58 protein-coding genes and 2 pseudogenes (1 of these 60 only partly in view) are annotated in these 55,833 nt (G+C 63.5%); 36 read left to right on the forward strand and 24 right to left on the reverse strand.

All coding sequences use genetic code 11. From position 1 onward, the window contains the following. The 5 genes and pseudogenes from FJ954_RS32185 to FJ954_RS28495 all read left to right on the forward strand — a co-directional run. Positions 1–115 (forward strand): annotated as a pseudogene (locus FJ954_RS32185) (class I SAM-dependent methyltransferase); the annotation flags it as partial. 103 nt (positions 116–218) lie between these two features. Continuing rightward, entirely contained in the window at positions 219–1,013 is a 795-nt protein-coding gene (gene pgeF / locus FJ954_RS28480) for a peptidoglycan editing factor PgeF (protein WP_140665071.1), read from the forward strand. After that, entirely contained in the window at positions 1,013–2,164 is a 1,152-nt protein-coding gene (locus FJ954_RS28485; protein ID WP_015316092.1) for a Xaa-Pro peptidase family protein, read from the forward strand. Before pgeF ends, FJ954_RS28485 begins: the two co-directional genes overlap by 1 nt. A 43-nt stretch (positions 2,165–2,207) precedes the next feature. Further along, complete coding sequence (locus FJ954_RS28490; RefSeq protein WP_140665074.1) at positions 2,208–2,843, forward strand: hypothetical protein; 636 nt, start codon at positions 2,208–2,210, stop codon at positions 2,841–2,843. 155 nt (positions 2,844–2,998) lie between these two features. Further along, positions 2,999–3,934: a ribose-phosphate pyrophosphokinase gene (locus FJ954_RS28495; RefSeq protein WP_015316090.1), complete on the forward strand. Its 936-nt coding sequence runs from the start codon at positions 2,999–3,001 to the stop codon at positions 3,932–3,934. 43 nt (positions 3,935–3,977) lie between these two features. Here FJ954_RS28495 and FJ954_RS28500 read toward each other — a convergent pair whose 3' ends face one another. After that, positions 3,978–4,874, reverse strand: a complete 897-nt coding sequence (locus FJ954_RS28500) for a helix-turn-helix transcriptional regulator (protein ID WP_140665076.1) — start codon at positions 4,872–4,874, stop codon at positions 3,978–3,980. A 139-nt stretch (positions 4,875–5,013) separates the two neighbouring features. On the opposite strand from FJ954_RS28500, the gene FJ954_RS28505 reads away from it, so the two are divergent. Continuing rightward, entirely contained in the window at positions 5,014–6,255 is a 1,242-nt protein-coding gene (locus tag FJ954_RS28505) for an MFS transporter (RefSeq protein WP_015316088.1), read from the forward strand. 67 nt (positions 6,256–6,322) lie between these two features. Here FJ954_RS28505 and FJ954_RS28510 read toward each other — a convergent pair whose 3' ends face one another. Then, entirely contained in the window at positions 6,323–7,180 is an 858-nt protein-coding gene (locus FJ954_RS28510) for an alpha/beta hydrolase (RefSeq protein WP_140665079.1), read from the reverse strand. A 151-nt stretch (positions 7,181–7,331) separates the two neighbouring features. Here FJ954_RS28510 and FJ954_RS28515 point away from each other — a divergent pair, with 151 nt between their 5' ends. The 6 genes from FJ954_RS28515 (at position 7,332) to FJ954_RS28540 (ending at position 11,455) form a co-directional block, all read left to right on the forward strand. Next, positions 7,332–7,760 carry a MarR family transcriptional regulator gene (locus tag FJ954_RS28515; RefSeq protein WP_140665081.1) on the forward strand — a complete coding sequence of 143 codons (429 nt, stop codon included), beginning with the start codon at positions 7,332–7,334 and terminating at the stop codon, positions 7,758–7,760. A 237-nt stretch (positions 7,761–7,997) separates the two neighbouring features. Next, a complete protein-coding gene (locus FJ954_RS28520) occupies positions 7,998–8,639 on the forward strand; it encodes a 50S ribosomal protein L25/general stress protein Ctc (RefSeq protein WP_015316085.1) in 642 nt (213 codons plus the stop codon). Positions 8,640–8,663: 24 nt separating this feature from the next. Then, complete coding sequence (pth, locus tag FJ954_RS28525; protein WP_140665084.1) at positions 8,664–9,419, forward strand: aminoacyl-tRNA hydrolase; 756 nt, start codon at positions 8,664–8,666, stop codon at positions 9,417–9,419. A 96-nt stretch (positions 9,420–9,515) separates the two neighbouring features. Further along, on the forward strand, positions 9,516–10,619 hold the full coding sequence (ychF, locus tag FJ954_RS28530) for a redox-regulated ATPase YchF (protein ID WP_140665087.1): 1,104 nt from the start codon (positions 9,516–9,518) through the stop codon (positions 10,617–10,619). Between the two features lie 199 nt (positions 10,620–10,818). Beyond that, the gene (locus FJ954_RS28535; RefSeq protein WP_348641147.1) at positions 10,819–11,076 is read left to right on the forward strand and encodes a type II toxin-antitoxin system RelE/ParE family toxin; all 258 of its coding nucleotides are present in this window, start codon (positions 10,819–10,821) and stop codon (positions 11,074–11,076) included. 4 nt (positions 11,077–11,080) lie between these two features. Further along, positions 11,081–11,455 carry a helix-turn-helix transcriptional regulator gene (locus FJ954_RS28540; protein WP_140665093.1) on the forward strand — a complete coding sequence of 125 codons (375 nt, stop codon included), beginning with the start codon at positions 11,081–11,083 and terminating at the stop codon, positions 11,453–11,455. Positions 11,456–11,570: 115 nt separating this feature from the next. Here the strand turns inward: FJ954_RS28540 and guaD are convergent, their stop codons facing one another. Next, positions 11,571–12,938, reverse strand: a complete 1,368-nt coding sequence (gene guaD / locus FJ954_RS28545) for a guanine deaminase (protein ID WP_140665096.1) — start codon at positions 12,936–12,938, stop codon at positions 11,571–11,573. A 136-nt stretch (positions 12,939–13,074) separates the two neighbouring features. Here guaD and FJ954_RS28550 point away from each other — a divergent pair, with 136 nt between their 5' ends. The 3 genes from FJ954_RS28550 to FJ954_RS28560 all read left to right on the forward strand — a co-directional run bounded on the left by FJ954_RS28550 (position 13,075) and on the right by FJ954_RS28560 (position 15,484). Continuing rightward, a complete protein-coding gene (locus FJ954_RS28550) occupies positions 13,075–14,409 on the forward strand; it encodes a solute carrier family 23 protein (RefSeq protein WP_015316080.1) in 1,335 nt (444 codons plus the stop codon). 152 nt (positions 14,410–14,561) lie between these two features. After that, the gene (locus FJ954_RS28555) at positions 14,562–15,029 is read left to right on the forward strand and encodes a MaoC family dehydratase (RefSeq protein WP_140617690.1); all 468 of its coding nucleotides are present in this window, start codon (positions 14,562–14,564) and stop codon (positions 15,027–15,029) included. Then, complete coding sequence (locus FJ954_RS28560) at positions 15,026–15,484, forward strand: MaoC family dehydratase (protein ID WP_015316078.1); 459 nt, start codon at positions 15,026–15,028, stop codon at positions 15,482–15,484. Before FJ954_RS28555 ends, FJ954_RS28560 begins: the two co-directional genes overlap by 4 nt. A gap of 45 nt (positions 15,485–15,529) precedes the next feature. On the opposite strand, the gene FJ954_RS28565 is transcribed toward FJ954_RS28560, so the two are convergent. The 5 genes and pseudogenes from FJ954_RS28565 to petA form a co-directional block, all read right to left on the reverse strand. After that, positions 15,530–16,075, reverse strand: coding sequence for an adenine phosphoribosyltransferase (locus FJ954_RS28565; RefSeq protein ID WP_013893474.1), 546 nt, complete (start codon positions 16,073–16,075; stop codon positions 15,530–15,532). Between the two features lie 231 nt (positions 16,076–16,306). Continuing rightward, positions 16,307–16,995, reverse strand: a pseudogene (locus tag FJ954_RS28570) (phosphatase PAP2 family protein). Positions 16,996–17,278: 283 nt separating this feature from the next. Continuing rightward, positions 17,279–18,151 carry a cytochrome c1 gene (locus tag FJ954_RS28575; protein ID WP_015316075.1) on the reverse strand — a complete coding sequence of 291 codons (873 nt, stop codon included), beginning with the start codon at positions 18,149–18,151 and terminating at the stop codon, positions 17,279–17,281. Between the two features lie 27 nt (positions 18,152–18,178). Beyond that, the gene (locus FJ954_RS28580) at positions 18,179–19,480 is read right to left on the reverse strand and encodes a cytochrome b N-terminal domain-containing protein (RefSeq protein ID WP_015316074.1); all 1,302 of its coding nucleotides are present in this window, start codon (positions 19,478–19,480) and stop codon (positions 18,179–18,181) included. A 16-nt stretch (positions 19,481–19,496) separates the two neighbouring features. After that, the gene (petA, locus tag FJ954_RS28585) at positions 19,497–20,057 is read right to left on the reverse strand and encodes a ubiquinol-cytochrome c reductase iron-sulfur subunit (RefSeq protein WP_140617687.1); all 561 of its coding nucleotides are present in this window, start codon (positions 20,055–20,057) and stop codon (positions 19,497–19,499) included. A 315-nt stretch (positions 20,058–20,372) separates the two neighbouring features. Between petA and FJ954_RS28590 the strand changes: the two genes are divergently transcribed. Further along, positions 20,373–20,717 (forward strand): cupin domain-containing protein, encoded by a 345-nt coding sequence (locus tag FJ954_RS28590; RefSeq protein ID WP_140665099.1) that lies wholly within the window; start codon positions 20,373–20,375, stop codon positions 20,715–20,717. A gap of 16 nt (positions 20,718–20,733) precedes the next feature. Here the strand turns inward: FJ954_RS28590 and FJ954_RS28595 are convergent, their stop codons facing one another. Genes FJ954_RS28595 through FJ954_RS28615 form a run of 5 tightly spaced genes read right to left on the reverse strand, consistent with a single transcriptional unit; the run spans position 20,734 to position 25,874 of the window. Continuing rightward, entirely contained in the window at positions 20,734–21,045 is a 312-nt protein-coding gene (locus FJ954_RS28595; protein ID WP_140665102.1) for a DUF6665 family protein, read from the reverse strand. Between the two features lies 1 nt (position 21,046). Next, a complete protein-coding gene (locus FJ954_RS28600) occupies positions 21,047–21,538 on the reverse strand; it encodes a GNAT family N-acetyltransferase (RefSeq protein ID WP_224642584.1) in 492 nt (163 codons plus the stop codon). A 4-nt stretch (positions 21,539–21,542) separates the two neighbouring features. Continuing rightward, positions 21,543–23,426 carry an ABC transporter ATP-binding protein gene (locus FJ954_RS28605; protein WP_140665104.1) on the reverse strand — a complete coding sequence of 628 codons (1,884 nt, stop codon included), beginning with the start codon at positions 23,424–23,426 and terminating at the stop codon, positions 21,543–21,545. Positions 23,427–23,436: 10 nt separating this feature from the next. Further along, positions 23,437–25,323 (reverse strand): ABC transporter ATP-binding protein, encoded by a 1,887-nt coding sequence (locus tag FJ954_RS28610; protein ID WP_140617682.1) that lies wholly within the window; start codon positions 25,321–25,323, stop codon positions 23,437–23,439. Positions 25,324–25,352: 29 nt separating this feature from the next. Then, positions 25,353–25,874: a hypothetical protein gene (locus FJ954_RS28615; RefSeq protein WP_181177939.1), complete on the reverse strand. Its 522-nt coding sequence runs from the start codon at positions 25,872–25,874 to the stop codon at positions 25,353–25,355. 284 nt (positions 25,875–26,158) lie between these two features. Between FJ954_RS28615 and FJ954_RS28620 the strand changes: the two genes are divergently transcribed. Then, on the forward strand, positions 26,159–26,617 hold the full coding sequence (locus FJ954_RS28620; RefSeq protein ID WP_015316066.1) for a tRNA (cytidine(34)-2'-O)-methyltransferase: 459 nt from the start codon (positions 26,159–26,161) through the stop codon (positions 26,615–26,617). Positions 26,618–26,747: 130 nt separating this feature from the next. After that, positions 26,748–27,194, forward strand: a complete 447-nt coding sequence (soxR, locus tag FJ954_RS28625; RefSeq protein WP_140665107.1) for a redox-sensitive transcriptional activator SoxR — start codon at positions 26,748–26,750, stop codon at positions 27,192–27,194. On the opposite strand, the gene FJ954_RS28630 is transcribed toward soxR, so the two are convergent. After that, positions 27,191–27,448 carry a hypothetical protein gene (locus FJ954_RS28630; protein ID WP_023770299.1) on the reverse strand — a complete coding sequence of 86 codons (258 nt, stop codon included), beginning with the start codon at positions 27,446–27,448 and terminating at the stop codon, positions 27,191–27,193. The genes soxR and FJ954_RS28630 overlap by 4 nt on opposite strands. A gap of 168 nt (positions 27,449–27,616) precedes the next feature. On the opposite strand from FJ954_RS28630, the gene hemF reads away from it, so the two are divergent. From hemF to FJ954_RS28645, 3 genes are all read left to right on the forward strand, one after another. Next, positions 27,617–28,531 carry an oxygen-dependent coproporphyrinogen oxidase gene (hemF, locus tag FJ954_RS28635; protein WP_140617679.1) on the forward strand — a complete coding sequence of 305 codons (915 nt, stop codon included), beginning with the start codon at positions 27,617–27,619 and terminating at the stop codon, positions 28,529–28,531. 297 nt (positions 28,532–28,828) lie between these two features. After that, a complete protein-coding gene (locus tag FJ954_RS28640) occupies positions 28,829–29,089 on the forward strand; it encodes a DUF1344 domain-containing protein (RefSeq protein ID WP_015316062.1) in 261 nt (86 codons plus the stop codon). Between the two features lie 187 nt (positions 29,090–29,276). Next, positions 29,277–29,462, forward strand: a complete 186-nt coding sequence (locus FJ954_RS28645) for a DUF1059 domain-containing protein (protein WP_015316061.1) — start codon at positions 29,277–29,279, stop codon at positions 29,460–29,462. A 6-nt stretch (positions 29,463–29,468) separates the two neighbouring features. On the opposite strand, the gene FJ954_RS28650 is transcribed toward FJ954_RS28645, so the two are convergent. The 3 genes from FJ954_RS28650 to FJ954_RS28660 are packed head-to-tail and all read right to left on the reverse strand — an operon-like array spanning position 29,469 to position 31,989. Continuing rightward, on the reverse strand, positions 29,469–30,731 hold the full coding sequence (locus FJ954_RS28650; protein WP_140665109.1) for a CCA tRNA nucleotidyltransferase: 1,263 nt from the start codon (positions 30,729–30,731) through the stop codon (positions 29,469–29,471). Next, positions 30,728–31,360, reverse strand: coding sequence for a CoA pyrophosphatase (locus FJ954_RS28655; RefSeq protein WP_140665112.1), 633 nt, complete (start codon positions 31,358–31,360; stop codon positions 30,728–30,730). The genes FJ954_RS28650 and FJ954_RS28655 overlap by 4 nt, the downstream gene beginning before the upstream one ends. Beyond that, a complete protein-coding gene (locus FJ954_RS28660) occupies positions 31,360–31,989 on the reverse strand; it encodes a DUF1285 domain-containing protein (protein WP_015316058.1) in 630 nt (209 codons plus the stop codon). The genes FJ954_RS28655 and FJ954_RS28660 overlap by 1 nt, the downstream gene beginning before the upstream one ends. A gap of 158 nt (positions 31,990–32,147) precedes the next feature. Between FJ954_RS28660 and FJ954_RS28665 the strand changes: the two genes are divergently transcribed. From FJ954_RS28665 to FJ954_RS28680, 4 genes are read left to right on the forward strand one after another with little or no spacing between them, the layout of a single operon-like run. After that, the gene (locus FJ954_RS28665) at positions 32,148–33,152 is read left to right on the forward strand and encodes a MoxR family ATPase (protein ID WP_023770308.1); all 1,005 of its coding nucleotides are present in this window, start codon (positions 32,148–32,150) and stop codon (positions 33,150–33,152) included. Further along, entirely contained in the window at positions 33,152–34,117 is a 966-nt protein-coding gene (locus FJ954_RS28670) for a DUF58 domain-containing protein (protein WP_140617678.1), read from the forward strand. Before FJ954_RS28665 ends, FJ954_RS28670 begins: the two co-directional genes overlap by 1 nt. Next, a complete protein-coding gene (locus tag FJ954_RS28675; RefSeq protein ID WP_140665115.1) occupies positions 34,114–36,936 on the forward strand; it encodes a DUF4159 domain-containing protein in 2,823 nt (940 codons plus the stop codon). Before FJ954_RS28670 ends, FJ954_RS28675 begins: the two co-directional genes overlap by 4 nt. Positions 36,937–36,994: 58 nt before the next feature. Beyond that, the gene (locus tag FJ954_RS28680) at positions 36,995–39,067 is read left to right on the forward strand and encodes a membrane protein (RefSeq protein WP_015316054.1); all 2,073 of its coding nucleotides are present in this window, start codon (positions 36,995–36,997) and stop codon (positions 39,065–39,067) included. Positions 39,068–39,169: 102 nt separating this feature from the next. Here FJ954_RS28680 and clpS read toward each other — a convergent pair whose 3' ends face one another. The 4 genes from clpS to FJ954_RS28700 form a co-directional block, all read right to left on the reverse strand. Then, a complete protein-coding gene (clpS, locus tag FJ954_RS28685; protein ID WP_015316053.1) occupies positions 39,170–39,475 on the reverse strand; it encodes an ATP-dependent Clp protease adapter ClpS in 306 nt (101 codons plus the stop codon). 129 nt (positions 39,476–39,604) lie between these two features. After that, positions 39,605–39,919, reverse strand: a complete 315-nt coding sequence (locus tag FJ954_RS28690) for a hypothetical protein (protein WP_140665118.1) — start codon at positions 39,917–39,919, stop codon at positions 39,605–39,607. Positions 39,920–40,081: 162 nt separating this feature from the next. Next, complete coding sequence (locus FJ954_RS28695; RefSeq protein ID WP_140665121.1) at positions 40,082–40,375, reverse strand: hypothetical protein; 294 nt, start codon at positions 40,373–40,375, stop codon at positions 40,082–40,084. 38 nt (positions 40,376–40,413) lie between these two features. Beyond that, positions 40,414–40,713, reverse strand: coding sequence for a hypothetical protein (locus FJ954_RS28700; RefSeq protein WP_015316050.1), 300 nt, complete (start codon positions 40,711–40,713; stop codon positions 40,414–40,416). A gap of 279 nt (positions 40,714–40,992) precedes the next feature. Here FJ954_RS28700 and FJ954_RS28705 point away from each other — a divergent pair, with 279 nt between their 5' ends. Together FJ954_RS28705 and FJ954_RS28710 are read left to right on the forward strand one after the other, a co-directional pair. Further along, positions 40,993–41,709: a response regulator transcription factor gene (locus FJ954_RS28705; RefSeq protein ID WP_015316049.1), complete on the forward strand. Its 717-nt coding sequence runs from the start codon at positions 40,993–40,995 to the stop codon at positions 41,707–41,709. Continuing rightward, positions 41,706–43,115: an ATP-binding protein gene (locus FJ954_RS28710; protein WP_140617672.1), complete on the forward strand. Its 1,410-nt coding sequence runs from the start codon at positions 41,706–41,708 to the stop codon at positions 43,113–43,115. Before FJ954_RS28705 ends, FJ954_RS28710 begins: the two co-directional genes overlap by 4 nt. A 112-nt stretch (positions 43,116–43,227) precedes the next feature. On the opposite strand, the gene choV is transcribed toward FJ954_RS28710, so the two are convergent. The 3 genes from choV to FJ954_RS28725 all read right to left on the reverse strand — a co-directional run bounded on the left by choV (position 43,228) and on the right by FJ954_RS28725 (position 46,331). Further along, positions 43,228–44,409, reverse strand: coding sequence for a choline ABC transporter ATP-binding protein (choV, locus tag FJ954_RS28715; RefSeq protein WP_015316047.1), 1,182 nt, complete (start codon positions 44,407–44,409; stop codon positions 43,228–43,230). After that, on the reverse strand, positions 44,406–45,260 hold the full coding sequence (gene choW / locus FJ954_RS28720; RefSeq protein ID WP_140665124.1) for a choline ABC transporter permease subunit: 855 nt from the start codon (positions 45,258–45,260) through the stop codon (positions 44,406–44,408). The genes choV and choW overlap by 4 nt, the downstream gene beginning before the upstream one ends. Positions 45,261–45,395: 135 nt before the next feature. Next, on the reverse strand, positions 45,396–46,331 hold the full coding sequence (locus FJ954_RS28725; RefSeq protein ID WP_023781406.1) for a choline ABC transporter substrate-binding protein: 936 nt from the start codon (positions 46,329–46,331) through the stop codon (positions 45,396–45,398). Between the two features lie 261 nt (positions 46,332–46,592). On the opposite strand from FJ954_RS28725, the gene FJ954_RS28730 reads away from it, so the two are divergent. The 9 genes from FJ954_RS28730 to FJ954_RS28770 all read left to right on the forward strand — a co-directional run. Beyond that, positions 46,593–47,204, forward strand: a complete 612-nt coding sequence (locus FJ954_RS28730) for a thymidine kinase (protein ID WP_140665126.1) — start codon at positions 46,593–46,595, stop codon at positions 47,202–47,204. 130 nt (positions 47,205–47,334) lie between these two features. After that, positions 47,335–47,724: a cytochrome c family protein gene (locus tag FJ954_RS28735; protein WP_015316043.1), complete on the forward strand. Its 390-nt coding sequence runs from the start codon at positions 47,335–47,337 to the stop codon at positions 47,722–47,724. A gap of 318 nt (positions 47,725–48,042) precedes the next feature. After that, the gene (locus FJ954_RS28740; RefSeq protein WP_140665129.1) at positions 48,043–49,131 is read left to right on the forward strand and encodes a hypothetical protein; all 1,089 of its coding nucleotides are present in this window, start codon (positions 48,043–48,045) and stop codon (positions 49,129–49,131) included. Positions 49,132–49,171: 40 nt separating this feature from the next. Beyond that, positions 49,172–50,317, forward strand: a complete 1,146-nt coding sequence (locus tag FJ954_RS28745; RefSeq protein ID WP_140665131.1) for a hypothetical protein — start codon at positions 49,172–49,174, stop codon at positions 50,315–50,317. A gap of 24 nt (positions 50,318–50,341) precedes the next feature. Then, positions 50,342–52,252 (forward strand): ATP-binding protein, encoded by a 1,911-nt coding sequence (locus FJ954_RS28750; protein WP_140665134.1) that lies wholly within the window; start codon positions 50,342–50,344, stop codon positions 52,250–52,252. Positions 52,253–52,321: 69 nt separating this feature from the next. After that, positions 52,322–52,729: a DUF559 domain-containing protein gene (locus FJ954_RS28755; protein ID WP_015316039.1), complete on the forward strand. Its 408-nt coding sequence runs from the start codon at positions 52,322–52,324 to the stop codon at positions 52,727–52,729. A gap of 67 nt (positions 52,730–52,796) precedes the next feature. Next, a complete protein-coding gene (locus FJ954_RS28760; protein WP_140665137.1) occupies positions 52,797–54,095 on the forward strand; it encodes a DUF6638 family protein in 1,299 nt (432 codons plus the stop codon). A 103-nt stretch (positions 54,096–54,198) separates the two neighbouring features. Then, complete coding sequence (locus FJ954_RS28765) at positions 54,199–55,323, forward strand: DUF2333 family protein (RefSeq protein ID WP_015316037.1); 1,125 nt, start codon at positions 54,199–54,201, stop codon at positions 55,321–55,323. 313 nt (positions 55,324–55,636) lie between these two features. Next, on the forward strand, positions 55,637–55,833 hold the 5' end (the start) of the coding sequence (locus tag FJ954_RS28770) for a formate--tetrahydrofolate ligase (RefSeq protein WP_015316036.1). Its footprint extends 1,483 nt past the window's final position; 197 of the gene's 1,680 nt are visible here — the first part of the coding sequence; the start codon lies at positions 55,637–55,639; its stop codon lies off the right edge, out of view.

A 55,833-nucleotide genomic window follows, 5' to 3' on the forward strand; every position in this document is an offset into this window, starting at 1 on the left:
CATATCGGATGCCGTCGAACGGCTCGCCGGGCCGCAAGCGATGGGCGAACTCTTCAAGGTCCTGGCCGTCGTTCCACGCGACGTCTCCGTCAGGCCCTTCGCAACGGCGGATTGACTTTTCGTCGCTACCCCTCCCAATCTCCCGTCCGGTAAAAGAGCCGCCGGACTGCCGGCCGCTTTTCCTTGACGAAACCGCCCACACGGACAACAACGCCCGCATGCTCAATCAGACCAAACCGGATCCCATTCGGTCGCCGCTGCTGGACAAGGCACAGGCACAAGGCATCCGCCACGGCTATTTCACCCGCACCGGCGGCGTCTCCACCGGCATCTACCGGGGCCTGAACATCGGCACCGGGTCGGATGACGACCAGGCGCTGGTGACCGAGAACCGCGCCCGTGTCGCCGCCTGGATGGGCGTGCCCGCAAATCATCTGCTGACCGCCTGGCAGGTCCATTCGCCCGACGTCATCGTCGCCAGGGAACCCTTTGCCCGCGAACGGCCAAAGGCCGACGCCATCGTCACCGATCGGCCGGGCATCGCCATCGGGGCCTCGACCGCCGATTGCGGCCCGGTTCTGTTCGCGGATCCCGGCACGCGCATCATCGGCGCGGCGCATGCCGGCTGGAAAGGCGCTTTGTCAGGCGTGCTCGAAAACACCATTGCCGCCATGGAGAGCCTCGGCGCCCGGCGCGAAAACATCGTCGCCGTGCTTGGCCCTTCAATCGGCCCTGCAAATTATGAGGTCGGGCCCGAATTCGTCGCCCGCTTCGTCGAGGCCGACAGCGAAAATGCCCGGTATTTCGTGCCTTCGGCCCATGCCGGCCATTCGATGTTCGACCTCAACCGCTACACGATCGACCGGCTGGCCAAGGCTGGTGTGACGGCCGATGGCCTTGGCCGCTGCACCTATGCCGAGGCAGATCTGTTTTACTCCTACCGGCGCACCACGCACCGCAGGGAGCCCGATTATGGCCGGCAGGTTTCGGCAATCGTTTTGGAGAAGGTATAATGGCGCTGCATTTTGAACGATCCGAATTCGACGCGCGGCGCGACCGGCTGATGATAGAGATGGCCGAGAAAAAGCTCGACGCCATCCTGCTGTTCGCCCAGGAAAGCATGTACTGGCTCACCGGCTACGACACGTTCGGCTTCTGCTTCTTCCAGTGCCTGGTGGTCAAGGCCGACGGCTCGATGGTGCTGCTGACCCGGTCGGCCGATCTGCGCCAGGCGCGCCAAACCTCGATCATCGACAACATTGTGCTGTGGACCGACCGCGACGGCGCCAATCCCGCGGTCGACCTGCGCAACCTGCTCAACGAACTCGACCTGCTCGGCGCCCGCATCGGCGTCGAATACGACACTCACGGCCTGACCGCCTACAATGGCCGCCGCCTGGACGAGCAGTTGCAGACCTTCGGCCAGATCGCCGACGCCTCCGGCATCGTCGGGCGGCTGCGCCTGTTCAAGAGCCCGGCCGAGGTCGCCAAGGCGGAAAAGGCAGCCAATCTCTCCGACGACGCGCTGGACGCGGCCCTGCCGCTGATCAAGCAGGGCGGCGACGAGGCGCTGATCCTGGCCGCCATGCAGGGCGCGATCTTCGCCGGCGGCGGCGACTATCCGGCCAACGAGTTCATCATCGGCTCCGGCGTCGATGCGCTGCTGTGCCGCTACAAGGCCGGCCGCCGCAAGCTCACCAAGAACGACCAGCTGACGCTCGAATGGGCCGGCGTCTTCCATCACTACCATGCGCCGATGATGCGCACGGTGCTGACCGGCAAGGTCTCCAAGCGCCATCAGGAGCTGTTCGACGCCGCACGCGCGGCCCTTCTGGCCGTCGAAAAGGCGATGACGCCGGGCAACAGCTTCGGCGATGTGTTCGACGCCCATGCCCGCACCATGGAAGCGCACGGGCTGACCAAGCACCGGCTGAACGCCTGCGGCTATTCGGTCGGCGCCCGCTTCACCCCGTCCTGGATGGACATGCCGATGTTCTACCAGGGCAATCCCGAGCCGATCGCGCCGAACATGACGCTGTTTGCCCACATGATCATCATGGACTCCGAGACCGAGACGGCGATGACGCTTGGCCGCACCTACCTGACCACCGAATCCCAGCCGAAGCCGCTGTCCCGCCATGATCTCGACTTGATCGTGCAGTGAATCCATAATGGGAGGCGTTCTTCGCCAAGGAGTTAGAAGGCAAATGAGACGATCGCATGTGACGACCGTGTCATTGCTTGTGGCATTGGCTTTGACCGCCTGCACCAACGCAAAGGACGTCCTCGAACCTTCCGCCATCACCCCGCCGGCGGCCTCGGCGCAGCCCGCACCGGCCACGCAAAGCAGCGCTGCCGCCACCGTTCCCGCCCCGGCGCCATCCACGGCCGCGACGGCCACCACGACGGCGGGCGCGCCCGCGCCCATCACTTCGGCCCAGGCCGCCGCCATCCTGGCGAAGACCCGGCTGCAGATCGCGCCGATCGTCGGCGCTTCGGTGGAAGCCGCAACGCCGCTGACGGCGGAACTGCAGACACGCGCCAGGCAGCGCGGCATTACGCTGGCCGGCAGCCAGGACCAGACCGCGACCCATGTGCTCAAGGGCTACTTCTCGGCGATAACGGAGGGTAAGGACACCACGGTCATCTATGTCTGGGATGTCTACGACCCATCCGGCAACCGGCTGCACCGCATCAACGGCCAGATGAAGGCGCCTTCCACCGGTTCCGGCGACAGCGCGGGCGCCGACAGCTGGAAGTCGGTCTCGCCAGCCACCATGCAGGCGATCGCCGACCAGACCATCGACCAGTTTGCGGCCTTTCTCAGCGGCAAGGCGAGCTGAGGTGTTGCCAGCCGGTGATGCCGAACAGCTTTCTTAGGCTTAGCCGGCGGATTCACGATCTCGGCGCTTGCAATAGCCGCGCGGGCCGCTAAAAGCCCGGTTAAAAGGTGCAGGAGAGTCCGTCAGGCCTCTCCGTCCTCCACCAGGAACGGTGCATGAAACTCTTCGCGGGCAATTCCAACAGGGTGCTGGCCGAAGCGGTCGCCCGCTATCTCAACGTCCCGCTGGGCAAGGCCAGTGTCAGGCGCTTCGCCGACCAGGAAATCTTCGTCGAAATCCAGGAAAACGTGCGTGGCGAGGATGTCTTCATCCTGCAGTCGACCTCGTTCCCGACCAACGATCACCTGATGGAACTGCTCATCATGATCGACGCCTTCATGCGCTCGTCGGCCAAGCGCATCACGGCGGTTATTCCCTATTTCGGCTATGCCAGGCAGGATCGCCGCGCTTCCGGGCGCACGCCGATCTCTGCCAAGCTGGTCGCCAACATGATCACCCGTGCAGGTGTCGACCGGGTTTTGACGCTGGATCTCCATGCCGGCCAGATCCAGGGCTTTTTCGACATCCCCACCGACAATCTGTTCTCGGTGCCGGTGATGGCCCGTGACGTCAAGGCGAAGTACAAGCAACTCGGCAATGTCGTCGTCGTGTCGCCCGATATTGGCGGCGTGGTGCGTGCGCGTGCGCTTGCCAAGCGTTTCGACGCGCAACTTGCCATCGTCGATAAGCGCCGTGAGCGTCCCGGCGAATCGGAAGTCATGAACATCATCGGCGCGGTCGCCGGCAAGGATTGCCTTTTGATCGACGACATCGTCGATTCCGGCGGCACGCTGTGCAATGCCGCCGACGCACTGCTGGCCAACGGCGCCACCAGCGTCACCGCCTATATCACCCACGGCGTGCTGTCGGGCGGCGCGGTCGCTCGCATCAGCGGCTCGAAGCTGCAGGAACTGGTGATCACCGATTCCATCCAGCCGACGCAAGGCGTGCTCGACGCGCCCAACATCCGCGTCATCTCGATCGCCGACCTGATGGGCGAAGCCATTTCGCGCACGGCGACCGAGGAATCGGTCTCGAGCCTGTTCGACTGAAAACCAGTTATCCCTGCGGCCCAAGTTACCCCTGCGGCCCAAGTTATTCCTGCGGCAAGGCCGATGGCGTCGGCGCCTCCAACCGGGCCGGGGCTCGCCGCATGCCTTCGCCGGCATCACGCGCGCCGCGCATATAGCCGCGCGGCGAGGAGCCGAGCATGCGCTTGAACATGGTGATGAAGGCCGGCACGCTGTCATAGCCGAGATCGAGCGCCACCCGCGTGATCGGCTCGCCATCGGCGAGCCTCGGCAGCGCCGCGAACAGGCAGGCCTGCTGGCGCCATGTCGACAGCGACAGGCCGGTCTGCCGCTGGAAGGCGCGCGTGAAGGAGCGCCGGCTCATGCCGACGGTATCGGCCCATTCGTCGATCGTCGCGTGCGGTGAGGGTGCTGCGACGAAACGCCGACAGAGCGCCGCCAGTTTGGGATCCGACGGGAACGGCAGGCCGAGCGGCCGCTCCGGCAATTGCGGGATCTCATGCAGGAGCAGGCTCATGATCAGGCCACCGCGCCCTTCCAGTTCGCCGCCTTGCGGCAGCTTCTCGGATTCCACGATAAGACTGTGCATCAGGTCGGTGACGCCGACCACGCGCATGCCCTCCGGCAGGCCTGGGATCGCCTGCGGCATGACATAGACCGAGCGCATCGAGACGTCGCCGAGCATCTCGACGGAATGTTCGATGCCGGCTGGAATCCACATCGCATGGTCCGGCGGCACCATCCAGCGCCCATGCCGCGTCGTCACCAGCACGACGCCGACCAGCGCATGCAGCAACTGGCTGCGGCTGTGGTGGTGGTGCGGCACGTGGTAGCCATCCGGATATTCGGTCGGCAGCACCACCGCCGGCCCGACCGCCTGCTCGAGCCACTGCCAGCGCAGCCCGTGCAATTGCTCGAGGTCGGTGTGGCCGGCGCCGAAAATTTCCCTGGTTTTTGGCATTCGATATGGCCCACTTGCGAAACTATTGGACCAAACCACGAAAGAAGTCGCCTGGCAACCGGACTATAAGGCTGCCTGCGGGAAGCGCCCGCCACGTCGCCTGCGGTAACAACCCGCCAAAAAGACTACGGAGCCTATCTTGACCGATACGACCGCCACCAGCGTCGCGCCGCCTGCGACCGCCAGTCACGCGTCAGCCCAGGCTACGGCCTTCACCGTTATCCTGGCGGTGAGCCTCTGCCACTCCATCAACGACATCATGCAGTCGCTGTTATCGGCCATCTATCCGCTTCTGAAAGACAATTACGGCCTCGACTTCTGGCAGATCGGGCTGTTGACCTTCACCTTCCAGGTAACGGCATCCCTGCTGCAGCCGATCATCGGCGCGGTCACCGACAAGCGGCCGATGCCTTACTCGCTGCCCTGGGGCATGGCATCGTCGCTGATCGGCCTGGTCGTGCTGGCCTATGCCGGGCACTACTACCTGCTGCTGATCGGCGCCTCGCTGATCGGCATCGGTTCGGCGATCTTCCATCCGGAATCCTCGCGCATCGCCCGCTTCGCATCCGGCGGCCGGTTTGGCCTGGCGCAGTCGCTGTTCCAGGTCGGCGGCAATTTCGGCCAGTCCATGGGTCCCTTGCTGGCCGCCTTCATCGTCGTGCCTTTCGGCCAGACCAGCATCGCCTGGTTCGCCGTCGGCTCGCTGATCGGCATCGTCATCCTGTGGCAGGTCGGCGGCTGGTACAGCCGCCTGCGCGCCGCGCAAGGTAATCGCAAGGCGGCAAGCTTCGTGTCGCCCTTCCCGCGCCGCAAGGTGATGTGGGCCCTGGCGGTGCTGACCTTGCTGGTGCTGACCAAGAACGCCTACATCGCCAGCCTGGCCAGCTACTACACCTTCTATTCCATCCATAAGTTCGGCGTTTCGGTGCAGATGTCGCAGGTCATGCTGTTCCTCTTCCTCGGCTCTTCGGCGCTGGGCATCCTGCTCGGCGGTCCCTTCGGCGATCGCTATGGACAAAAGGCGATGATCTGGTTCTCGATCGTCGGTGTCCTGCCCTTCACCCTGGCGCTGCCCTACGCCAACATGGAATGGACGATGGTGCTGACCGTGCTGATCGGCCTCATCCTGTCGTCGGCCTTCTCCAACATCGTCGTCTTCGCGCAGGAGCTGGTGCCGGGCCGCGTCGGCACGATCGCCGGCATCTTCTTCGGCTTCGCCTTCGGCGTCGGCGGCATCGCGGCCGCGGTGCTTGGCGTCGTCGCCGACATGAAGGGCATCGACTTTGTCTTCCAGATCTGCTCCTACCTGCCGTTCCTGGGGCTGCTGACGGTGTTCCTGCCCAACATGAAGGAAGCCCGGAAGGCGCAAGCGGCCGCTTGAATCATCTGTTCCAGGCAAAAGGCACCCGCCATATGGCGGATGCCTTTTTCTGTTCAGGCGGAGGGCTTCAGGCCTTGAAGAAAGCCAGCAGGTCGGCGTTGATGACATCGGCGTGGGTGGTGGCCATGCCGTGCGGAAAGCCCTTGTAGACCTTGAGCTCGCCCTTCTTGAGCAGCTTGATGCTCAGCAGCGCCGAGTCGGCGATCGGCACGATCTGGTCGTCGTCGCCATGCATGACCAGCACCGGCACGTCGATCTTCTCGAGGTCTTCGGTGAAGTCGGTCTCCGAGAAGGCCTTGATGCAGTCGTAATGCGCCTTGGTGCCGCCCATCATGCCCTGGCGGTACCAGTTGTCGATAATGCCCTGCGAGACCACGGCGCCCGGACGGTTGAACCCGTAGAACGGGCCAGCGGGAACATCCACGTATAGCTGCGCGCGGTTGGCGGCGACGCCGGAGCGGAAGCCGTCGAAGACCTCGATCGGCAGGCCGCCGGGATTGGCTGGGGTCTTGAGCATGATCGGCGGCACCGCGCCGAGCAACGCTGCCTTGGCGACACGGCCGCCCGCTCCATACTGGGCGACATAGCGCGCCACCTCGCCGCCACCGGTCGAATGGCCGACATGGATGGCGTCCTTGAGGTCGAGATGCGCGACAAGTTCAGCCACATCGGCGGCATAGGTGTCCATCTCGTTGCCGATATCCGTCTGCGTCGAACGGCCGTGGCCGCGGCGGTCGTGGGCGATGACCCGGTAGCCTTGGCCCAGGAAGAACAGCATCTGTGCATCCCAATCGTCGCTGCTCAGCGGCCAGCCGTGATGGAACACGATGGGCTGACCGGTTCCCCAGTCCTTGTAATAGATCTCCGTGCCGTCCTTGGTGGTGATCGTGCCGCTGCCTGAGCCTGGTTTGGTCTGCGAGGTCATCTCTATCTCCGTTTGATTGCTGTCGCGATAAAAAATATCGCGATAGCAATATCGCTAACCCAGCTCGAGGTTGTTGTCCATAGAAATATGTATCGCGATATCTTTTTCCGTGGTACATAATGCGTGCGCTTAATCGGCAAAGGAATCCACCGTGCCTCTCCCGCTGGACAATCAGCTCTGCTTCACGCTCTACGCCACCAGCATGGCGATCAATCGCACCTACAAGCCGATGTTGGACGAGATGGGGATCACCTATCCGCAATATCTCGTGCTCAACGCGCTGGGCGAGGCCGACGGCATGTCTGTCGGTACGATCGCGCACAGGCTCGCCCTGGAATCGAGCACGGTCACGCCGCTGGTGAAGCGGATGGAGCAGGCCGGCCTGGTTACCCGCCAGCGCAGCCAGACCGACGAGCGCCAGGTACAAGTCGACCTGACACCGGCCGGCCGCAAGCTGCTCGTCCAGTGCAGCTGCCTGAACGCGACCCTGGTCGAACGCTCGGGCATGACGCTGGCCGAACTCGACACGCTGAACCGGCAGGTCCAGGCGTTGCGCGACGCGTTGAGCGGCGACCGGTAGCAACGGCCTTCCCACCCGCCGCTTGCACGCCTGCCCGCCTTCCGCTATAGAGCCGCCACCCGCGTAGACACCCTTGGAGGCAACGCGGCGGAAGGCTGCCTTCCCCTTGTGATCCCGAACAAAGATCCGCTCGCTGCGGTTTCCGGCATTCGGACATCGAGGTCTGGCGGCTTTCGACGTTTACGGCCTGGTACATTGCCAACCGTAGGCGCTCCATAACACGCGAAAGGAAAAGCCATGAGCCACGATACTTACGAGCTCAAGGCCGAAGCGCGCGAACAGGTCGGTAAGGGGTCCGCCCGTGCAGTTCGCCGCAACGGTAAAGTGCCTGCAGTAATTTATGGTGACAGACAGCCTCCCCTGGCGATCGCGCTCACCTACAAGGACATCTACTACAAGATCCATGGCGGCGGGTTCCTGACCACGATCGCCACGATCGATGTCGACGGCAAGAAGATCCAGGTCCTGCCGAAGGACTTCCAGCTCGACCCGGTCAAGGATTTCCCTGTCCATGTCGACTTCCTGCGCATCGGCAAGGACACCGAAGTCAACGTCGATGTTCCCGTGCACTTCATCAATGAAGACAAGTCACCCGGCATCAAGCGGGGCGGCGTGCTCAACATCGTGCGTCACGAAGTCGAGTTCCACTGCCCGGCCAATGCGATCCCGGAATTCATCACCGTCGATCTCACCGGCGCCGACATTGGCGATTCGATCCACATCTCGTCGGTCAAGCTGCCGGCCGGCGTCAAGCCCGTCATCTCCGACCGCGACTTCACCATCGCGACCGTTGCCGGTTCGTCGGCGATGAAGCCGGAGACCGAAGAGACAGCTGAGGCCGCGGCCCCCGAAGCGGCTCCCGCCGCCGAAGAGAAGTAACTCTTTTCACGCCCGGAGGCGACGATGCCAGAAAAGACAGCGCTTGTCTTTGCCGGCCTCGGCAATCCGGGCGCGAAATACGCTGAAAACCGGCACAATGTCGGCTTCATGGCGGCGGACGCTATCGCCCGCCGCCATTCCTTTTCACCCTGGTCGAAGAAGTTCCAGGGCCTGATTTCCGAGGGCACGCTCGGCGGCGAAAAGATCATCCTGATCAAGCCGCAGACCTTCATGAACCTGTCCGGCCAGTCGGTCGGCGAAGCGCTGCGCTTCTACAAGCTCGACCTTTCCGCCCTCACCGTCTTCTATGACGAGATCGACCTTGCCGAAGGCAAGCTGCGCATCAAGACCGGCGGCGGCGCCGGCGGCCACAACGGCATCCGCTCGATCGACGGCCATGTCGGCAATGCGTACCGCCGTGTGCGCATCGGCGTCGGCCATCCCGGCGTCAAGGAAATGGTCCAGCATCATGTGCTCGGTGATTTCGCCAAGGCCGACCGCGACTGGCTCGACCCGCTGCTCGACGCGATCGCCGACAATGCGGCGATGATCGTCAAGGGCGACGAATCCGGTTTCATGAACAAGGCCGCCCTTGCCGTCCAGGGCAAGACCGGCGCCGAACCGGAAAACCCGGCGCGGAAGCAGTCGAGCCCGAAACAGCAAAGCCCGAAACAGCAAAGTCATGTCCGCCAGGCCCGCCCTCAGCAGCCGGTCGCCAAGCTGCCGGAAAGCGGCCCCATGGCCGCCATGCTGAAGAAACTGTTCGGCAACAAGGACTGAAGCGTAGAGGCATGCGGCGTCACGGGACTTGACGTTCCCAACCCCTATCGCCCATAGCCTCATCAAATTTCGCTTTTCCCGATAGGACCGGACAAAATGGGTTTCAAATGCGGCATCGTTGGCTTGCCCAACGTCGGCAAGTCGACGCTCTTCAACGCGCTGACGAGGACGGCCGCCGCGCAGGCCGCCAACTACCCGTTCTGCACCATCGAACCGAACACCGGCGAGGTGGCGGTGCCCGATCCGCGCCTGCAGAAGATCGCGGCGATCGGCAAGTCGAAGGAGATCATCCCGACCCGCATCTCCTTTGTCGACATCGCCGGCCTGGTGCGCGGCGCCTCCAAGGGCGAAGGCCTGGGCAACCAGTTCCTCGCCAACATCCGCGAGGTCGACGCCATCGTGCATGTGCTGCGCTGCTTCGAGGATGACGACATCACCCATGTCGAGGGCCGCATCGACCCCGTCGCCGACGCCGAGACGGTCGAGACCGAGCTGATGCTCGCCGACCTCGACAGCCTCGAGCGCCGCATCGTCCAGTTCCGCAAGCGCGCCGGCAGCAAGGACAAGGAAGCGACGACCGTGCTGCCGATGATGGAGGACGCGCTCGAGCTGCTGCAGGCAGGCAAGCCGACCCGCATCCTGCTCGACGGCATCTCGGCGGAAGATCTGCACATCTTGCAGGGCTTGAACCTTCTGACCTCACATCCCGTGCTCTACGTCTGCAACGTCGCCGAGGCGGACGCGGCCACCGGCAACGAGCACACCAGGGCCGTGGAGCAGATGGCCGCAGCGCAGGGCGCCCGCACTGTCGTCATTTCGGCCGCGATCGAAGCCGAGGTTGCGCAGCTCTCCGACGAGGAAGAGATGGAATTCCTGTCCTCGCTCGGCCTCGACGAGCCCGGCCTGAACAAGGTGATCCGTGCCGGCTACGAATTGTTGCAGCTCATCACCTATTTCACCGTTGGGCCGAAGGAGACGCGCGCCTGGACCGTGCACAAGGGCGCCAAGGCGCCGCAGGCGGCCGGCGTCATCCACACCGATTTCGAGCGCGGCTTCATCCGCGCCCAGACCATCGCCTACAACGACTTCGTCACGCTGGGCGGCGAAGTGGCGGCCAAGGAAGCCGGCAAGGCACGCGACGAAGGCAAGGAGTACGTCGTCCAGGACGGCGACATCATGCTGTTCAAGTTCAATACCTGAGGAGGTCGCGGCGGAGCGACCCAACCGTCAGTCGGACAGCACCATCCCTGCCGCAGAGTTCTCGCGGGGGTATTGAAGACCATCAGTCGGCTTACCCCCGATCAGCACCCGGTGGAGACCGATGAAAGCCATGTCCCATCTATTTGCTATTCGCAAATTTCTAGCTTGCACTATTTTAGCTCCTAGTTAACATGCAGTTGTGCCGCTGACGCTCAGATATACTAGGGCCGCTCTGAAATCCCTGGCGCGGATGCCCGCCAACACGGCTCGGCTGATCACTGCTAAAATCGACCAATATGCAGCCGAACCGGCCAGCTTGGCGAAAAATCTCAAACAGCTGAAAGGCCGGCCAGGCTTCAGGCTTAGGGTCGGGGACTACCGTATTATCTTCGATCAGGAAGGCACGGTAATGGACATTCTGGAGATCGGACCGCGCGGTAGCATCTACGAGGACTGAGGACATGAACAAGCCCACCATCATTACCACGCCGAATGGCGACCGTATGGCTATTCTGCCACTCGCTGATTACGAGAGCCTTGTTGAAGCGGCGGAGGACGTGGCCGACATTCAAACCTACGATCAGATCAAGCAAAAGATCGCTGCCGGCGAGGAGGAGCTTATTCCGGTCGCCGTCGTCAACCGCATCCTGGACGGCGAGAATAAGATCCGCGTCTGGCGCGAGCATCGCGGGATTTCGGCTCGCGACCTCGCTGAAAAGACTGAGATCAGCACAGGCTATCTCTCGCAGATCGAGACAGGCACCCGCGACGGTAGCTTCGACACGATCAAGCGCATCGCCGCCGCCCTCAATCTCTCGGTTGACGATCTCGTATAGCGCCCGTTGCGAAAGACGAAAACGGGCTGTCGTGTTCCATGCTCGCAGGCGCTGCCGACGTCGGCACAGGGCCATGTTTATTCGCGCAGGCGAGGCCACTACAAGTGAGCGTAGCTTAGCTACAGCCGACCACCGCCCGGCCTCCGACCCAAACAGTGGCAATATTGGCCCGTGCCGCATTGAGCACGATCTTCTGAAAGACGTCGTCGAGCGTATCGTCGGCGCCGTTGACATGGATGTTCGAGGCGCTCGCTTCGGTGTCGATCAGCAGCGCGTCGAATTCGTGTCCGACGCGAAAACTGCCTGTCGGCAGGTCGAGCGCTTCCGCGCCTCCCGCGGTCGCCAGCCAGAACGCTTCCTGATGCGTGATCGGCTCGCCGGGCGCGCCGCGCTCCTTTGCCGGCAGGCCGGCATGCACACCGCTCTGCAATGTCCTGGAGGCCGACAGCGCGTGCCGGCAACCGTCGAACAGCGATGGGCTGTAGCCGCCTGAAATATCGGTGCCGAGCCCGACATGCATGTGCCGGTCGAGCGCCTCGCGCAGCGGAAACACTGCATTGGCGAAGTAGACGTTGGACAGCGGGCAATGAGCGACGCCGGCGCCCTTCTCCTTGATCAGGTCCATGTCCTGCCCATCGATGAAGTTCGAATGCGCCAGGATCGTATGACGGGTGAGCAGGCCGAAACCATCGAGGCTTGCCGCATCCGTTTGGCCGAAGCGCGCTTCCACGAACTGCTTTGCCCAATCGCTTTCGGAGCAATGGGTCTGCACGTGGCAACCGAACTCTTCCGCGAGTTCGCCCAGCCCCTGCAAGGCCGCGTCGGTGCAGCTTGGAATGAAGCGCGGCGTGATCACCGGCTGGACAAGCGGCCTCTCGCCCGGATCCAATGACATGACGGCCTCGATGAAGCGCCTGGTATCCGAAACAGCGCTTGCCGCATCGGCATCGCGATAGAAGGGCGGACACTGTTCGGGGTCGTCCATCACCACCTTGCCGACCAGGGCACGCTGGCCTTTCTCAAGACATGTCTCGGCGAGCGCCACGCTCGCCTCGACATGGACGGTGGCGAAATAGAGCGCGGTGGTGGTGCCGTTGGCGAGCAGATTGTCGACCAGATCAGCATAGACCGCACGAGCATAGTCCAAATCCGCATAGCGGGCCTCGAGCGGGAAAGTGTATTTCCGCAGCCAGACTTCGAGCGGCACGTCCAGCGCCTTGCCCATCTGCGGCCATTGCGGCGCATGGATGTGCAGGTCGACGAGCCCCGGCAGCAGGAACTGCCCCTCGCCAAGTTCCACCAGCCTGCCCGCCCGGCGGGCATCGCTTATCGTGGCCGTGTATTCCGGGTGGCCGGGCGCCTGGATCTCGGCGATGCGCCCCTGTGCGTCGACGCAGAACAGGTGCTCCTCCAGCACCTCCAGCCTGCCGCGCTCAGGCGTATGGAAGGCGGTGCCGAGCAGCGTGAAAGGATCTGCCGTCATATCGTCGCTCCGGTGCTGCTGGCGGGCGGGGCTGCCAATGCGTGGCCTAGAAGAAAACAGTTGGCAAACATTTCCGCCGCTGTCCTTTGCCGCCGACTGATCCCATGATCGGCCGGGGATTTCCAGAGGGGACATCATGGAACGCGTTGCGCCAGAAATCAGTTTGATCGCCCAGCCGGACGATCCGTTGCCCCTGGGCAAGGCCGCCCTGCTCGGCCTCCAGCACGTGCTGGCGATGGACGTCTATATCGTGCCGTTCATCATCGCGTCGGTGCTTGCCTTCAGCGTCGGCGACGCCGGCGCCTTCATCCAGTCGGCCTTCGTGGCGGCAGGCATCGCAACCCTGATCCAGTCGCAGTTGCTGATGCGGCTGCCCGTCGTCCAGGGACCGTCCTTCGTCCCGATCGGCGCGGTGCTGGCGATTGCCTTTGGCGCCGGCGGCGGCCTGCCGGGCCTGTCGGCCGTGATCGGCGCACTCATTCCGGGCGCCATACTGGTCATGCTTCTGGGATCGCCGACAAAGCTCTTCCACCGCCTCGTCAACCGCTTCGTGCCGTCCATCGTCGGCGGCGCCATCATCATCGTCGTCGGCGTCGCGCTGATGCCGGTGGCACTGAAGGAGAGCGTCTTCGCTGTCCACGGCACCGCCACCGTCGGCGGCAACATCGTCCTCGCCTTCGTCGCCGCGGCGGTGCTTGTCGGCTGCATGCTGATCGGCATGGCGCTTGGCGCGAAAGGCGCATGGCTGCGCCTGCTGTCCGTGATCATCGCGCTTGTGGCTGGCAGCGTGGCCGCCGCCTTCATGGGCCAGCTCGACATGACGGGCGTTTCCGCCGCGACCTGGTTTTCCATGCCGCGCATCGCCTTCCTCAATCTCGATGTCACCTTCTCCTGGTCGGCGACGCTGACCATGCTGATCGTCTACATCGTCGTCCTGGCCGAAACCACCGGCACCTGGTTCGCGGTCGGTGCCGTCATCGACAAGCCGCTCTCTGACGAGCAGCTCGACCGGGGCGCCACGGGCGAAGGCCTTGGCTGTCTGATCAGCGCGCTGCTGTGCAGCACGCCGGTCACCGGCTATTCGTCCAACGCCGGCATCATCGCCATCACCGGCATCGCCAGCCGTGCCGCCTTCGGGGCGGCCGGCATCTTCCTAGTGCTGTTCGGGCTGATCGGCAAGCTTTCGGCGGTCATCGCCTCAATCCCGGGGCCGGTCATCGGCGGCGTCTTCGGAGTGCTTTGCGTCGTCATCGCCATGAACGGTTTTCGGGTGGTGCGCGGGACGCCGCTGACCGAACGCAACATGCTGGTCATCGGCCTGCCCATCCTGATGGCGCTGTTCGCCACGCTGGTACCGCCGGATTTCGTCAAGACGCTGCCCGATATCGTGCAGTACATTCTGGGCTCATCCATCGCCTTCGGCGCCGTCTGGGCGATCGTCCTGCACCAGATCCTGCCGAACGCCCGCTAGGCGATCGGAGGCGCCGCGGCTGGCCCCTACGGCCGCCGCGGGCCCGATCGCGCCGGCTGGCTCACCAGAAAGGGCTTGACCAAATCGCCCGCGGCCTGCATCCGGGTTTGCCGATCCATGCGGATCGCGCGTTCTGCAAGGGATGCCAGACCATGACCGGCAAGACATGGGCGTATGAGGACTTCGTCGAGGGGATCTCGTTCGATCTCGGCACCAAACAGGTGAGCGCGGCCGAAATCATCGAGTTCGCCAGCGAGTTCGATGCCCAGCCGATGCATCTCGACGAGGAGGCCGGCAAGGCGAGTATCCTGGGCGGCCTCTCGGCTTCAGGCTGGCACACCTGCGCCATGTTCATGCGCATGCTGTGCGATGCCTTCCTGCTGGACTCCACCTGCCAGGGCGCACCAGGAGTCGATCAGGTCAAATGGAAGAAGCCGGTGCTCGCCGGCGATACGCTGCGGGGCAGCCTGGTGGTTCTGGCCAGGCGCCTGTCGAAATCCAAGCCGCAACTCGGCTTCGTGACCATGCGCAGCGAACTGGTCAACCAGCGCGGCGAAAGCGTCTTCGAGCTCGAGAACTCCGTCATGTTCCTGACGCGCGACGCGGGGAATGCGGCATGACGCTCGACGAATTCTTCCGCATCGGCACCACGGTGACGCTGGGCTCGCACAGATTCGAGCCCGAGGCGATCAAAGCGTTCGCCCGCAAATACGACCCGCAGATCTTTCACATCGACGAAGAGGCCGCGAAGAAGAGCGTGCTCGGCGGCCTCTGCGCCTCCGGCTGGCATACCGCCGCCACCTGGATGAAGCTGAACCTGGAGAGCCGCCTGGACGCCGAAGGCTGGGACGGCCCGGTGCCCGAATTCGGCCCCTCGCCCGGATTCAAGAACCTGAAGTGGCTGAAGCCCGTCTTTGCCGGGCAAACCATCACCTTCACGCGCACGGCGCTGTCCCACCGCCCCATCGCGTCCCGCCCCGGCTGGCGGTTGCTGGCGCTGCTCTGCGAGGCCACTGATTCGACCGGCGGCAAGGTGCTGGAGTTCGAAAGCGCGGTGCTGGTGAAGGTGGAGTAGCACAGGCCCTTCTTCCTTCTCCCACAAGGGGTGAAGGGAAAATGCTCAATGGCCCTCGAACCCGATCAGCGTTCGCACCGGCACGCCGAGCGCTTCGAGCTTGGCGCGCCCGCCCAAATCCGGCAGGTCGATGACGAAACAGGCGGCGAGAATGTCGGCGCCGATCTGGCGCAGCAGCTTGACCGCCGCTTCCGCCGTGCCGCCGGTGGCGATCAGATCGTCGACTAGGATCACCTTCTCGCCGGGCGCGACGCCGTCCTTGTGCATCTCCATCTCATCCAGCCCGTATTCCAGGCTGTAGGCGACGCGCACGGTCTCATAAGGCAGCTTGCCCTTCTTGCGGATCGGCACGAAGCCGGCCGAGAGCTGGTGGGCGACGGCGCCGCCCAGGATAAAGCCGCGCGCTTCGATGCCGGCGATCTTGTCGATCTTCTGCCCGGCATAGGGATGCACCAGCTCGTCGATGGCGCGGCGGAAGGCGCGCGCATTGCCGAGCAGCGTGGTGATGTCGCGAAACAGGATGCCGGGCTTGGGATAGTCCGGGATGGTACGGATCGAGGCCAGCAGCGTGTCTTCGAGAGAAGGTTTCATGAAGCGGCTCCGAATGATCCGGCTGACAAAGTGAAACGGCGCGGGGCCGATCGTAACCCGGCGCGACCGACAACGGCTAGCGCGATGTGGCGACCGAGACAAGCGCATCCGGCAAAGGAATTGACTACGGGCTGGGAGCAACCACCAGGCGATTTTCCTCCTGTTGGGCGCAGCCACGAAAAAGGGGCGCCCGAAGGCGCCCCGCTCGAACGGATGGCTATCGGCCAAATCCTACATGCCGAGATCGGAACGAAGCTCCGCCCTGGCCACGTCGTACTCGGCCTTGAAGTCATCGCGGTTGAGCAGGACGGCGGCGATGACGCTGCCGGAAATCTTGCCCATCTCGACGTCGGACGGATAGTGGATGCCGCCGACGATGCGGTTGTGGGCGAACTCGGCCGCGCGCGCCATGATCTCAGCACGCCTTTCCGGAACCATGTCGGACAGGATGATGCCCATCATCGTGCCGACGGTCGCATGGCCGGACGGCCAGGAACCGGAGCTCGACAGCTTGACCACCGGCTTGACGAGATCGCTGAGCTGGTGCGGACGCGGGCGCTTCCAGACATCCTTGGCCGGATCGACGACGGCGCCTTCGGTCTCCACCACGCGATCGAAGAAGGCGCTGAATTTCGGCAGCTTGTCCTTGTTGAAATTCGGTCCCATGACATCGGCGAAACGCCAGACGTTTTCCTCGGCGTCGGCGATGGCGCGGGCTTCCATCTCGGGTGTGCGCGTGACCTGCATGGTCAGCACTTCGCCAAGCTCGGCCTTGGTCTCAGCCGAATCATTGGCCGGCGGCGGCGGCAGGATCATCGTCAGGTCGACTTGGTGATAAATGGTTTTGCGTCTTCGGCGCGGGCCGCGGAACCAACGACGAGCAGCAGCAGGCCTGCCGCAAGCGATGCGTATCTTTTCATGGGCGTGATCCTTTGATGAGAGCGCCGCAGGATCGCGATGTGTGGTGACGGCCATGTGACACCGCCAAGACGTGGAGGCGCAATCCACTCAAAAAGCAGAAAGGGCGCCTCGCGGCGCCCCATGTTGTGCACTGAACGGCCCAAGGCCTTTTGAGATTCAGATCAGGCTGAATCGAAACCGATGGTTTCCGAGAACCGGAGCGGAGCGTACTTGAAGTACGTGAGCACCGGAAGCGCAGGAAGCCATCGTTTGCAGACCGGCCTCACCTGAAGATCAACAGGCCTAGTGCGCCACGGCTTCCCACACCTTGCGCTTGGTCAGGTAGACCAGGGCGCCGAACAGAAGCAGGAATACCAGCACGCGGAAGCCCATCTTCTTGCGGTCTTCCATGTGCGGCTCGGCAGCCCATGTCAGGAAGGCAGCCACGTCGCGGGAATACTGGTCGATGGTCTGCGGCGAACCGTCGTCATAGGTGACCTGGCCGTCGGAGAGCGGCTTGGGCATCTTCAGCGACACGCCGGACATGAAGTACGGGTTGTAGTGTGTGCCTTCGGGGATGACCATGCCGGCGGGCGGGGTCTGGTCGTAGCCGGTCAAGAGCGAATGGATGTAGTCGGGACCACCGGCATCATACTGGGTGAAGATATCGAAGACGAACTGCGGGAAGCCGCGTTCGACGCCGCGCGCCTTGGCCAGCAACGACATATCCGGCGGCGCCGCACCGCCATTGGAGGCAGCGGCGGCTTCCTCATTGGCGAATGGGGCCGGGAAATGGTCGGACGGCTTGCCGGGACGGTCGAACATGTCGCCGGCATCGTTGGGGCCATCATGGATGGTGTATTCGGCTGACAGCGTCTTGATCTGCGCGTCGCTGTAACCGAGGTCCGAAAGCGTGCGGAACGCCACCAGGTTCATCGAATGGCAGGCCGAGCAGACTTCCTTGTAGACCTTCAGCCCGCGCTGCAACTGCGCCTTGTCATAGGTGCCGAACGGGCCGGTGAAGCTCCAGCTCATTTCCTTCGGCTCGTTGATCGGGAAATGCGTCGGTGCCGCCGCGTTGTGCGCCTCTTCGGCCGCGAACGCCCAAGTGCCTGCAACTCCGGTGCCGGCGGCTACGAGGCCGACCAGCGCAAGCGAGGTGAGAATCTTTTTCATGCCAAATCCCCTTAGATTCTCTACCGCTCAGCCCTTGGTCTCAGGCGCTGCCGTGGCGCCCGCCGGATGCCCGCTGCCACCCTTGTTCTTTTCGAGCACCGCCTCGGTGATCGAGTTCGGCAGCCTGCGGGGTGTCTCGATCAAGCCGAGCACCGGCAGCGCGATCAGGAAGAAGGCGAAGTAGAACAGCGTCGCCATCTGCGCCATGAACACATAGCTGCCTTCCGCCGGCTGCGAGCCCAGCCAGCCCAGCAGGATAGCATCGGCCACGAACAGCCAGAAAAACAGCTTGTACCAGGGCCGGTAGACCGCCGAGCGCACCTTGGAGGTGTCGAGCCACGGCACCAGGAACAGCATGACGATGGCACCGAACATGCACAGCACGCCGCCGAGCTTGGAATTGATCGGCCCGATGTTGAAGGTGATGGCGCGCAGGATCGCGTAGAATGGCAGGAAGTACCATTCCGGGACGATATGGGCCGGCGTCTTAAGCGGGTTGGCGACCGTGTAGTTGTCCGGATGGCCGAGATAGTTCGGCAGGTAGAAGACGAAGTAGGCGAAGACGAACAGGAACACGATCATGCCGAACGCGTCCTTGATGGTCGCGTAGGGCGTGAAGGCCACGGTATCTGTCTTCGACTTGACCTCGATGCCGGTCGGGTTCGACTGGCCGACGACATGCAGCGCCCAGACATGCAGAACGACGACGCCGGCAATCATGAAAGGCAGCAGGTAATGCAGGGCGAAGAAGCGGTTCAGCGTCGGATTGTCGACGGCGAAGCCGCCGAGCAGGAGCTGCTGGATCCAGTCGCCAACCAGAGGAATGGCGCTGAAGAAGCCGGTGATGACAGTGGCGCCCCAGAAGCTCATCTGCCCCCATGGCAGCACATAGCCCATGAAACCGGTCGCCATCATCAGGAGGTAGATGATGCAGCCGAGGATCCACAGCAGCTCGCGCGGCGCCTTGTAGGAGCCGTAATAGAGGCCGCGGAAGATGTGCAAATAGACGGCGATAAAGAAGAACGAGGCGCCGTTGGCGTGCATGTAGCGCAGCAGCCATCCGGAATTCACGTCGCGCATGATCTTTTCGACCGAACCGAAGGCGAGATTGGTGTCGGCCGTATAGTGCATGGCCAGCACGATGCCGGTCAGGATCTGCGCCACCAGCATGATCGCCAGGATGCCGCCGAAGGTCCACATATAGTTCAGGTTGCGCGGCACCGGATAGGCGATGAAGCTGTCATAGACCATCCTGGGCAGCGGCATGCGGGCGTCGAACCAGCGTTCGATACCGGTCTTCGGCGTGTAGGTCGAGTGTCCCTCGCTCATCGAAATATCCCCTGCCTCAACCGATAAGGAGTTTGGTGTCGGAAACGAATTTGAATACCGGAATCGCCATGTTCTCCGGCGCCGGGCCTTTGCGGATGCGGCCGGCCGTGTCGTATTGCGAACCGTGGCACGGGCAGAACCAGCCGCCGAAATCGCCTTCCTGGCCGAGCGGGATGCAGCCCAGATGGGTGCAGACCTGAACCATCACCATCCAGGCTTCCTTGCCTGGCGTGGTGCGGTTGGCGTCGGTCGCCGGCGCATCGGACGGCAAATTGGCGTTGCGGGCAATCGGATCCTTGAGATCGGAGAGGCTGACGGCCTCTCCGTCCTTCATTTCCTTCTCGGTCCGGTTGCGCACCACGACCGGCTTGCCGCGCCACTTGACGATCAGCGAGCTGCCAGGCGCCAGCGAGGAGACATCGACCTCGACCGAAGCGAGCGCCAGCGTCGAGGCATCAGGGCGCATCTGGTCGATGAACGGCCAGGCCACGGCACCGGCGCCGACCACGGCGGCCATGCCGGTGGCGACGTAGAGAAAATCTCGACGATTGGGATCGTGGATGTCGGTTGCGCTCACGGGTGCCTGATCCTTTCGCCTCTTCCGCGCCGGTGGCCGAGCCTTGTTCCCCGCTCAATCACGCCAACCCGACAGCGCATGGCGAACAGGCTAGCGAATTCCTCCGGCATTTGGACTTCGGTTTATGCGTGAAGCCCGTTTTTGTCCAGACGGGTGAAGGCACAAGGGCAGATTGTCGCGGGGACAAAATCCCCTCGTGTCCGGCGGGACGGCGAATGGCTGCAAAGGGCGGCTAAACAACCGGGAAATATCAGCAAAATCCAAGGCTCCGGCTTGCCTCGACACAGGGCGCCGGTGTGATCTATCCTCCTTCGCATGGCGCACGTCATCGATCGCGAGCAATGGGCTGTTCGTTCCGACCACTGGAAGGGCGAACTGCAGTGCGGTGCCTACGGCTCAAACTCCTGCCTGATCTTCAATCACCTGCCCGACGTCGGCGGCGGCCCGCGGCTGCACGCCCATCCCTATGCGGAGATCTTCATCGTCCGCCAGGGAACGGGCCTCTTCACGGTCGGTGACCAGGAAATCGAGGCTTCGGCGGGGCAGATCCTGATCGTGCCGCCCAACACGCCGCACAAGTTCACCAATCTCGGTCCCGGTCCGCTGGAAACGACCGACATTCACGAAAACGGCAGCTTCATCACCGAATGGCTGGAGTGATTTCTAAAAACTGATTTTACGCGGCGCCCAGCCTCACTAGAACCGCCCTGGGGATATTGTATTCGCGGATCACGGCGTCATGCTTGCGAAGGCCGCACAGTTCGCGCTGGATGAAATAGGCGTGAACGGCCACGGCAGCGTCCTTGAGCAGACGGGGGCGCAACTCATCGTTCCCGTTGTCGCGCAACCGGGCCAAGGTTTCTTCCACGCGCTGTCCGGCGCGGCCGAGCGCCGCCGCCTTCTCTGCCAGGATTTCATGGCCAAGCGCGTCGAAGGCCGCGTCGGCGGCCGACGTGCCGGCAAGATGGGATGGCGGACGCAAGGACATTTCAGTTCCCTTTCCTGAACACCATGCGATGGGTAACGAATTCTTCGCCCTCCACGCGCTGAAAACCAAGCCGTTCATAGAAAGCGAAGGCTTCTGGCGGCGCGCGGGTGTTCAACACGGTGAAATACCGGCAGGCTCGGTCGATCACGATCTCGACCAGCGTTCGGCCAAGGCCGGCGCGACGGTGACGCGCGCTGACGAACAGGTGGCGGACCCGGCCGTGGTCCCTGCCCTCGAAATAGGGATCGATGTTCAGCCCGCAGACACCGGCGAGTTCGGCGCCATGCCAGGCTCCGAACAGCGCCTCGCCCCGCTTCAGGAACTTGTTGCGGCCGCTTGCCCAGCCATCGCCCAGACGCACCAGCATCCAGTAGCCTTCCAGCCGGCTCTCTTCCTTCAGCATGTCGAAGGCCGCCACGGTTGGCCGCAAACGCTTGAGCGTGTAGCCGATCTCTGGGCCGATCTCCGGACTGAGCTCTGCCGATCCACCCACGCGCCTACTCCGCCGGCCGCGTCTCTTCCAGCACGCTTTCCTCGTGATAGAGGAACCCGCCGGACTGGCGCTTCCACAGCCGGGCATAAAGCCCGTCGAGCGCCACCAGTTCGTCATGTGTGCCTTGCTCGACGATGCGGCCGCCGTCGAGCACCACCAGGCGGTCAAGTGCCGCGATCGTCGACAGCCGGTGGGCAATCGCGATCACGGTCTTGTTCTCCATCAGCCGCGTCAGATTCTCCTGGATCGCCGCCTCGATGTCGGAATCGAGCGCCGACGTCGCCTCGTCGAGGATCAGGATCGGCGCGTCCTTGAGGAAGACGCGGGCGATCGCCACGCGCTGGCGCTGGCCGCCCGACAGTTTCACGCCGCGCTCGCCGACAAAGGCTTCGTAGCCCTGGCGGTCCCTGTTGTCGCGCAAGGTCAGGATGAATTCATGGGCCTCGGCTTTTTTCGCCGCCGCGATGACCTGCGCATCGGTTGCGTCGGGCATGCCGAGCTTGATGTTGTCACGCAGCGAACGGTGGAACAGGGCCGTGTCCTGGCTGACGACGCCGATATTGGCGCGCAGCGAATCCTGCGTCACACCAGAGACGTCCTGGCCGTCGATGGTGATCTCGCCGCTTTCGAGATCGTAGAGGCGCAGGATAAGGTTCGCCAGCGTCGTCTTGCCGGCGCCCGAAGGCCCGACCAGCCCGACCTTCTCGCCCGGCTTGACGACAAGGTCGATGCCGTTCAGCACCCCAAACCCCTTGCCGTAGTGGAACTCGACATTTTTTACGTCGATGCGCCCACCCGCCACGACCAGTTCCCCGGCGTCCGGTGCATCGGTCAGGCCGAGCGGCTGCGAGATCAGCGCCTTGGAGTTCTCCAGCACGCCGAGATTCCGCAAGATGCCGTTCATCTGCATCATCAGCCGGCCGAGCAGCATGTTGAGCCGCAGCACCAGGCTGAGCGTGAAGGCGACCGCCCCGACCGTGATCGAGCCCTCGACCCAGAGATAAACGGCAAAGCAGCCGATCGCCGTGATCATGATGCCCGACAGCGTCGTCAGCGCCATGCGCACGCCGGTCAAGCGGCGGGTGAAGGGCCGCAATGCGTCGAGATAGATGTCGAAGCCGTTCCTGATGTAGCGATCGTCGCCATCGGCCGCGAACAGTTTCAGCGTCTGCACGTTGGAGTAGGAATCGACAATGCGGCCATTGATCATGGAGCCCGCCTCCGCCGTCGCTTCGGCGTGCTTGCGGATTGCCGGCAAATAGCGCTTCGCCAGAAAGCCGAAGGCGGTGATCCAGACCACCACGAGTGCCGCCAGCCTGAGGTCAAGCCCGGCGACCAGCGCCAGCGTCGTCACCGTATAGACGACCATGAACCAGACGACCTCGATGAAACTTTCCATCAGGTCGCCCGTCGCCTGTCCGGCTTGCCAGACTTTCGTCGCGATGCGGCCGGCAAAATCGTTCTGGAAGAAGGCGTAGGACTGGCGCGAGACGTGCCGGTGCGCCTGCCAACGCACCAGATTGTAGAAGCCGGGCGTGATCGTCTGTTCGTCGACCAGCGCCGACAAGGCGACGACCACGGTGCGGATGATCAGCACCACCGCGACCATGAACACCAGTTCGGGTCCGGCGGCGGTCCACAGCGCGTGCCAGCTCCGTTCGCCGGGCAATTGGTCGAGAATATCGACCAGCCGTCCGACGAAATAGAACAGCCCGGCCTCGACGAGCGGCGCGATGCCGCCGATGACCAGCATGGCGAAGAAGGCGAACTTCGCTTGCCCGACATAGTGCCAGAGGAAGCCCGTAACGCTGGCCGGTGGCCGAAGATTCGCCGGCTCCCTGAACGGGTAGACCCAGGTCTCGAACCAGCGGTAGACGGCTGTCATCATGCGGCGGCCATCATTCTGCGGCTTGCCCCTTTGCTATTGCGTCATTGGCGGCTTCGACTGGGACGTCATCGAGCAGGAACCCACCCGACTGGCGCTGCCAGAGCTGCGCGTAGAGCCCGCCTCTGGCGACCAGTTCCTCGTGCGAGCCCTCCTCGATGACGCGACCCTGGTCCATCACGACGAGCCTGTCCATCGCCGCGATGGTCGACAGCCGGTGCGCAATGGCGATGACGGTCTTGCCTTGCATGAGCTTGTAGAGGTTCTCCTGGATGGCGGCTTCCGCCTCGGAATCGAGCGCCGACGTCGCCTCGTCAAGGATAAGTATGGGCGCATCCTTCAACATAACGCGAGCAATGGCGATGCGTTGCCGCTGACCGCCGGACAGTTTGACGCCGCGGTCGCCTACATAGGCGTCGAACCCCTTGCGTCCATGATGGTCCGAAAGTCCTGATATGAAATCCATCGCCTCGGCCCGCCGCGCCGCCTCGAGCAGCATCTCGTCGGTGGCATCGGGCCGGCCGTAGAGGATGTTCTCCCGCACCGAACGATGCAGCAGCGAGGTGTCCTGCGTGACCATCCCGATCTGGGCGCGCAGCGAATCCTGTTTCATGCCGGCGATCTCCTGGCCGTCGATCAGGATCCGGCCGCTTTCCAGGTCGTAGAAGCGCAGGAGGAGATTGACCAGCGTCGACTTGCCGGCGCCCGAGCGGCCGACAATGCCGACCTTCTCGCCCGGCTTCACCGCCAGCGACAGGTTTTCGATGACGCCCTTCTGCTTGCCATAATGGAAGCGGATATCCTCGAAGCGGATATCGCCTTTGGAAACGATGATCTCCTTGGCATCGGGCCTGTCCTCGACCAGGCGCGGCAACGAAATCGAGGCAATGCCGTCCTGCACCGTGCCGATATTCTCGAACAGGCTCGACATTTCCCACATGATCCACTGCGACATGCCCCACATCCGGAGCACCAGGCCGATGACCACGGCGACCGCACCGATCGTCACCACTTGCCCCATCCACAGCCACAGCGAGATGGCGGTGACCGAGAACAGCAGCAGCGCGTTCAGTATGTAGAGCGAGCCGAACAGCAGTGTCACCAGCCGCATCGACCGGTAGACCGTGTCGAGGAAGCCCATCATGCCTTCCCTGGCGAAGGCGGCCTCGCGGCGTGAATGGGAAAACAGCTTGACCGTCTGGATGTTGGTGTAGCTGTCGACGACGCGGCCGGTCATGGTCGAGCGCGCATTGGCCTGCTCTTCGCCGACCTTGCCCAGTCGCGGGATGAAAAAGCGCAGCAGCAGGATGTAGCCGACCATCCAGACGCCGAGCGGCGCGGCCAGCCGCCAGTCGGCCGACCCCACGATCAACAGCATGCCGAGGAAATAGACGACGACGTAGTTCAGGACGTCGATCACCTTGATGACGCATTCGCGCACGGCAAGCGCGGTCTGCATCAGCTTGGTGGCGATGCGGCCGGCGAACTCGTCCTGGTAGAAGCTCATCGATTGCTTGAGCAGGTAGCGGTGCACCTGCCAGCGGATGCGCATGGGGTAATTGCCCATCAGCGTCTGCTGGTTGAGCAGGGAATGCAGCCAGACCGTGCCGGGCAGCGCAAACAATACGATGAAGGCCATGCCGGCGAGCTTCCAGCCCTCCGTCTGCAGGAAGGTCTCGCGGTTCTGCCCCGACAGCCAGTCGACGATGCGGCCGAGGAAGCCGAACATCCACACTTCCGCGATGGCGATGGCCGCGACCAGCACCGCATCGACAAGAATATAGGGCCATGCCCCGCGCGTATAATGCAGGCAGAAGGCAACAAGCGTCTTGGGCGGCTCGACCGGTTCCGCGGCCGGGAAGGGATCGAGCTTTCTTTCAAACCAGCTAAACAACAACATAGGTCACGCCTGTGAGATCTGTTTTCCGCTTACGCGGCTTGGCGGCGTACGAAGTCCTCGGACCGCATGGCATCGAGGGCCGACGCTCCGGAATCATCCGGAGCGTCGGCCCTGTTTCGCGCTATATAGGGGTTCGCCGGCTTTTCGCCGACAGCCACCTTTGTCGATCCTGACGACATGGCGCCACCAGTCCGGTTTTTCGCGCCTGGCCGGATCAGCCGGATGATCCGGCGCACCAGCGACGGACGGCTCGGATCGGGTACCGCGCGCGAGAAATCGACATCCGGCAGCATGCCGCGATGTGGACGCCGGCGTACTTCGGCATGAACCGCCGACGAATAGGTGTCGCCGATCAACAGCGCCCAAGCCACCACCTTCGGGTGTTGCAGGCTCCTCGAGCCCGGTATTCTGTAGGGATCGAACATCGGTCCGTCCTCCGTGTTGAAATAGAGATAAAAAGGATGATCGACATCGTGCCGCGGGATCGGCGGCGGATCAGTCGGAACGCGTTGGGACGGGGCCATCGGCCCCTTCGGCAGCTTGAAAAACATCGCGGGTTTCCTTCGAAGACCAGGGTATGGTTTCGGCGGAAAATCGGTGCGGAAGTGTCTAAAAGATCAGGAGAAACGTCGTACCGAAACCGCCAGGGCGCAAATAAGCCCACAGGTGGGGCGCTGGATGTACATGGCCATCATGAATTACCCCTCCATCGGTTCGGGTTGACAATGCTGGTCGTATACCCGACTTCGAAAAAAATGGCCACCCGCAGGTCCAGGAATTTCCAAAACCGGGAAGCTGCTGTGGCCGATCTGCCACTTATTAGAAGGACGCGGAAGTGAACCCTGGTCTCCGCATCGCGCTCTACCAGCCTGACATTGCCGGCAATACCGGGACAATCCTGCGCTTCGCCGCTTGCCTCGGCCTCGGCGTCGACATCATCGAGCCGGCCGGCTTTCCGCTCTCCGACAAAGCGCTCAAGCGCGCCGGCATGGACTACCTCGAAATGGCTGCCCTGACCCGGCATGTCGACTGGGACGCCTTCGAGGAGTGGCGCAAGGCCCGCGCGGATCGCATGGTGCTGCTGTCGACCAAGGCTACGACCCCCTACACCGACTTCAGCTTCACCGACCGCGACATCCTCCTGTTCGGTCGCGAATCCGCGGGGGTGCCGGATCCAGTCCATCAGGCGGCGGATGCGCGGCTGACCATCCCGATGCAGCCCGGCGCGCGCAGCATCAACGTCGCCCTTTCCGTGGCCATGGTGGCGGGCGAAGCCGTCCGGCAACTCCGATAGGGGATCGTCGGCAGCGCCGTCAGCGGTGATTTTTGCCCAGGCGCACATCCGCCTTCTCCTTTGGTTTGCACAGTCAGGCTTTCTTGGCTACAAGCTCAACTTAACTTGAGGTCAAGCGGAAAGTGCGAAAATGGCGCCGGTAACGGAATTGACGGTCGGCCAGGTGGCCGCGCGCAGCGGCGTGGCTGTGTCGGCACTGCATTTCTACGAGGCCCGCGGTCTGATCAGCAGCCATCGCACGGCAGGCAACCAGCGGCGCTACGGCCGTGACGTGCTGCGCCGGGTGGCCATAATCCGGATTGCCCAGGAGGTCGGCATCTCGCTCGCGGAAATCGGTGCCGCGCTTGAATCATTACCTGAAGGCCGCACGCCGACGCGCGAGGATTGGAATCTGCTTTCAACGGCTTGGCGCGATAGCCTCGACCAGAAAATCGGCCAGCTAAGGAAGCTGCGCGACGGCTTGACCGACTGCATAGGCTGCGGGTGCATGTCGATCGACAAATGCCCGCTTCGCAATAAGGGGGATCGGCTGGCAAGGGAGGGAACGGGCGCGAGGCGCCTGCTGGCCGAGCGCTAATCCGCGGCTGGCAGCCGCCTTATCGTGAACTCGATCAGATCGCCCGGGCGTTCGAACCAGCTTTCGATCTCGGTCCAGTAGGCCTGCTTGGGGAAACGCTCGAACCACTCCTTGGCCTTGAGGCGCGCGTCCGAACGCGGCAGCACGAAGGTTTCACGCAAAAAACCGTCGCGCGGCATGCGTGCGCGCTCGGCCCGGCTTTGATCGAGCCTTTTCTTCAGGCCATCCAGCGGCGGTCTTGCCGGGGTGCGCACGAAACAACTCCTTGCACCTAGCGCATGACCCCGAAATCGGAATCGGGTTTCGGAAAGGATCATGCGCGAAACCAAAGTGACTTGACCCTATCCCTTAAGAGATTAGGGATCGCGCCCGGAAAAGACGAGTCTTTTGTCGACTCACCGCCCCGCAACCGGAGACGGCACTTGGAACGACCTGAAATACCGGCGGGGCTGCCTGCCGACATCGAAGAAAAGAAGATGAAGGCCCGGCTTTGGTTCGAGGCGCTGCGCGAGCGCATCTGCGGCGCTTTCGAGCAGATCGAGCAGGATCTCGGCGGGCCGCTGGCTTCGTGGTCACCGGGCCGTTTCGAAAAGACGCCCTGGGAGCGCGATCACGGCAAGGGCGGTGGCGGCACCATGTCGATGATGCACGGCCGCGTCTTCGAGAAGGTCGGCGTCCACACTTCGACTGTTCATGGCGAGTTCTCGCCCGAGTTCAGGAAGCAGATGCCCGGCGCCGAGGAAGACCCGCGCTTCTGGGCATCGGGCATTTCACTGATCGCGCACCCATGGAACCCCAACGTTCCGGCCGTGCATATGAACACCCGCATGGTGGTGACCTCGCGCCAGTGGTTCGGCGGCGGCGCCGATCTGACGCCGGTGCTCGACCGCCGCCGCACGCAGGACGATCCCGACACGATAGCCTTCCAGCGTGCCATGCAATTCGCTTGCGAGAAGAATGCCGCCGTCGCCGACTATCCGAAATTCAAGGCCTGGTGCGACGAGTACTTCTTCCTGCCGCACCGCAACGAGCCGCGCGGCACCGGCGGCATCTTCTTCGACTACCTGCATCCGGAAGAGGAGAAGGGCGGCTGGAATGCCAATTTCAACTTCGTCCAGGATGTCGGGCGCTCTTTTCTCGTGGTCTACGGCCACCTCGTGCGCGCCAACTTCAACGAGAACTGGACCGATGGCGACCGCGACGAACAGCTCGTTCGCCGCGGCCGCTATGTCGAATTCAACCTTCTTCACGATCGCGGCACCATCTTCGGGCTCAAGACCGGCGGCAATGTCGCCTCGATCCTGTCCAGCCTGCCGCCGGAGGTGCGCTGGCCATAAAAAAATTGTGAGCGCGATGTGAGGCCGCATTGATGTCCCATTGTTCGAATCTGGGCGCGGAATGTGACGCAATGAATATCTTTTTCGTCTAATATCCATCTGAAAAAGCTGGGTTATTTATCGCATTCGGGTCGGGAAGCGCCGGTGGTTTGCCTGAGGGCAATTCCAGGAAAATGCGGTTTTCCCTTCGGAATTGCATCGGAACAGGCGAACCGCGACTCGACGCGACCGGACGGCCCGAAGACGATGCGGATCATCTTCGTCAAAGGATGGCCGCTTTCCCAGGAGTATATCAGCATGAGAAAGATCATTGTTTCCGCTGCCGCGGCTGCCTTTCTTGCTTCCGGTTCGGTGGCGTTCGCCGCCGTCAAGCACACCACCGGAACGGTCAAGAGCTTCGATGCGACGGCCAAGAGCCTGGTTCTCGACAATGGATCGTCTTTTACGCTTCCCCAAACCTTCAAGGATCCTGGCCTGAAGGTCGGCGAGAAGGTCAGAATTTCGTGGGACATGAGCGGCAAGGACAAAGTTGCCGAGGCAGTCAAGATCGTGAAGTGACGGCCTGCCCGCCGGGCTAGCGTAAGAGGGCGGAGCAGCGCTGCTCCGCCCTTTCACCGTTGACCGCAACCAATATCACACCATCTGTGTTATGGTTCTCACCCCCGCCCATGATCGGAAAAGTCGGATCATGGGCCAAAAAAGTACCGGAGCCTCGCAGGCTCCACGGAGGAAAAGGAGAAATCCGATGAAGGAATTTCACTGCGGGTCGCTGGTTCCCGGCTGTGAGTGGCATACTCGTGCCGGCGAGGAGGCCGAAGTGATGCGCCGTGCCGTCGAGCATATGCGTGAGACACATGGCGAAACGACCATCCGCGAGACGATGATCGAGGCTATCCGCTCCCGAATTGAGAAGGTCCGCGACGCGGCCTGATCCTCATCAGCCTTCAAGTGCCTCCGCGGCGCGCTTGATCAGTGCGTCGCGATCGGGCGTGAAACTCGCATCGATCCACTCCGCTTCCAGGTTCTTGAGGATTTCGCCGAGCTTCGGCCCTGGTGTTGCGCCGAGCGCGGTCAGATCGGCGCCTCGCAGCGGAAATTCGGGCCTTTTCCATTTGAGCGCAAAGGAAAGCAGGCGCGAAAAGCCGCCGGCTTCGAGCAGCGCTTCGTTGTCTTCAACGGCCCGCACCCGCGCCGCGGCAAGCGAAAGCCGCAGGCGGTCGACAAATCCTTGGCGGTCGCCGCGATAGAGCCGTTTCGCCAATTCGCCCTCGGTCGTCTTCGGTTCGACCGCGGTTGCCATCGACCAATGGCGCAGGCGATCCGCTTCGGCGGTCGAGAATTTCAGCCGCTCCGCAAGCGTCTTCATGCGCGCCGTATCCGGCGGCACCATCGCCTCCAGCCGCAGCATCGGATCCACCGCCCAGCCCAGGTCCTTCTCGGCCCTGGTCAATCCGTGGATCGCATCGATGCCCCATTTCTCGCTTTCCGACAGCGCGGCGGTCAAGACACCGGCCTGCCGCATCCAGAGCAGCGCCCGCGAGGGATCGGGTGCGGACAAGAGCTTTTTCAGTTCGGACCAGATGCGCTCCGCCGAGAGTTGGGCGAGGCCTTCCTTCAACCGGGCGCAGGCCTTCAGCCCCTCGGCGTCGGGCCGGCCTTCGCCATACCAGGCGAAGAAGCGGAAGAAGCGCAGGATGCGCAGATAATCCTCACGGATGCGTGCCTCCGGGTCGCCGATGAAGCGCAGCCGGCGCGCCTCGATGTCGGCGATGCCGCCGACAAGGTCGACAACGCTGCCGTCGGCCTCCGCATAGAGCGCGTTGATGGTGAAGTCGCGCCGCTCGGCGTCGAGCTTCCAGTCGCGCCCGAACGACACCTTGGCGCGACGGCCATCGGTCTCGACATCGGCGCGCAAGGTGGTGATTTCATAAGGTTTGCCATCGGCGACCACCGTGATGGTGCCATGCTCGATACCGGTCGGCACCGCTTTGAAACCTTCCGCCTCGGCGCGGCGAATGGTTTCCCGCGGCAGGCAAGAGGTTGCTATGTCGATGTCGGTGACAGGCTGGCCCATCAGCACGTTGCGAACGGCGCCGCCGGCGATGCGCGCCTCTTCACCGCCTTCGGTGAGCGCGCCGAGCAGGCGCTGCAGATGCTTGTCGAAGAGCCAGTCCGCCCTGCCCGCGATCGAAACACTCACGCATAGAGCCTTTCATACAGTGTGCGGATGATCCCGGCGGTGACACCCCAGATGCGCCGGTCGCCATAGGGCATGTCGTAGAAGAACCATTCGAGATCGTTCCAGATGCGGCTGTCGCGCTTGTGGTTGGCCGCGTTCATCAGGAAGCGCAGCGGCACTTCGAAGGCGGCGTCGACCTCATCCGCGTTCAGGGTCAGCTGGAAATGTGGCCGCACGATGCCTAGCACCGGCGCGATGCGGTAGCCGCTGCCGGCGACGTAATCGGGCATCCGGCCGATGATCTCGATGCGATCCTGGCCAAGGCCGATCTCCTCGAAGGTCTCGCGCAGCGCCGCCGCTTCCGGGCTTGCGTCGGTCGCATCGATCGTGCCGCCCGGGAAAGCCACTTGCCCGGAATGATTGCGGAGTTTTTCGGCCCGTTTGGTCAGCAGAACCGTCGCCTCGCCGTCATGGTCGACCACCGGGATCAGCACCGCGGCGTTGCGCAGCGGCTTGCCAGGGTTGAGGCGTGGATGGCCGGGATTGAAGCGGTGATCGCCATAGTCGCCGCCGGCATGCGCCTCCGGCTGCGCGGCAAAGCGCGCGCGAAAATCCGCCGACGAAAACGGCGCCGGCGATACCTGGTCCATCATGCGCTCAACCGCTTCAACTGATCGGCCGGCATGATCGGAAACACGGCGTTCTTGGAGCGCACTGAAAACATCGTCCTGCCGTCGATTTCGATCTCCTCGCCATGCCCGACCAGTTCGTACATGACCGGCCGCGCCACAAGCGCCTCCAGCCTGCCGCGCACCAGCAGATACGGCTTCAAACCGCCGGTCCCGTTCTCGTCGACGAAGCGCAGCGGCCGCTCCGGTCCGGCCTCGATCACGTCGCCGACATTGGTGCGGAAGGTGATGACCTGATCCTCGCCTTCGCCCGAAACATCCATCTCGACGGCGACGAAAGGCGCATCGGCGACGCGGATGCCGACTTTTTCCACCGGCGTCACCAGATAGGTCCTGCCGTCGGCGTCCTTGCGCAGCACAGAGGAGAAAAGCTGCACCAGCGGCATGCGGCCGATCGGCGTGCCCAGGTAGAACCAGGTGCCGTCGGCCTTGATTTCCATGTCGAGATCGCCACAAAAGTCGGGATTCCAGCGCTCGACCGGCGCCGCGCCCTTGCCTGCGCGGGCCGCGCGCGAGATCAGCGCCTCGAGGCCCCGAGCCTCGGTGGCCTGCGTAAGGCTTTGTTGGCGATGTTCGTGGTGTTCGCTCATCGTCACGAAATAGTCACTGTTGTTCCGCTTGTCAGCCTAAGTCTGTGATTTAAGTTCAACCATAGGCGCTCCGCGAGGCCGAATCGCGGCAGTCTATGGTATGGTGCGGGCCAGCATTTCCAAACCATGGCATTTCCAACCAAAGGGATCGATGCGGCATGAGCGTGATGGTCAAGGAAAGCCCGATCAGCGAAACGGACATGGTCGCCGAGGCCGAGAAGGCACTTGCCGACATCTCCAGGATCCGTGACGGGGTTGGCCGGGTGATCTTCGGCCAGGAGAACGTCGTCGAGCGTACGCTGGTGGCGCTGCTTGCCGGCGGCCATGCGCTTCTGGTCGGTGTGCCGGGCCTCGCCAAGACCAAGCTGGTGGAGACGCTGGGCGTCGTGCTGGGGCTCGATTCGCGCCGCATCCAGTTCACGCCCGACCTGATGCCGTCCGACATCCTCGGCTCCGAGGTCATGGAGCAGGACGAGACCGGCAAGCGCTCGTTCCGCTTCATTTCCGGGCCGATCTTCGCCCAGCTGCTGATGGCCGACGAGATCAACCGCGCCTCGCCGCGCACGCAGTCGGCGCTGCTGCAGGCGATGCAGGAATATCATGTCACCATTGCCGGCGCGCGCTACGACCTGCCTTCCCCCTTCCATGTGCTGGCGACGCAGAACCCGCTGGAGCAGGAAGGCACCTATCCGCTGCCCGAAGCCCAGCTCGACCGCTTCCTGATGCAGGTCGATATCCTCTACCCCGAAATCGAGGCCGAGCGCCGCATCCTGTTGGAAACCACCGGCGTCGAGGACGCGAAAGCCCAGAACGTGCTGCAGCCGGCGCGGCTGAAGGAGATCCAGACACTGATCCGCCGCATGCCGGTACCCGAAAGCGTCGTCGAGGCGATCCTTACCCTGGTGCGCTCGGCGCGTCCGGGCCAGGGCAATGCCGACACAGACAAGCATGTCGCCTGGGGCCCGGGCCCGCGCGCCAGCCAGGCGCTGATGCTGTGCACCAGGGCCCGCGCGCTCTACGACGGACGCCTGGCGCCCTCGGTCGACGATGTCAGGGCGCTGGCCGAGCCGGTGCTGCAGCATCGCATGGCGCTGACTTTCGCCGCCCGCGCGGAGGGCACCAGCGTGCGCGACGTGGTGGCGAAGCTTGTGAAAGGCATTTGATGGCGCGTATCGGCGAAGTCCAGGCCCCGGCAGCGACGCGCGATGCGCTCGCCCGAGGCCGGTTGCGGGCTTCGCTGGTTCCCGACCTGCTGGTCGAGGCGCGCCGTATCGTCAACACCGTGATCGCCGGCTGGCATGGCCGCCGCAAGCGCGGCATCGGCGAGAATTTCTGGCAGTTCCGGCCCTACGTCGAAGGCGACGCCTCGCGCATCGACTGGCGCCGCTCGGCCCGCGACGACCACACCTATGTGCGCGACCGTGAATGGGAAGCCGCCCACACCGTCTGGCTGTGGGCCGACCCCTCGCCGTCCATGCTCTACAAATCGACGGGAGCCGGCGTTTCCAAGCAATCGCGCGCCCTGGTGCTGACCTTGGCCATGGCCGAGCTTTTGTCACGCAGCGGCGAACGCATCGCCTGGCCTGATCTGACCGATCCATTCACCGCTCGCAACGGCGCCGAGCGCATCGCCGCCCAGCTCATGCATGCCGGCGAACTGCCGGCAAAACCCGATCTCTCCAACATCAGGCGCTTCTGCGACATCGTCATCGCCAGCGATTTCCTCGACCCCGTCGAGGAAACCATGGCCTGGCTCGACGTGCTCGCCCGCCATGGCGTGCGCGCCCATCTGATCGAGGTTGCCGACCCGGCCGAGGAAACCTTCCCCTATGCCGGCCGCACCGAGTTCACCGATCCCGAGACCGGCGACAAGCTGACCGCCGGCCGCGCCGAGATGCTGGCCGATGAATACCGCCTGCTCTACACCGCTCGCCGCCAGGAGCTGGCCGGCTGGTGCAAGCGGCTTGGCTGGAGCTTTACCGTCAACCATACCGACCGGCTCGCGTCCGACGCGCTGGTGCGCCTGCACATGGCGATGACCGCCGATGGCGGGCATGCCGGTATCATTGCCGGCGATCAGCCCAGGCTGATCGCCAAGGGCGATCAGCCTGGAAAGGCGGTCGCATGAGCTGGCTGCCGCTCTCCTTCGGTGCCCCCATGGTGCTGTGGGGCCTGCTGGCGCTACCGGTGATCTGGTGGCTGCTCAGGCTCACCCCGCCCAAGCCACAGACCGAGGTGTTCCCGCCGCTGAAGATCCTGGCCCGTGTGCTCAAGCGTGAGGAAACCCCACAGCGCAGCCCCTGGTGGCTGACGCTGCTCAGGCTTCTGATGGCTGCCCTCGTCGTCGCGGCATTGGCCGAACCGGTGTTCAACCCGCGCGAAAAGCTGCCGGCCGAGGGTGCCGCGCTTGCCCTGGTCATCGACAATGATTGGGCGAGTGCCGCCGACTGGAACAAGCGTGTCGCCACCGCCGAGCGGCTGATCAAGGACGCCGGCTCGAATGGCGTGCCTGTTATCATCGCCTTCACCGCCGAAAAGCCCAATGCGGAGATGGGCCCCTTCGATGCCGCCGCCGCGCTCGACCGGCTGCGCGCCGCCAAGCCGCGGCCGATCCCCACCGACCGGCCCGCCGTCTATGCCCGCGTCGCCGGCATGCTGGAAACCTTGCCAGGCGCCAGCGTCGCCGTGCTGGCCGATGGCCTGGCGGCAAAGGGCGACGAGGCCGCCTTCAACACGCTGTTGTCGAAAAATGCCGCCCGAATCGCCTGGGCGGTGGCCGACCGGCTGTCGCTGACTGGCCTGACATCAGCCGAAAACCAGGTTGATGGCTTTGGTTTGACCGCCATCCGCGCGCCCGGCGACCCCGCCCCGGCGCAGGTCACCGCCGGCGCATTCGACGACAAGGGCCGCCGCATCGCCGATGCGACCCTGACCTTCGCGCCGGGCGAAGCCACGGCCACCGGCACCATGGCGGTGCCGTTCGAATTGCGCAACGATTTCGCCTCGATCGCGCTCGATGGCGAACGGCATGCGGGTGCCGTGCGCGTGCTCGACGAAAGCTCCAAACGCCGCCGCGTCGGGCTGTTGTCGCAGGCCGAGGCCGACCAGGCGCAGCCGCTTCTGTCGCCGCTCTACTACATCAGGCGCGCGCTGCAGCCCTTCGCCGATCTGGTCGAGCCCTCCAGCGCCGATCTCGCTGACGCCATCCCGCAGATCCTCGACCAGAAGCCGGCGATGATCGTCATGGCCGATATCGGCACCATTCCCGCACAGGTCCGGCAAAGACTGGTCGACTGGATCGACAATGGCGGCACGCTCGTGCGTTTCGCCGGCTCGCGGCTAGCCGCTGCCGGCAATGACGACGATTTGCTGCCGGTCCGCCTGCGCACCGGCGAGCGTTCGCTCGGCGGCGCGCTGTCATGGACCTCGCCGCAGCCGGTCACCGAATTTCCCAAGGCCGGCCCGTTCGCCGACCTGGCGCCGCCGACCGAGGTCACGGTGACCAGGCAGGTGCTGGCCGAACCGACACCCGACATCGTCGAGCGCACCTGGGCGGCCCTCGCCGACGGCACGCCGCTGGTGACCGGGCTGAAGAAGGGCAAGGGCACGCTGGTGCTGTTCCATGTCACCCCCGAGGCGACGTGGTCGAACCTGCCGATCTCGGGCAGTTTCGTGGAGATGCTGCGCCGCATCGTGCAATTGTCGCGCAACCAGGGCGCGGCGATCGCCAATGCCGAAGCCGCCGCCACGTCGCTGGCGCCCTATCGGATGATCGCGGCCGACGGCTCGCTGGTGCCGCCGACACCGGATGCACGGCCGCTGGTGCCGGGCGCAGGACCACTGCCGGTCACCTTCGAGAACCCGCCTGGCCTCTACGGCTCGGAAACCGGCGTCTTCGCCCACAATCTGCTCGACGCCTCAAGCACCTTCGCCCCGCTGGCGCGCCCGCAAGTGACGGTCCCGGTCACCACCGTCCAGTACGCCTTCGATGAGTCGCGCAACCTGAAGGGCGCGCTGGTCGCGGCGGCTCTGTTGCTGATGCTGCTCGACACGCTGGCGGTGTTGTGGATGGGCGGCCTGTTTTCGCGCCGGCCGCGCCGGGCCGGGGCGGCCGCGACCACAGCCGCCGTGCTGATCGCGCTTGGCGTACTGTTCGGCCATGCCGATGTCGCGCGCGCCGACGACGCCAAGCCGGGCGACCAGGTTGCTATCGAGGCGATTTCGAAAACCCGCATCGCCTATGTGCTGACAGGCGTCCCGGGTGTCGATTCGATCAGCCGCGCCGGGCTCGAGGGTCTGACCCGCTTCCTGATCGAGAAGACCGCCTTGGAGCCGGGGGCGCCGGCCGGCGTCGATATCTCGAAGGACGAACTGTCGTTCTATCCCCTGATCTACTGGCCGATCGATCCGGCGGCACCGATGCCGAGCCAGGCCGCGATCGCCCGCATCGACGCCTATATGCAGCAGGGCGGCACCGTGCTGTTCGACACGCGCGACCAGTTCGCCAACGGTATCGGTGCCGATTCCACCAGCCCGGCGACCGAGCGGCTGCGCGACATCCTCGGCAACTTGAACGTGCCGCCACTGGAGCCGGTGCCGTCGGACCATGTGCTGACCAAATCCTTCTTCATCCTGCCCGAGTTTCCCGGCCGCTTCGCCGGCAGCCCGCTCTGGGTCGAGGCATCGCTCGATGCCAGCAATGCCGACAACCGGCCGGTGCGCACCGGCGACGGCGTATCGCCGATCATGATCACCGCCAATGATTTCGCCGGCGCCTGGGCGGTTGACGAGAATGGCGATCCGCTGCTGCCGACCGTACCGAACGATCCGATGCAGCGGGTCTACGCGCTGCGCGCCGGCGTCAACATCATGATGTACATGCTGACCGGCAACTACAAATCCGACCAGGTGCATGTTCCCATCCTGCTCGAACGGCTGGGGCAGTAGGATGACGTTCTTACTCCCCACGGCGGGTCAACTCTCTCCACAACGGGGAGGATGAGGCATGAACTGGTCGATCTCCTTCGAACCGCTTCTATCCTGGCCGCTTCTGGCCCTGGTGCTGGTACCGTTGGCGCTGCTGGCGCTCGTCGGCCTGTGGTTTCGCCAGCGCGGCGCGGTCCTGCGCCTGGTCGCCCTGCTGGCGCTCGCCGCCGCCCTCTTCAACCCCGTATTCCTCAACGAGGAGCGCGAGCCGCTGAAAAGCGTCGTCGCGCTGGTCGTCGACCGCAGCCAGAGCCAGGACATTGGCGACCGTACCAGGCAGACCGACGAGGCCGTGGCCGGGTTGCAGCAGCGTCTTGGCCGCTTCAAGCAGTTCGACGTCCGTGTCGTCGAGGCCGGCAAATCCGACGCCGCCGAGGAGCGCACGGAAACGCGGCTGTTCGGAGCGCTGGAAGGCGCCTTCCGCGACGTGCCGCCCTCGCGCATCGGCGGCGCCATCATGGTCACCGACGGCGAGGTGCATGACACGCCGTCGGGCACGCCCGAGTTCAACGCCCCGCTGCATGCCCTGATCACCGGCAACGACCATGAGAAGGACCGCCGTATACGTTTCGAGAACGCGCCGCGTTTCGGCCTCGTCGGCAAGCCGCTCGACATGAGCTATCGCGTCATCTCGACCGAAAACGAGACCGGACCGGTCGATGTGCGGGTCTCGGTCAATGGCGAGCAGGTTTCGGTCGAGCATGCCACGGTCGGCCAGGCCATGCCGCTGCAGGTGACCATCCCGGGTGCTGGCCGCAACATCATCGAACTTGCCATCGACCGTGAGCCGGGCGAACTGACCGACACCAACAACCGCGCCATCGCGCTGGTCGACGGCATCCGCGAGAACCTGCGCGTTCTGCTCGTTTCGGGCGAACCGCATGCGGGCGAGCGCACCTGGCGCAATCTGTTGAAATCCGACGCCTCGGTCGATCTCGTCCATTTCACAATCCTGCGGCCGCCGGAAAAGCAGGACGGCACGCCGATCAACGAATTGTCGCTGATTGCCTTCCCGACCCGCGAGCTGTTCGTCGAGAAGATCAAGGATTTCGACCTCATCATCTTCGACCGCTACCAGCACCGCGACGTGCTGCCGATCCTCTATTACGATTACATCTCCGAATATGTCGAAAAGGGCGGCGCGCTGCTGATCGCCGCCGGTCCCGAATATGCCGGCGAGGCTTCGATCGCACGCACGCCGCTGATGTCGGCGCTGCCGGCCATGCCGACCGGCGAGGTCGTCGACAAGGCCTTTTATCCCCGCCTCACCGAACTCGGTCAGCGTCACCCGGTGACGCGCGGCCTCGACGGTTCGGCCACCGAGCCGCCGCACTGGAGCCGCTGGTTCCGCACCATCGGCGTGCAGAACCCGCAGGGTGAAGTGGTGATGAAGGGCGCCGACAACCGGCCGCTGCTGCTGCTCGACCGCAAGGGCGAAGGCCGCGTCGGCATGCTTCTGTCCGACCAGGGCTGGCTGTGGGCGCGCGGCTTCGAGGGCGGCGGCCCGCATGTCCAGCTCTACCGGCGCATCGCCCACTGGCTGATGAAGGAGCCCGAGCTCGAGGAAGAGCGGCTGACCGCCGAGGGACGCGGCATGGTGCTGGAGATCCGCCGCCAGACCATGGCCGACGATCCCGGCCCGGCGCAGATCATCACCCCCTCCGGCAAGACGCTCGCCGTCAAGCTCGACAAGTCCGAGCCCGGCGTCTTCCTCGGCAGCGTCCAGACCAGCGAGATCGGCCTCTTCCAGGTCGCCAATGGCGATCTCACCGCGCTTGCCCATGTCGGACCGGTCAACGCTCCGGAATTCGCCGACGTCGTCTCCACGCAGGAGCGGCTGAAGGCGCCGGCGGAAGCCACCGGCGGCAGCGTGCGCCGGTTGGCGTCTGCCGCGGGCAGCGACGTGACGCTGCCTTCCATCGTGCCGGTGCGCTCGGCCGGCGAGGCGTCGGGCAGCGACTGGATCGGCCTGCGCACCACCGACGACAGTGTGCTCAAGGCCGTGTCGCGCGTGCCGCTGTTCGGCGGCTTCCTTGGCCTGGGCCTGTTGCTCCTGGCGATGGGTTCGATGTGGTACCGCGAGGGACGATAGAGCGGTGCGCTCCTACTTTCTCCCCGTGTAGTGACGCGGAGAGCGACGCTGTCGCGAGTGGTTTCGCCAATCGTCGAAACCAAGGCTATGACGAGCCCCTCCTCACTCCTCCGGTTCCGTCGTGAACAGCAGTGGGTAGCCCTTGGCCTTGCCGGCGTCGGTCGCCCGCGTCGCCTTGGTCTCGGCGACATCCCTGGTGAAGACCGCGACCACGCAGACGCCACGCTGGTGCGCGGTGATCATGACCCGGTGCGCCTGGTCCTCCGAGAGCTTGAACTCGCCCTTCAGCACCGTGACCACGAATTCGCGCGGCGTGAAATCGTCGTTGACGAGGATGACCTTGTAGAGCTTCGGCCGCTCTGTCTGCGGCTTGACCTTGGTGCGCGGTTTTGTGGTGATTTCAGGCATTCGAACCGACTGTTTTCGCGATCAGCTTAAGTCCGCATTTTGCCACGGGCGGCAGTGATCGTCCATTTACGGACCGTCGGCGGGCGGGCCCGGTCCTCCGGGATCATGTGGGGAATTGTCGGTCGCGGTTCAACGGCCCTGACGGCCGAAGACGCGGCGCGTTGGGTCGGCATCCGCCCGGCGTTCCAGCCATGCCGCGATCGGCCATCCGGCAACACAGATCAGCGTCACGCCGGCGAGCACGATCAAAAGCCATGCCTGCACCGGCGTGATGTAATCCCAGTTGCTGGAAATCGCCGGTGCGAACAGCGAAGGCTCGGTGCGCCCGCTTGCAGGGTCCGGCACGGGGCTGGCGGTGAGCAGAATCAGCACCCTGGCGACGCCGGTGGCAACCAGGCCGCCGATCACCATGGAGCGAAAAATGGACGAAAGCCGCTTCTTCATGCGGATTGTCCTACAGGGCCGGCATTGCAAACGGGTTAAGCACGATCGAGATGCGTGGCTGGAAGCCGCCGGCGTTCAGCTCATCGACCATGCCCTTGGCAGAAGGCCGCCCCAGCCGGTTTGCGGCTGGGGCGGCCTTGCTAGAACTAACCTCGAAGCTGATCAGGGCTTCTTGGGAGCAGCCTTCGCAGGGGCCGCCTTCGCGGGAGCCGCCATTGCGGGGGCCTTCTTGACCGGGCACTTGTGCTTCTTGGTCACCTTGCAAACGGCCTTCTTGGCGACCTTCTTCGGAGCAGCCTTGGCCGGAGCAGTGGTCGTCGCGGCGGCAGCCGGAGCGGTGGTCGTGGTGGCAGCGGCCGGGGCAGCGGTCGTGGTCGCGGCAGCGTTGCCGAGAACGGGCATCGAGAAGGCGAGAGCGACGGCGAGACCAAGGGCGGACAGGAGGGATTTTTTCATGGCTTCGTTTTCCTTTTTTGTGCGGGTCGTTTTGAGTGTCACTGGACCGGGTCGTTCGGTGTCACTCCAAGCAGCTTCAAAGCATTGGCGAGCATCCGGATGCCCTGCGCCTGTTTCTTGGCGGCGCAGTACCGGTTACCCTTTCTCTGAAGTGCCTTTGCCGCGGTGACCTGCGTTGCCGTGGCATGGGTTTCGAGGGCTTCATCAAATTGGTGGCTGAGATTGGCGCACCGTTCGCTCCGGGTCAGCGGCGCCTTTGCGTCGGATTGGTCGACAGCGGCAGTGAGCAGGCCAAGGCCCAGCAAAACTCCCAACAAACTGATCGACAATCTTGGCATCGGTTTATCCGTGAACCCGGAGACTAGCGTCGCAGCCGATGACCTGACCGCCACGGCACCGTTATGCCGGCCTACCTTTTCAGGAGTTTTTCCCGATTGTAGAATTTTGTTTCTGAATTGTGTCTGGCCAGGCCACGCCAAGCTGGCCGTTGCTTCACGTGGAGACGGCGGAATTCATTTTTCCTTGAAAAGCAAGGCACTGGCCAACATACGGCCCGAATTCTATCGTGTGGCTCACGAGCTAAAAATGGCGTGGCTCGCAAACCAGACAGGGCAGCTGTGAAATCCGAGACACACATACTGATCGTCGACGACGACAAGGGCATTCGCGACCTGCTTCAGGAGTTCTTCCAGAAGCGGGGTCTGCACACCTCGGTTGCCGCCGACGGCACCGAGATGGAAACCATCCTGCGCCGCACGCAGGTGGATCTGATCGTGCTTGACGTGATGCTGCCCGGCAGGAGTGGGCTGGAACTGTGCCGCGACATCCGCGCCCAGTATACGACGCCGATCATCATGCTGACCGCCGTCACCGAGACGACCGACCGCGTCGTCGGGCTCGAGATGGGCGCCGACGACTATGTGCCCAAACCCTTCGACCCGCGCGAATTGCTGGCCCGCATCCGCGCCGTGCTGAGGCGCAATGGCGCCGCCGAGCCCAAGCGCGCCACCACCAAGCAGATTTACCACTTCGCCGGCTGGACGATGGACTGCTCGCGGCGGCGGCTGACCGCGCCCGACGACGTCAGGGTCGAACTGACCATGGCTGAGTTCAACCTCTTGCAGACCTTCGTCAAGAGCGCCCAGCGCGTGCTGACCCGCGATCAGCTCATCGAACTGTCCGGCGGCGACAGCGACTATTCCTTCGACCGCAGCATCGACATCCTTGTCTCCAGGCTGCGGCGCAAGATGGAAGATGATCCCAAGACGCCCAAACTGATCCTCACCGTGCGCAGCGGCGGCTACCAGTTCCTGCCCGAGACGACATCCGAATGAGACGTTTCCTGCCGCAGACCTTGCCTGTCTGGGTGCTGCTGATCGTCATTGCCGGCCTGCTGATCAGTCAGGTCGCGACGCTTTATATCGTATCGCGCGACCGCGCCGCCGCCAACGACGTGGTCGACCTCTACCGCCTCAACGACCGCGCCTTCTCGCTCGTGCAGCTGATGCACGACGCCACGCCGGAGGAGCGCAAGGCGACGGCGACCGGGCTGTTCAACTCCACCTACGCGCTCACCGTCTCGGACACGCCCGCCGTCACCTCCTCGATCGCCGGCGACGACGAACTGGCCGAACTGGAAGACATTCTCGTCGGCCGATTGTCCAAGTTCGGTATCACCGACGCGCGCGTGCGGCGCGATCCGGCGACGCGCGAAGCCGACGATGCCGGCGGCGCGGCACCGGGACCCGAGATCGGCCAGGTGGAGCGGGATCTTCTGGTGCTGGCCGCCGATTTCGCCCAGAGCGACAAGCTGACGGCTTCGCTGCGCTTCGCCGACGGCCAATGGCTGAATTTCACCGAACCGATCACGCCCGTCGGCCCGATCCTGAGCGTCGATAGCCTGCCGCTCTATTCGCTGATCGCGGGGCTGGTGGTGATCATGTCGATCTGGTCGCTGCGCCGGCTGACCGCGCCCTATCGGATGATGGAAACCGCCGTAAACCGGATCGGCAACGACCTCAAGAGCCCGCCGATCGCCGAGAGCGGCAGCCGCGAGGTACGCGCCGCCGCCAAGGCGATCAATGCCATGCAGGCGAGGCTGCGCGAATATGTCGAGGATCGTGAGCACCTGGCGGCGGCCCTCGCGCACGACCTGCGCACGCCGATGACCAGGATGCGGCTGCGCCTGGAGCTGTTGCGCAGATCACCGGCGCGCCAGGCGCTCGCCCACGATCTCGCCGACATCGAAAGCATCGCGAGTTCCGTGATAGACTTCGCCAAATTCGAGGTCACGGAAGAGAAGGCCGAACGGATCGATTTCTGGTCGCTCGTCGAATCGGTCGCCGACAGCTACGAGACCGTGTCCTTCGACAATGACGACGTCCGTTCGCGAGGCCTGATCTGCATGGCGCGGCCGGTGGCTCTCAAGCGCTGCGTCACCAATCTGGTGCAGAACGCCGTCACCTACGGCAAGCAAGCGCATCTCAGCCTCAGCCGCTTGGACGGCACGATCACGCTCGCCATCCGTGACGAGGGACCGGGCATTCCCCAGGCCCAGATCGACGCCGTCTTCGGCTCCTTCGTGCGTCTCGAACAGTCCCGCAACCGCCAGACCGGCGGTCTCGGGCTGGGGCTGACCATTGCCCGCAACATCGCGCGCGCGGCGGGCGGCGAAGTGCGCCTGTCCAACCATCCAGACGGCGGCCTGCTGACCGAGTTGCGCCTGCCGATGGCGGCTTAGGACATAGCCGCCTGAAGCGCGTCGCGCCGAAGCGGATCAGGCGCCGCGCTTCAGTCTTCGTTTTTGTGCATGTCGTCTTCCCAAAACCGAGGTCACTTTTGGGCGACATGCATCAGCGCCGCAGCACCGCGCTCAGCACGTCGCGGATGCCGATCGCGCCGACGAAGCGCGACTGGTCGTCGAACAGCGCCACGGGTGCGGTCTGCGACCGGTGCATGGCCAGCATCACGGTCTTCAGCGAGGTGCCGGGATTGGCCCAGAACACTTGCGCCAACTCCTCCGGCTGGCCCTCGACATCGGCGCAGGACACCCATACGGCCGGCTTGCCGTCGCGCTCGGCCGCCGCCACCAGCCCGTGCTCGTCGATCTTGAAGCGCGTCGTCTTGCGCCGGTCGAGCCACACCCAGCCGTCCTTGCCCTGTTCGAGATCGCGGCGGTCGCGCATCACGTTCCAGGCGGTCAGCACCGAGAGCGGGTTCACATTGGCGATGAAGTCGCGGACATAATCGTTGGCGGGGCGCAGCACGATGTCTTCCGGCGCGCCGGTCTGGACGATACGGCCGCCCTCCATGATAGTGATGTGGCTGCCGATCTTCAGTGCCTCCTCGAGATCGTGGCTGACGAAGATGATGGTCTTCTTCAATTCCGCCTGCAGCTGCAGAAGTTCGTCCTGCAGCTTGGTGCGGATCAGCGGGTCGAGGGCCGAGAACGGCTCGTCCATCAACAGGATAGGCGCCTCGGTGGCGAAGGCACGCGCCAGGCCGACGCGCTGCTGCATGCCGCCCGACAGCTCATGGGCGTATTTGTTCGACCATTGGTCGAGATTGACCAGCTTGAGCTGGCGATGCACCCGCTCCTTGCGCTCGGCGTCCGGCACGCCGGCGAGTTCGAGGCCGAGACCGACATTTTCTTCCACCGTGCGCCATGGCAGCAGGCCGAACTGCTGGAACACCATCGCCACCTGCTTCTGGCGCAGCCGCCGCAAGGTCGGCTCGTCACAGGTGACGACATCGACCGTGCGGTCACCGTCCTTGACCAACACTTGGCCGCGCGACACCACGTTCAGCCGGTTGACCGCGCGAAGCAGCGTCGACTTGCCCGAACCGGACAGGCCCATCAGCACCGAGATTTCGCCTTCATGCACGGTCAGGCTGGCGCCGGCGCAGCCGAGCACATTGCCGGTCTTCTCGAGGATTTCGGCCCGGGTGGCGCCCTTGTCGATCATCGCCAGCGAGCCGGCCTGGTCGGCGCCGAAGACGATATCGACATTCCTGAAATCGACGGCGACGGTCATTTCTTGCCTCCAACGCCAATGCGGGTCATCCGGTCGAGCACGATGGCGAGCACGACGATAGCGAGACCGGCCTCAAGGCCCAGATCGATGCGGCGCGAACCGAGCGCCCGGTTGATTTCCGTGCCGAGCCCGCCGGCGCCGATCAGGGCCGCGAACACCACCATCGACAGCGACAGCATGATCGACTGCGTCAGACCCGCCATGATGGTCGGCAGCGCCGAGGGCAGCTCGACCTTCCACAACAGCTGGCTCTTGGTGGCGCCGAAGGCCTCGCCGGCCTCGATGATCGACTTCGGTACCGAGACGACGCCGAGATGGGTGAGCCGGACCGCGGTCGGGATGACGAAGATGATGGTGACGATCAGGCCGGGCGCATTGCCAAGACCGAACAGCGTCAGCACCGGGATCAGGTAGACGAAGGTCGGCAGCGTCTGCATCAGGTCGAGCACCGGCAGCATGATGCGATAGACCTTCGGCTTGTGCGCGGCCCAGATGCCGAGCGGCACGCCGATCGCCATCGCCGCCGCCGCCGCCGCGACAACCAGCACCAGCGTCTGCACCGTCTGTTTCCAAAGGTTCTGGTTGATGATGAAGATCAGCCCGATGAAAACGCCGATGGCGAGCGGCCGCGAACGCTGCAGCAGCCAGGCGATGACGGCAATCACCAAAGCGAGCAGCACCGGCGGCACCATCAGCAGGATGTTGACCAGCCCGTCGAGCAGAAAATTGAGGCCATTCGAGAACGCCCTGAAGACGGTGTCGAAATTGTCGGTAAGGAAACCGAAGAACGCCTTTCCCCAGGCGCCGATCGGGATCTTGTGATCGACCATGAACTTGGAAATCGGATCCATCTCACCCCTCCTTTGCCAGAGCTCTGCCTTCGGCCCCGTACTGTCGCGACGTCATCTTGTCACAGGATACGAAAAAGGGCAGCCTTTTCCACAAAGACTGCCCTCTGTTTCGGTCACGCCGAAATCAAAGTCGGCTCAGCTTCCGAGCGCGGTCTTGACCGCCGCCGCAGCGTCGCCGCCGTCGAAGGTGGTCACGCCGGCGATCCACGGCTTGACCGCATCCGGGTTTTTCTTCAACCAGTCGGTTGCCACCTTGTTGGCATCGCTGCCCTTCAGGATGGCGTCCATCATCTGGCCTTCCATATCCAGATTGAACTTCAGGTTGGCGATGAACTTGCCGACATTCGGGCACTCGGTCATGTAGCCCTTGCGCACATTGGTCGAGACGGTGGCCGCGCCGAAACCGCTGTCGCCCATGCCGTCGAGATAGGTGATCTTCATGGCGCCCATCACCGGATGCGGCGTCCAGCCGAGGAAGGCGATCCACTCATTGCTCTTCATCGACTGCTCGGCCTGCGTCAGCATGCCGGCCTCCGAGGATTCGACCAGCTCGAACCCGTCGAGATTGTCCTTCGGGTTCTTGATCATGTCGAGGATGATGCGATTGCCGTCATTGCCGGCCTCGATGCCGTAGATCTTGCCGTTGAACTTGTCCTTGAACTTGCCGAGGTCGGTCAGCGACTTGACGCCGGCATCCGCGACATAGGTCGGCACGACGATGCCGTAACCGGCGCCGGCCAGGTTCTGGCTGACGGTCTCGACCGAACCGTCGGCCGTATAATCCTTGATGTCATTGGTCATCGACGGCATCCAGTTGCCGAGGAAGACGTCGAGGTCCTTGTTCTTCAGCGACGCATAGGTCACCGGAACCGAGAGCTGGATCACCTGCGGCTCGTAGCCGAGCGCGGTGAGCAGCACCGAGGCCAGCCCAGTGGTGGCCTGGATGTCGGTCCAGCCGACATCGGAGAGGCGAACCGCCTTGCAGCTTGCCGGATCGCCGGCGAAGGCGGCGCTCGTGGACAGGAAAGCCGCCAGGCCCAGGCCGGCGACGAAGGAATTCATGCGCGACATCTGTATTCTCCCATTTCGATTCTTTGGCGAAGCGAAGTTACGGTTTTTGTGCCCGCCTTGTTTCGTCAGCCAAACACCATTCTGGAGTGGTTTCAAGCGCTAAGACAATCACGATCAACGGCGCTGGCTGGCCCATCAGCGACACAGCTGACGCTTTCCGCGCCGAGCCCACGCGCAATCTGCCTCGCCAACGGCGGCTTTTTCGGGGGAATGCGGCGCCGGCCCCTCCCGAGGCGTGGCAAGTCGGCTTAAAAGAGCGGCATGGCCAAGCTTTACTTCCACTACGCGACGATGAATGCCGGCAAGACGACCATGCTGTTGCAGGCGTCGTACAATTACCGCGAGCGCGGCATGACGACGATGCTGTTCGTCGCCGGCCACTACCGCAAGGGTGACACCGGCCTGATCTCGTCGCGCATCGGGCTGGAAACGGAAGCCGAAATGTTCCGCGACGGCGACGACCTGTTCGCCCGCGTCGCCGAGCATCACCAGCACACGGCGGTGCATTGCGTCTTTGTCGACGAGGCGCAGTTCCTGGAGGAGGAGCAGGTCTGGCAGCTTGCCCGCATCGCCGACCGGCTCAACATCCCGGTCATGTGCTATGGCCTGCGCACCGATTTCCAGGGAAAGCTGTTTCCCGGCTCGCGGGCGCTGCTGGCGATCGCCGACGATCTGCGCGAAGTGCGCACCATCTGCCGCTGCGGCCGCAAGGCGACAATGGTCGTGCGCCTCGGTCCCGACGGCAAGGTGGCCAGGCAGGGCGAACAGGTGGCGATCGGCAAGGACGTCTATGTCTCGCTCTGCCGCCGGCATTGGGAAGAGGAAATGGGCCGCGCGGCACCTGACGACTTCATCGGCTTTATCAGCCGCTGAATGGGGCTCGCTGGGGCGTCGGCGTGGGTAGCTGGCTGCCACCTCTTGTCGGCCGCGCCGTTCTATGGTGCCTTTGTCAAGGTCAGCGCCCTATTTTCCCACCCTCAGCCACAGCCTCCCGGGGTCAGCCATGCTTCGAGCCGTCTTGTCCGCCAGCCTTCTTTTGCTTGCCACCTCCGTTACCGCCCGGGCCGGGGGCGATCCTGTGCTGGGCAAACATGTTTTCAACCGATGCATGGCCTGCCATGAGGCGGCGTCCGACCGCGACAAGGTCGGCCCGCATCTGATGGGCGTCGTCGGCCGCAAGGCGGGAACCGCCGAAAGCTTCCTCGACCGTTATTCGGACGCCATGAAGAGCGCGGGTGCTGCCGGTCTCGTCTGGGACGAGGCAAATCTTGCCGAATACCTCAGATCGCCCAAGCTGAAGGTGCCCGGCAACAGGATGGCCTTTGGCGGCCTCAGCAATGACGACGACATCGCCAACGTCGTCGCCTATCTGAAGGCCGACCCCAAACCCTGAGCAGACGCCGTTCGTCGTCGGACGGGCCGACTTGTGCCGCCGGTGGGGCTGCAAATGGCCAGTTGTTGTCGAGTTTAGGAGCCATTCGCTTCCGCGTGGATTGATTGCTTTGCCGGCATCAAAGTTCAAAATCAGCTGAACAAGGCTTGGCCTGCCAGTTGATCACGTCATGACCACGGCTCCACTGGCTTTCAAGGGTTCGGCCGGATATTTGTTTTCGCGCCACCCACTGTCTTCACGTCTTTCAATCCCCTGATACCCCACATATATTCGCCGCTGTTCGCAACCAGCGAGCGGAAGCCGAAGCGGGAGGCCCCTATGGCGACATTGCAGAATTTCGATGCCGAAATTGCCAAGACCAAGCAGGTCGTCCAGGACATGCGCACCAAGATCGAGCAATCCGGCACCGTGCTCGACACGCTCGCAACCGCCGACAAGAAGATCGGCGACGCCAATTTCGACATCGAGAACGCCCGCATTGAGGATGTACTGAAGCAGCAGAAGGTGATGGAAGGCAACATCGCCGACCTGATCATCGGGCTGGAGGACGCCACCAACGTCTTCGGCGCCGAGTTCGAGAGCATGAAGAACTATACCGGCTGGGAAAACTTCGTCGGCGTTTTTTCGGCGCAGCGCAAGCAGCGCATGCGCACCGATCGCGTCCGCAACATGTCGCTCGCCGGCAACCTGCAGGAGCTGCTGGCCAAGTCCGATACCATCGTCGGCATATTGAAGGCGCAGAAGGAAATTCTCGACCAGCGCTACAAGACCTCCGAGGCCAGCCTGTCGCAGGTGATCGAGCGCCGCAAGATCACCATGACCAACCTCGAAACCGTGCAGAAGCGCATCGAGGAGCTCAATCCGATGCTGCTCGACATCGAAAACAGGATCGCCGCCTCGACCAGCCAGAAAGACCGCACGCAGCTCGAGGGCGAGCGTTCCAAGCTCGCCACCGAATACAATGAAAAGCAGGCGAAGGAGCAGGAGCTGCTGGCCGAAAGCCAGACGCTGGAGCGCTATACTTCGATGTTCCAGACCTTCGTCGATTCGCTCAACAACCAGATCGCCGCGCAGTCGACGCTGATCAACAAGCTGACCATCGATACCGAACAGCGCATCGTGCTCTACAAGGCGCTCGAGGACTCGCTGAAGACCGCCGCCCAGCAGGACGTCGCCCACAAGATCAACACGCTGGGCAGCCAGGTCGACAACACGGCCGAGGAAACCATGGCCGGCATCGGCGCCGCCTCGCAGAAGCACATCGGCGATCTCTTGGAGATGCACGAGAAGAACATGGTCGCCAGCGCCGACATCCAGCGCCGCAAGAAGCTGGCCGACGATGCCTTTGCCCGCCGCTTCGACGAGGTGCTGAAGAAGCACAATTCGGCCAACTACGTGCAGTCATAATTGCCGCGCACACCGGTGCGACAATCCCAGGACTGACAGCATGACCCCCGAAAACGACGCCGCGGCGCGGTATTTCTCGGCAATCACGGCCGCGCTCAGCGGCCTTGAAGTGTTCATGCGCGACGACCGCTCGCCGCTTTACCGACACGGCATCGTCGCCAAGATCGTTGCCGAGTACATCGCTCGGCTCGACAAGTCCTTTTCCTGCTGGCGCAACCGGCTGGGCTTCATGGACACGTTCCGCATTTCGCGCGCCGAGAGCGGCTACCCGGTGTTCCAGAACCTGCTTGAACTGGAAAACGACCGCCTGCAGGCCGAAGCCCGGCTCGCCAACATCCCCCAGGCCGGCGAGCTGCGCGAGGAGATGGCCGACTTCATCCTGCGCCACAAGGAGTTTCCCGAGGCGCTGCAGAAATCGATGGCCGAGCGGCTCTATCTCGAAGACGTCAAGAGCGAGCAGACCTTCGGTCCGTTCACGCTGGCGCAGACGGCCAAGGTGTCGGTCAATCCGAAGACGGCGCGGCCTTATTACCTCGTCCACTGGGCAAGCTTCGACGGCAGCGCCAACCTGCCTCTGGTCTATATGGTGACGGTGGAGGATTCGTCGGAAAGCATGGTCCGCCAGCTTGTCGACCGGAGCGGCAAGCTCAACGACAAGGTCGACATTCCGCTGCCCGTCGAGGGCCTGCTCAACCCCGAGCTTGCCCACCGCTTCGACGATTTCACCGAGAAGAATTCAGCCTATACGCTGTCGCCGGCGACCATCGCGGTCAATCTCGACAAGGATTTCGAGCCATTGCACCCCAAGCAGCTGAGGCGGGTGGTGCTTGGCCCCTTCTACTCGGCAGGCATCACCGACAACAATTCGACGGTGACGGAAGTGCTGACCAAGGTGCGCAAGCCCGAAAATGCCTGGCTTTTGACCTGGACCATCCAGGAAGTCTATTCCAAGGGCGAGAAGCCCGGCCGCAAGGGCCTGTTCTCCAGCGAGAAGACGACGCAGGAATTCTTCATCAACACCGACGACCTGGAAGCCGCCCGCCAGGGCGTGTCGAGCTACGAAAACCACGCGCTGATCCCGCACGAAGCCTACCAGGCGCTTTACGCCGCCGGCGAAGCACAGAAGATCTTTGGCGGCTACAAGGTTCACATCCTGTCGAATGGGCAGGTCATCTCAGACGTCTGACCGTCACACCACGGAGCACCCTTCATGGACACCGGCCTGACCACCATCCCGGAAGCGGCTATCGAAAAACACCGCGCCACCGCGCAGAGCTTCATCACCCGCATCGTCGTGCTGGAGGATCCATCGCGCGAATCCGGTACGGCATTGGCCGGCACCAACCGCCGCTTCGTCTCCACCGTCTCGGTCGGTTCGGTGCGCCGCACCCGCGAGGTCGAGCTGTCGAAGACGGTCGGCGCCGTTCATCCCGACGACCAGTTGCTGACCATCCCGCAGCACACGCTGCTCTTTCGCGCCCGGCGCGGCACGGCGATCGCGCTGGCGGTATCGGACGTCTTCGCCGAAGGCTCCGATCTCGAAAGCCTGCAGGCCAGGAACACCCGCGCGCCGCTCGAAGGCGACGAGGCGTCCACCTTCAAGAAACTGCTGTCGGCTTCGGCCTATATTTCGGCCTTCAGCCTCGCCTCGTATCTGTTCCAGCTCATCGACGGCGACGGCGAGGCGCCGAACGATATCCCCGAGCCGGACTTCCTGTTCGACACGCCCCAGGATGCGGTTAAATCGATCCTGGCCGGCCTCGACAAGGCGATAGCGGGCTCGACGGACGAGGGCGACCTGACGACCAGGGCGCGCGCCTTCGCCCGCGTCGCCATCGACGGGCTTTTGGCGCGCAAAAGCCGCTTCGACGGCATCGGCCCGTTCGAGAACGCCCATATCCGCATCGACGCCGACGACTTCACCCTCGACGGCTTCGACGTGGCGCCGGGCAAGCGCTCCAAGCCGCTGGTGATGACCTTCAAGAAACCGGAAGAGGTCGTCGGCAACCACATCGCCAAATACCAGTCCGTCAAGCTCGCCAAGATGCTGATGGCCTATGATTTCGAGCGTGAACTGAACCCGTTCGTCGAGCTCGGCGGCTTCCTGTTCACCTTCATCGGCGACGGCGCGCCCGGCACCGGCAAGACGACGCTGATCCAGATGATCGCCGGCCTTGTCAACGGCTATTGCCAGGTCGCCGGCTATCCCTTTGCCTATGAAAATTTCGGCGTCGACCAGATTTCGTCCTACCAAGGCAAGTCTGGCCAGAACTGCCGCCAGTTCATCAACAATGTGTTGAACCCGCGCGTCATCGGCTTCGGCACCATCGACGACATCGACCAGGTGGCCGCCCGCCGTTCCGACGACCGCGCATCGGCCGGCCAGCAGGAGATCACCGGCGTGCTGATGGACGCCTTCGCCGGTGCTGCCACCGTGGTGCGTGGCAATTGCTCGTTCGGCATGTTTTCCAACTATCCCGAAAATGTCGACGATGCGCTGCGCCAGCGCGCCGGCGCCCGCTGGCTGGTCGACGGGCCGCAGACCCGAGACGACTATATCGACATTTTCGTGCTGCTCGCCGGCAAGAACCACGAAATCCCCCTGGGCAAGCACGAACTCTACGCCGCGCAGGAGATCCAGCGCGCCGTGACCGAAGCCTATGAAGAGCATGAAAAGCCGCGGGAGGACGGACTGGTGCGGGTCTACGAGCGCTACATGAAGGAAAATGGCGCGCCCAGGACCATGGCCGACATCGGCACCTACCTGCACCTGATCAAGGACGCCGAGCCGCGCTTCACCGGTCGCGCCATCAAGAACGTCACCGACGCCATCAAGATGCGTGCCATGGACATCGAGCTTCCCGACGACTGGTTCGAAAAGCCGGAAGCCTTCATGCACAAGAGCTACGACGCCAAGAAAGCGATGATCGAGGAATTGCGCGGGCCGTTCTCGATGGACATGGTCATGCAGGAGATCAACCGCTACGCCGATTCCGAGTTCCGCTATTCCGACAAGTCCGACGATGCCGCGGTGGAGAAGCTGCTGCGCGACGCAAGGCTGCGCGAACGCGCGGCGCGTGAGATGGAGGAGATGAAGAAGAAGGGTCTGTGGAATGCGTGAGGCGAGCTCTTCTTCCTTCTCCCCGTTCACGGGGAGAAGGTGCCCGAAGGGCGGATGAGGGGCAGCGCCATGCGTGGTGGAAACGAGCCCAAGGTGGCAAGAGCCCGCGAGCTTCGGAAAATCGAGAACGATGCCGAGGAAAAGCTCTGGCATGAACTGCGTGGGCGACGATTGAATGGCCACAAATTCATTCGCCAACTGCCCATCGGGCCCTATTTCGCCGACTTTGCCTGTCGTGAGGCTAATCTGGTCGTGGAGGTCGATGGCAGCCAGCATGCAGGTGGATCCCGGGATCGCTACAGGGACGAAACGATGAACGCTAATGGTTGGTCGGTATTGAGGATTTGGCACGCTGATGTTTTGAGCGGCCGAAAGAGCGTATTGGAGACCATCGTTGCGGCCGTGGATGGTCGGCTGAACAAGAAGATGATTGGCATCGACGCGAAGTTTCTGCCTTCAATCTTGGAGACGAGATGATGAGCGTTTGCGCCGCCCCTCATCCGCCCTTCGGGCACCTTCTCCCCGTGAACGGGGAGAAGGCAAGATGAGCAAAAAACCCGATCTCCTGCGCGACAACGAACTCATCTACGGCCGGCTGCTCACGGTCGACGAGCCGCATCTCATCCAGCGCTACAACAAGGCGCTGGCGGCTTTCGGTCTCAAGCCGACAAAGCTGAAGAGTTTCCAGATCGACCGCACCGGCTTTTCGCCCGAAGTGGCCGAGGAGTGTGGCGACTACGATTATCTGGATCCCAACGAGGTCAACCGCCGCTTCATCATCCTGACGCCGTCGCAGATCGACCTGCCGGTGGTGCACACGGCCTTCTCGAACACCTCGCAGCTGATGTTCGAATTCATGTCCAGGAACCAGCGCGCCATAGACGCGCTGACCATCAAGGACGTGATCTACGGCGAGATGGAGGATTCCGTTCCCAAGGTCAACGACATCGAGGACCTGCTGTCGATCAGCCAGGTCGAGTTCAAGGTGCTGTCGGCCGAGGACGTGCTGGGCAAGGCGGCCGAGCTCGGCAAGCTCGTCGACCGGCTGAAGCAGGAGCCCGACGCCTGGCGCGACAATGCCATGCTGACCCGCATGGTGGAACTCGCCAAGGTCTGCGGCGACGTCAGGGAGAACGCGCTGGTGCCCGACCAGGTGATCTTCCGCCACAACGCCTACTGGACCAGCCATTTCGGCGGCCTCTACGTCTTCGTCGATCCCGACATGACGACGGTGATCAGCGATCCGGCGGCTCCAGGTTTCCGCCGCTCGCGGCCCTGGCAGGTGAGCTATCTCTCCATCAAGGACGCCGACAAGGTGTTCAAATTCCTGGCCGCCACCGGCCGCATCGAACTGCCGCGCGCCTCCTGGATCGAAACCTCGGGCTATCTCGAGCACCGCGCCGAAATGGTGGTGCGCGCGCTGATCCGCGACGCCGAGCCGAACCGCAATTTGACCGATGTCGACAAGGTCTGGCTGCAGACCTGGATCCAGAGCCATGCCGACCTGATCACCAGGGACGGCAATTTTCCCTTCCTCAACGCCGCCAAGCGCGAGATCGCCCAGCTCGGCCACCTCAAGATCGAGGACGTCTTCCCGCAACAGCGCTTCCTGGTGGTCCGCGCCAAGCCTGATCATCCCGACGCCTGGCTGACCAACCGGCTGATCTCGGATTTCGTGCCGTCTGACTTCGTCTCGCGCTACATCTTCAACAAGGACGGCTTCTACAAGGACTATGACGGCTTCAGCGACGCTTGGCGATCGCATGTTGTGGACGTTCTGAAAACCACATATTTGAAGGAAAAGGTGGCGTTTCGCACACGCCTCTACGGCCTGACCGACTAGAACGATATGAACCGGCATTCCGTTCTAACTTGTTGTTTTGGTGCATGATGTTATCCAAAAAGCCTGCAACTTTTTGGCATCGTGCTGAGGGGGTGATACAGCCATGCTCGACCCGATCGTGAACTTCTTCGTCAAGCTGTTCCAGTGGATCGGCCGCGGCATCGGCCTTCTGATCGGCGTGATCCTGTGGCCCTTCTTGTGGGCCGGCCGCTGGTACACGCAGCGCGGCTGGATCCTGAAGGCCGTCGTCGGCCTAGCCTTGCTGGTGCTGATCGGCCTTTACGCCAACTTCTTCTACGCCACCCAGTGGTGGAACAGGTTCAACCCGAACTACCCGGACACCTATACGTTCGAGAAGCGCAACGTTTCCGCCGGTGAACAGGTGGCCGCCGGCGCCGGCACCGACACGGCCAAGACTTGCGGCAACTCCGGCATCGCCCAGGTGGCGGCGGACCTGACTGACTTCAACGTCAACCAGAATGCCTGGATCTCGTCGATGATCCTCTACAAGCTCGGCCTGTTCGGCATCGACTGGGACAACACCCCGTGGATGGACAACAAGGCCTCTTTCCAGCGCGGCATCAACCAGGCGGTGCGACGCACGGCGACCGAGCTTGCCGACAATCTCGGCCGCGTGCGCACCACCTCGCAGATCGATGCCGACCTGCAGGACGCGCGTGGCAATCTGCAGTTCGACGAGTATACCTGGTATTTCGGCGTGAGCCCGTTTGGACCGAAGACACCGACGCCGAGCTACTATCGCGACGCCGTGCGCAAGCTGCGTTCGTTCAATGCCCGGCTCGCCACCTGCCAGGCCACTTTCGATGCCCGCGCCGACAATCTGAAGCAGTATATCGATCGCATCGCCAGTGACATCGGCTCGACCTCCGCCATCCTCAAGGAGCGTGCCGAGAACCACAACAATGGCTGGTTCGACACCCGCGCCGACGACCGCTACTGGTTCGCCTATGGCCAGCTCTATGCCTATTACGGCCTGATGAAGGGCGCCCAGGCCGACTTCGAGGACGTCATCAAGGAAAAGCACCTGCAGAGCCTGTGGGATACGATGGACGCGCAGTTCGTGTCGGCCCTGCGCATCCAGCCCTTCATCATCGCCAATGGCCGCGAGGACGGCTGGCTGCTGCCCACCCATCTGACGACGATGGGCTTCTACGTGCTTCGGGTGCGCTCGAACATGGTTGAAATCAGCAACGTGCTGACGCAGTAGCGCTGTCCCACGGCAACACTCGCGATGGCGGATTTGCGTCGTCGCGTCTGTCGCATTCCGTGCATTGTGCGGCTGTTTTGAGACGGCGGAAGCGCCCCTGCTCTGGCTTCTATACGGCGCGGCAAGCGGAGCCATAAAGAACCGGGAATAGGTCGGCCCGCCGCAGAGGAATTTTCTCTATAGGAAACATAGTTGCATGAAAGTTGACGCCGCCGCAGCGACAGGGTTAGATGCCCCGCGCGTCCGGCTCCAGCCTTCTTGCGAGTAAGATCAACCCCGTCCCCTCCACCGTCCAATCCAGAGGAACGCCGTCATGGCCGAAGTGAAGTCCGACATCGAGATCGCGCGTGGCGCCAGGAAAAAGCAGATCCAGGAGATCGGCCAGAAGATCGGCATCCCGACCGAACATCTGCTGCCCTACGGCCACGACAAGGCCAAGATTTCGGCCGAGTTCATCAAGTCGGTGAAGGGCAACAAGGACGGCAAGCTGATCCTGGTCACCGCCATCAA

The organism is Mesorhizobium sp. B2-3-15, assembly GCF_006442875.1.
In the GTDB taxonomy this organism is placed as follows: domain Bacteria; phylum Pseudomonadota; class Alphaproteobacteria; order Rhizobiales; family Rhizobiaceae; genus Mesorhizobium; species Mesorhizobium australicum.

Bases quoted from the DNA above. Each gene is read 5' to 3' on its own strand.
- pgeF (WP_140665071.1), top strand. From the start codon at position 219: ATGCTCAATCAGACCAAACCGGATCCCATTCGGTCGCCGCTGCTGGAC.
- FJ954_RS28485 (WP_015316092.1), top strand. From the start codon at position 1,013: ATGGCGCTGCATTTTGAACGATCCGAATTCGACGCGCGGCGCGACCGG.
- FJ954_RS28490 (WP_140665074.1), top strand. From the start codon at position 2,208: ATGAGACGATCGCATGTGACGACCGTGTCATTGCTTGTGGCATTGGCT.
- FJ954_RS28495 (WP_015316090.1), top strand. From the start codon at position 2,999: ATGAAACTCTTCGCGGGCAATTCCAACAGGGTGCTGGCCGAAGCGGTC.
- FJ954_RS28500 (WP_140665076.1), bottom strand. From the start codon at position 4,874: ATGCCAAAAACCAGGGAAATTTTCGGCGCCGGCCACACCGACCTCGAG.
- FJ954_RS28510 (WP_140665079.1), bottom strand. From the start codon at position 7,180: ATGACCTCGCAGACCAAACCAGGCTCAGGCAGCGGCACGATCACCACC.
- FJ954_RS28520 (WP_015316085.1), top strand. From the start codon at position 7,998: ATGAGCCACGATACTTACGAGCTCAAGGCCGAAGCGCGCGAACAGGTC.
- pth (WP_140665084.1), top strand. From the start codon at position 8,664: ATGCCAGAAAAGACAGCGCTTGTCTTTGCCGGCCTCGGCAATCCGGGC.
- ychF (WP_140665087.1), top strand. From the start codon at position 9,516: ATGGGTTTCAAATGCGGCATCGTTGGCTTGCCCAACGTCGGCAAGTCG.
- FJ954_RS28540 (WP_140665093.1), top strand. From the start codon at position 11,081: ATGAACAAGCCCACCATCATTACCACGCCGAATGGCGACCGTATGGCT.
- guaD (WP_140665096.1), bottom strand. From the start codon at position 12,938: ATGACGGCAGATCCTTTCACGCTGCTCGGCACCGCCTTCCATACGCCT.
- FJ954_RS28550 (WP_015316080.1), top strand. From the start codon at position 13,075: ATGGAACGCGTTGCGCCAGAAATCAGTTTGATCGCCCAGCCGGACGAT.
- FJ954_RS28555 (WP_140617690.1), top strand. From the start codon at position 14,562: ATGACCGGCAAGACATGGGCGTATGAGGACTTCGTCGAGGGGATCTCG.
- FJ954_RS28560 (WP_015316078.1), top strand. From the start codon at position 15,026: ATGACGCTCGACGAATTCTTCCGCATCGGCACCACGGTGACGCTGGGC.
- FJ954_RS28565 (WP_013893474.1), bottom strand. From the start codon at position 16,075: ATGAAACCTTCTCTCGAAGACACGCTGCTGGCCTCGATCCGTACCATC.
- FJ954_RS28575 (WP_015316075.1), bottom strand. From the start codon at position 18,151: ATGAAAAAGATTCTCACCTCGCTTGCGCTGGTCGGCCTCGTAGCCGCC.
- FJ954_RS28580 (WP_015316074.1), bottom strand. From the start codon at position 19,480: ATGAGCGAGGGACACTCGACCTACACGCCGAAGACCGGTATCGAACGC.
- FJ954_RS28590 (WP_140665099.1), top strand. From the start codon at position 20,373: ATGGCGCACGTCATCGATCGCGAGCAATGGGCTGTTCGTTCCGACCAC.
- FJ954_RS28595 (WP_140665102.1), bottom strand. From the start codon at position 21,045: ATGTCCTTGCGTCCGCCATCCCATCTTGCCGGCACGTCGGCCGCCGAC.
- FJ954_RS28605 (WP_140665104.1), bottom strand. From the start codon at position 23,426: ATGATGACAGCCGTCTACCGCTGGTTCGAGACCTGGGTCTACCCGTTC.
- FJ954_RS28610 (WP_140617682.1), bottom strand. From the start codon at position 25,323: ATGTTGTTGTTTAGCTGGTTTGAAAGAAAGCTCGATCCCTTCCCGGCC.
- FJ954_RS28615 (WP_181177939.1), bottom strand. From the start codon at position 25,874: ATGTTTTTCAAGCTGCCGAAGGGGCCGATGGCCCCGTCCCAACGCGTT.
- soxR (WP_140665107.1), top strand. From the start codon at position 26,748: ATGGCGCCGGTAACGGAATTGACGGTCGGCCAGGTGGCCGCGCGCAGC.
- FJ954_RS28640 (WP_015316062.1), top strand. From the start codon at position 28,829: ATGAGAAAGATCATTGTTTCCGCTGCCGCGGCTGCCTTTCTTGCTTCC.
- FJ954_RS28645 (WP_015316061.1), top strand. From the start codon at position 29,277: ATGAAGGAATTTCACTGCGGGTCGCTGGTTCCCGGCTGTGAGTGGCAT.
- FJ954_RS28655 (WP_140665112.1), bottom strand. From the start codon at position 31,360: ATGGACCAGGTATCGCCGGCGCCGTTTTCGTCGGCGGATTTTCGCGCG.
- FJ954_RS28660 (WP_015316058.1), bottom strand. From the start codon at position 31,989: ATGAGCGAACACCACGAACATCGCCAACAAAGCCTTACGCAGGCCACC.
- FJ954_RS28665 (WP_023770308.1), top strand. From the start codon at position 32,148: ATGAGCGTGATGGTCAAGGAAAGCCCGATCAGCGAAACGGACATGGTC.
- FJ954_RS28670 (WP_140617678.1), top strand. From the start codon at position 33,152: ATGGCGCGTATCGGCGAAGTCCAGGCCCCGGCAGCGACGCGCGATGCG.
- FJ954_RS28675 (WP_140665115.1), top strand. From the start codon at position 34,114: ATGAGCTGGCTGCCGCTCTCCTTCGGTGCCCCCATGGTGCTGTGGGGC.
- FJ954_RS28680 (WP_015316054.1), top strand. From the start codon at position 36,995: ATGAACTGGTCGATCTCCTTCGAACCGCTTCTATCCTGGCCGCTTCTG.
- clpS (WP_015316053.1), bottom strand. From the start codon at position 39,475: ATGCCTGAAATCACCACAAAACCGCGCACCAAGGTCAAGCCGCAGACA.
- FJ954_RS28690 (WP_140665118.1), bottom strand. From the start codon at position 39,919: ATGAAGAAGCGGCTTTCGTCCATTTTTCGCTCCATGGTGATCGGCGGC.
- FJ954_RS28695 (WP_140665121.1), bottom strand. From the start codon at position 40,375: ATGAAAAAATCCCTCCTGTCCGCCCTTGGTCTCGCCGTCGCTCTCGCC.
- FJ954_RS28700 (WP_015316050.1), bottom strand. From the start codon at position 40,713: ATGCCAAGATTGTCGATCAGTTTGTTGGGAGTTTTGCTGGGCCTTGGC.
- FJ954_RS28710 (WP_140617672.1), top strand. From the start codon at position 41,706: ATGAGACGTTTCCTGCCGCAGACCTTGCCTGTCTGGGTGCTGCTGATC.
- choV (WP_015316047.1), bottom strand. From the start codon at position 44,409: ATGACCGTCGCCGTCGATTTCAGGAATGTCGATATCGTCTTCGGCGCC.
- choW (WP_140665124.1), bottom strand. From the start codon at position 45,260: ATGGATCCGATTTCCAAGTTCATGGTCGATCACAAGATCCCGATCGGC.
- FJ954_RS28725 (WP_023781406.1), bottom strand. From the start codon at position 46,331: ATGTCGCGCATGAATTCCTTCGTCGCCGGCCTGGGCCTGGCGGCTTTC.
- FJ954_RS28730 (WP_140665126.1), top strand. From the start codon at position 46,593: ATGGCCAAGCTTTACTTCCACTACGCGACGATGAATGCCGGCAAGACG.
- FJ954_RS28735 (WP_015316043.1), top strand. From the start codon at position 47,335: ATGCTTCGAGCCGTCTTGTCCGCCAGCCTTCTTTTGCTTGCCACCTCC.
- FJ954_RS28740 (WP_140665129.1), top strand. From the start codon at position 48,043: ATGGCGACATTGCAGAATTTCGATGCCGAAATTGCCAAGACCAAGCAG.
- FJ954_RS28745 (WP_140665131.1), top strand. From the start codon at position 49,172: ATGACCCCCGAAAACGACGCCGCGGCGCGGTATTTCTCGGCAATCACG.
- FJ954_RS28750 (WP_140665134.1), top strand. From the start codon at position 50,342: ATGGACACCGGCCTGACCACCATCCCGGAAGCGGCTATCGAAAAACAC.
- FJ954_RS28755 (WP_015316039.1), top strand. From the start codon at position 52,322: ATGCGTGGTGGAAACGAGCCCAAGGTGGCAAGAGCCCGCGAGCTTCGG.
- FJ954_RS28760 (WP_140665137.1), top strand. From the start codon at position 52,797: ATGAGCAAAAAACCCGATCTCCTGCGCGACAACGAACTCATCTACGGC.
- FJ954_RS28765 (WP_015316037.1), top strand. From the start codon at position 54,199: ATGCTCGACCCGATCGTGAACTTCTTCGTCAAGCTGTTCCAGTGGATC.